Raw genomic sequence first — 57671 nt, forward strand, 5'->3', positions numbered from 1 at the left:
GCGCGGTCGCCAGAGCTGGCAGTAAGGGGAGATGCATCACGCGCGGGCCTGTGTAGCGACTGGGAATCCCAGCTACCACCCCGGCAACGAAGGTGATGGACCGTCGGCCTGACGGAGTGTCGGCACCACCGCAGTGACGGGTTCCGCTGCGCTCCACCCGAACCCCTCCCTCATCCTCGAATCCGGCCGCTCGCGTTAACCAATACCCCGCCAGCATACACGCCAACTCTGCAACCGTGGTGGGCGGAATACGTCGATGCATCACCCGGCAAGCGAACACACAATGCGGTGATGCATCACAATATCTAGCTGTGTAGCGTTTGGGTCCCAGCCGCACCACCCAAACCCCCAGCGGGAGGGGAGTACTCCCCTCCCGCTGTTCCGGTTAGATCCTCGGGAAGAACACTCGGGAGGCTAGCGGGTGCCGGTAGATCTGGCCGAGGTATTCGGCCTGGAATGCGTTCCGGGCCGCGATTTCGTCGGCGCGGAGCGTTCCTACCCCCTTCTTCGTCTTCACGATGGCTCCGTCGATGATGCTGATTCCGGCTCCTCCGAGGTCGGAAAACAGGTTGGTGCGCAGGTGCAGGTAAACCTTGTCGTTCTGCTCGGCGATGGTGACGGCGTAGGCCAGATCGGCGAGCGGGTAGACGTGGGTACCACGGGACCGGTTGGAGCCCTTGCGGTCCGTCAGGATCTCCGGGCGGAGGGCCCGGAGGTAGTGGGCGAGGGTGGCGCGGGTCTCCGTGCGGAGGGGGACGCCGATTTCGTCCGCGTCGAATTCCCGGACCACGGGCCTTTCCCACAGGCCGGTGGTGCCGGTGGTGCAGGTGCGGATGATCTCGTCGTACGTCCGCCGCAGTTTGCGGTGGACGTAGACCAGATCGTCATGCAGTCCGGGGGCCGTGAGGCTTTCCCAGCCGTTCGGCAGGAGGAACTGGGCGGTCACGGTCGCCGTGGGCGTGGAGAGCGCCGGGACGGGCACGAGGACGCGGAGCGCATCCGGGTCCACGCAATCGGCGCTGAGGAGTGAGCCGAGGATGGATGCCTCTTCCACGATGCGGCGTGCTCGGGTGGTGGAGAGCTGTCCGGCCCTCACGGCCTCTTCCGCGACGGTGGCGCGCTCGCTCTTGGTGCGGCCCACGAGGTGGGCGTGGAACCGCTTTTCGCCCTGGATGGACTCGCGGTCCAGCGTCTTGGGGTCGTAGCTCCACGACACGACCGGGGTGAGGTCGTAGGCGCGGCAGTGGTCCGCGAAGCTGTCGGCCATGACGCCGAACGCCTTGCCGAACTCCGGGGAGTGGTCGTGCAGTCCCGGCCGGTGCGTGGTCCCGGCAGAGATCACCATGATTTCGTACAGGGCGTGGGGTGCGGCCTTGTTGGTGAGGGCGTACGCCTCGTCCGGCGAGATCGAGACGTGTCCGAGGACCGTGGTGCGGTCGTAGAGGTGAGTGACGGTCCGCAGGCGGCCGGTGCGGTTGACGTATCCCGGGTAGCCCTTTGCGGGCAGGGAGTCGAGGACGCGCAGGTTCATGCGGCGGTCTTCGAGGTGCTGCGGGAGCAGTGGACGGGCCACGGTGGGCCTTCCCTTCGCTTGGTTGACGTTGTGGCCGGTCGGGGTGTGCCGCCCCTTCCGACAAGAACAACATTACAGCAATTAGGACCACTCGTCTATGGAAAATGCCTGCTCAGGGGCGCTTTTACATGATCGTTTAACGGGCTGGGGGCTGGGGCCGGTGGTGTCCCGCCTCCCCCTGGCGCGGAGCGTCCGGGGGGACTACGTCCGGCGCAGCGCAGCGGAGAGGGGACGTCGCTTGCGACGGCACCGGACCGGACGGCCAACGCGAGGGCGCACAGCGCCCGGCCGAGAAGTCCGGCGGCGCGGAGCGCCGAGGGCTGGCGCGGAGCGGCTGCCCGGCCCGGACGACCGACAGGAGCGGCCCGGAGCGCAGCGGAGAGGCCCGACCGGACACGACAGCCCCAGCCCCCTCAGGGGCGTGAGCGCGCGGAGCGCGCGCCCCGGGCCGCGGAGCGGACCGGGCACGCCCCGGCTGGGGCGGGGAGCGCAGCGGACCGCCCCAGCCCCGGCGGGACACCACCGGCCCCAGCCCCCAGGAAGACACTCCACGCGCGCCCCAGCACACCCGAGCCGCTCTCCCCGCGCCGCGCCCCGGTATGCCCCGGCGCCCTTTCATCCCGTCACCGTCCGGCCACCACCACGCCCTACAGGCACGGCGCTGCGCGGGCCCCACCGTCAGGCGGGGCCAGGCCGGGCCGTCAGGCGCGGCTCAAGAGCCGCCGGGCTCTCCGCCGCCTACTGCTGCGGAGGCGCGCCCAACTCACCGCTGTCCGCGCACCGTTGACGCCCCGGCAGCCAGATTGCCTGGGAACTCCTGGTCGCGGTCGGCGGCCGGGCGGGATCGACCTCTGGAAGCATCACGGCGACGCCCCGGCCTCGCCGCGCCTGGCGCGCCCCGTGCACCCGTCGGCCGGCCGCGTCGGGCCTGCACGGCGGGGTGGCGCCGGGAGCCCGCGAGGGGCGTGCATCGAAGAATTCGGATTCGGTGAAACGAGAGGAAAAAGTCTTCGAAATCAAGGATAATTCGCTGCTGTTGCGGCATCGGATGAGCAGATAGGAATCCTTGGTGAAAAAGTTGGCTCTGTTCGGTCCCCCTGCGAGCGGGAAGTCGACGATCTCGCGAAAGCTGTCCGCTTCCCTGGGCCTCCCCCATACGGACCTTGACGAGATCCTGTTCACCGAGAACGGGACTCTCCCGCTCGATGAATTCCGTGACGAGGTCGACAGGATCACTCGCGGGGAATCGTGGGTGGTAGAGGGAAACTACTCCAAACTCGCGGATGTGGTCTGGCACCGGGCCGACGTGCTGGTCTGGCTCGACCTCCCGCTGTCTCTGGTCGTGTGCCGGATCGTGCACCGAAGCCTGCGCCAGCTCGCCGGTCTGGACTCGAGCGCGCAGGCGAAGCGGCTCACGTGGAAGCGTGCGTTCTTCGGCCGGCGCTCCCTGCTGCGCACCGCCGTCCGCAAGTACCGCAACAACCGCCCCCGGTATGCCCAGCAGGTCGCCGAGACGGCCGCTCTGGGTGTCCGTGTCGTACGGCTCCGCAGCGGGCGCGCGGCGGACGCGTGGCTTGCTCGGCAGCTCAGCGGACGGTGACCCTGGCACGGGGGGCTTGGCGGATCACCCTCGGGTGGGCTAGAATGCTGTAACGTTGAAAATGTCTATCATTGGGTGGATCACCCCCGGGAACGAGCGAAGCCGACGGAGGGTCACTCGAAGAGCGACCCGGCACACCGCCGGCTTCTACACAACATCAGACCCGGAAAGGAACCGGCCCTGCACGCCAACCATACAAGGCCGCAACCGCGGCGCAGCAGCCATCGAGGAGACGGTCCCATGATCCCCCGCAACCGGCCGGTCATCAACGAAGCCGACATCGCCCGCCGGGCCGGAGTTCCCCTGGCCACCTGGCGCCGCCGTGACGCCCCCGACTTCCGCAGCCACGTCCCCGGTCTGCTCCCCGACAGCCGCTCCCTGCTCTACGACCTCGCCCAGACCGAGGCCTATCTCGCAGGCAAGCCCGTCCCCTCGCTGCCCGCCGGCGAACACCCCGACGACCTCCTAACCGACAAGGAAGCGGCCGCGGAGCTCGGCATCAACCCCGGCACCGTCCGCGCCTACGCCGCCCAGGGCCACCTCTCCGGCGGCACCACCGTCTACGGCACTCGGCTGTGGCCCCGACGCGAGGTCAACGAACGCCGCGACAACCCACCCGGCCGGGGCAAGGGCGGCGGCCGCCGCGCCGGCGAACACCAGGGCCCCCGTAAAGCCCACCCCTACGACGGCGACCCACGCCTTCAGACAGCCACCGACGCCCTCGCCGCCGCGGCCAGCGCCCCCAAGAGCCGCATCGCCGCCGAGCTCGCCGCACAGCACGAAGGCACCCCCCGCACCTGGGAACGCCTCCTCACAACGGCCGCGGCACTCCAGGACAACATCCCCCACGCCCAGTCCAACGACGGGCACGAGACCCAGGCCTGAGGAACGCCCCCTTTCCGATGACGCGCCGCATTCCGCGAAAAGGAGAACACGGGAATGGCCGTGAAACTGCGTGACCACCAGATCGAGGCTGTTGCTGCCATTGTGCGCGGTCTCGATATCCCGCCGGGCGGCATTCCTTTCAATGGCCTGCGCGGGCAGGTGCACGCCGCGTGTGGCACGGGGAAGACCATTATTGCGGCGGCATCGGCAAAGCGGCTTGTGCCGAGGGGGCGCATTCTCGTTTTGGTGCCGACGCTGGATCTTCTGACGCAGACGGTGAAGGCGTGGCACGACGCCGGGCACAAGGGGCCGGCGGTTGCGGTGTGCTCGCTCCAGGACGACCCGGAGTTGTGGAGTCTGAAGGTGCGCTCCACCACGAACCCCGTGCAGCTGGCGCTGTGGCACGGCCAGGGGCCAGTCACCATCTACGCGACGTACGCCAGCCTGGGTGTCCTGGCTGAGGCTTTCGAGGGTGCCTACGGTCAGAAGCTTGATCCAGTAGGCCTCGCGGTCGTTGATGAGGCCCACCGGACTTCGGGCTCGATGGGCAAGGCGTGGGCGGACATCCACGACCAGACCGTCATCCCGGCGCACCGGCGGCTCTACCTGACGGCAACGCCACGGATCTGGCAGGAGCGGCCCAACTGGGAGGTCGCCGAAGGGGTGCGGGATGCGCTGCCGAAGGAGATGGCGGCCTCCATGGACGACGAGGCCGTGTTCGGCCCCGTCCTGTACAAGCTCAGCCTCGCGTCGGCGGTGTCCCGCGGGTTGCTTGCGCGATACCAGATCATCGTGCTGGAGCTCCAGGACCCCGTCGTCACCCCTGAGCGGCTGATGAGCGAGGAGCGGCGCAGCGAGGAAGTACGCGGGCAGCGGCTCGGGGCGCTCCAGGCCGCGCTCCTGCACACTATGAGCCAGCATCAGCTCCAGACGTGCATCACCTTCCACCACCGGACGATAGAGGCTCAGGCGTACGCGGAGGGCCTGGAGCGCGTCGCGGCCAAACTGCACGCCGACCAGCCCGAGACGTACCCCGCTCGGATCTGGGCGGACTGGCTGTGCGGCGAGCACGTCCCCGAGCGCCGGCGGGAAGTCCTCGGCTCGTTCGGGTCCACGGCGCAGCGGGCCGTGCTCTCGAACTGTCGCGTTTTGGGCGAGGGTGTCGATATTCGAAGCGTGGATTCGGTTGCCCTACTGGACCCCAAAGGGGCGCCGCACGACATCGTCCAGGCCATCGGCCGGGCGCTCCGTCAGAAGCCCGGACAGGGCAAGCTCGCCTCTCTGATCGTGCCGGTATTTCTCCAGCCCGGAGAAAAGCCGGAAGACATGTTCACCTCCGGCTCATACCGGCCCCTGGTGAAAGTATTGGAGGGCCTGCGGGCCCACGATGAAGAAGCCGTGGAACTGCTCGCGATTCCGCAGGAGCCTCAGAAGGACGTGGCGCAGCCGTCCGTGCATATCGGTGTCGCGCCAGAAGAGGGCGAGGAAGAATCCCGCTTGCTGCTCCGTTTTGCCGCCCCTAGGGATCCAGTGATGGTCGCAGACTGGGTCTCCTTCAACGTGATCGACACCGAACGCCAGGACTGGGCACGCGGCTGGGCGGCACTCAAGAAGTTCACTGAGCGCGTGGGGCACGCCCGAGTCCCCTACGGACACCGGGAGGGGGCGTTTCCCCTTGGACAGTGGAACGCAGAACAGCGAAGGGTGTACGGGGCCGGGCAGATGACCGGCCAGCGCGCAGCGCGGTTGGAGAAGCTCGGCATGGTCTGGTCGCTGGCCGATGAGCGGTTCCAGGAAAACCTCGAAGCCGCGAAGGCCTACTACGACCAGCACTGGACACTCTGCGCGCCCCGCTCCGCGACGATGCTGGACAAGCCGTTGGGGATGTGGCTCGCGAACTTGCGCCGCCCCGGCGCCCTCGACGGACACCCCGAGTGGAAGACGGCGCTGGAGGCCGTTGACGAGGACTGGAACCCCTCGTGGCCGGCGGAGTGGCAGCGGCACTACGCGGCCGTGCGGGAACTGCTGCGCGACGAAGAGGGCCAAGCCGATGTCCTGCCCGGCGTCACCGTCCACGGCATGGACATCGGCAGGTGGCTGGCCCGACAGCGCACCCCGTCGGTCTGGCAGGCCCTGGCGGACGGGCAGCGCGAACGCCTCGAGCAACTCGGCATCACGCCTCTGCCCCCGGAACCGGAGACGCCCGCAAAGCCATCCACGACACCCCCGGGAGCCTTCGAACGGGGCATCCAGGCCCTGGCTCAGTACAAGACCCGCACAGGCACTGTGACTGTCCCCCGGAGCCACATCGAACGGCTCGAGGACGGCACCGAAGTGAAGCTCGGGGTGTTCCTGTCCAACACCAAGAGCAGGCGCGTGAAACTGACCGCCGACAAACTCCAGCAACTCGCCAAACTCGGACTCAACTGGGCCGTAGCGTGACGCCTGAGGATTCCTGTGGTGTTCAGGATGTCCAGCAACGGCGTGTACGGGGTCTGGCACGATGGTCCCGATTTCGCAGGTAAGGGGGAGATGTGACGGGGCGAACCCAGGCATGGGTCGGTAGCGCGAGTTTTGTGGTGACCGCGGCCGTGATGGCGGTGTACCTGGCCACGGTGCCTCTGGAGAAGGCAGCCATGTGGGCCACCGTGCTGGGGCCGTTCTTGGCCCTCGCCTCCCTGGCTGCCACGGTGATCGGGATCTTGCGCGAACGCCGCGCTCCCAGCAGGCAGTCGGTGCGCAGCAGCGCTGTAGGCGGGGGAATCACTCAGGTCTCCGGGACGGGTGGGAACGTACGTATCACCCGCCGCGCTGTCCCGCCCCCAGGTCCCGTGTCTCCCGCAACGCCTTCCGGAACGGTGGCGCCGGAGGCCGACGGGCAGTCGGTGCGTGACACGAGTACGACGGGCCCGGTCGATCAGGTACAGAACACTGGCGGAGACGTCGACATCGAAGGCCCATGAGCGGCCCGGCCCACGGGCGCTGGTGGCCACCGTTTCGGCGTTCACGGGTCACGTCTGCTCCGGCGGCACCGCTGGTGCGGCGCCGCGGGCAGTGGGTAGCCAGCTCGGTGGTGCACGGGTCCGTGGTGCAGGTCGGTGAGACGACCGGCGACGTGAACATCGCGATCGGCGCCGAGCAGGCGTTGTATCAGGTGGATGCCTTTCCCTTCGGCCAACCCTCGCTGACGGTGGAACAGGCTCGCGCGCAACCGGCCCGACTGCTGCAGGCCCGCTACTCGGTGGCGGACTTCACCGGGCGCCTAGCCGAGCTGGAGCAGCTGGCCGCCTGGCGCGACGATACGAGCGCGGCCTCGATTCTGCTCCTGCACGGGCCGGGCGGGCAGGGCAAGACCCGGCTGGCCTCCCACTTCGCCCGCCTCAGCCGGGAGCGCGGCTGGCAGGTGCTCCAGGCCCGCCATGCCAGCGAACCCTCTCCATCCCCCGCAGGCCGGCCCGGCCCAGCGGCTGACGGCCCGAGGGAAGGCGGACCGAGGGCTGGGGTGCTGCTGGTGGTTGACTACGCCGAGCGCTGGCCGACAGCGGAACTGCTGACGATGATGACCGACGCGACGTTGCAGGAGCAGCAGGCCCGGGTGCTGCTCCTGGCTCGTCCCGCGGGTGTCTGGTGGCAGACCCTCGTCTACCGTCTGGATCGCCTTGATCTGCCCGCCGCCGCCCTGCCGCTGGGATCGCTCGCCGACGGCCCGAACACAGATCCCGAGACGTTGTTCACCGCTGCCCGAGACCGTTTCGCCGCCGCTCTGGATCTCCCTGGTGGCCAGAACGTCGCCCCGCCCAGGGCCCTGCGGGATGGTTCCGGGTTCCGGCAGGCTCTGTCCGTGCACATGGCCGCTCTCGCCGCTGTCGACGCCCACCGCAGTACGGCGCCCGCCCTGCTGGACACCCCGGAGCGGGTCTCCGCCTACCTGCTGACCCGTGAACGTGACCACTGGCAGACCCTGCACGCCAACGGCGGTGTGCGTACAACCGCCGAAACTCTCGCTCACGCCGTCTACACCGCCGCCCTGACCGGTGCGGTGTCCTACGACCACGGCCGGGACGCTCTCACAGCGAGCGGAACCTGCACCCCCGACCAGGCAGGCCAGGTCCTCACTGACCACGCTGTGTCCTACCCGACCGGCGCAGCAGACGCCGTCCTGGAACCTCTGCACCCCGACCGGCTTGCCGAGGACTTCCTCGCCCTGACCACCCCCGGCCACACCGTGGACAGCTACTCCGCTGACCCCTGGGCTGCCACGGCGCCCCAGCGTCTGCTCGCGGCCGCCGCCTCGTCTGCCGGACCGGGTGCCGCGGCGGAGCCGCCCGTATGGACTCGCACCGCCATCAACGCCCTGATCGCCGCCGCCGCCCGCTGGCCCCATCTCGCCGCCAGCCAGCTCGCCCCGCTACTCACCGCACATCCGCGGCTGATGCTCCATGCCGGCGGCGGCGCGCTGTCTGCCCTGGCCGACATAGAGCACCTGCCGGTGGAGGTCCTGGAAGCCGTCGACGCACAGCTGCCGGAAGGCCAGCACACCGACCTCGCCCCTGGCGCTGCTGCTGTGGCTGCCCGCCTCGCCCCCCACCGGCTCGCCGCCGCCAGCAACCTCGGCGAATACCTCCGGATCCTTCACACCCTCGAAGCCCGCCAGTGGTACGCCGGTCTGCGCTCCCAAGCCCTGGAATCCGGGCACCAGGTCGTCACTATCTGGCGAGGCCTCGCCCACAGCAACCCCGTCTACGAACCCGACCTGGCGCGCTCGCTGTCCAATCTTGGTCTCCATCTGGCAGCGGTCGGGCGATGGGAGGACGCTCTGGCCACCGAGCGAGAAGCCACCGGCATCCGGCGCCGCCTCGCCCAAGCCGATCCCGCCACCCACGAACTCGAGCTCGTGCAGTCGCTGATCAATCTCGGCCGCCATCTGGCAGAAACGGGGCACCCCTTGGAGGCTTTGGACACGACGGAACAGGCTGTAGAGCACTACGAGCGTCTCGCTCAGGCCGACCCCGCCGCCCACGAAGCTGGCCTCGCCACGGTGCTGCACAACCTCGGCGTTCAGCTGGCGGCGGTGGGACGGCATGAGGAGGCTCTGACCATCACCCAACGGGCCGTCGACATCCGTCGCCGCCTCGTCCAAGCGAGCCCCGCCACCCACGAGCCGGACCTCGCCGCCTCGCTTTCCAGCCTCGGCGCTCACCTAGCTGCAGCCGAGCAGCCGGCCGAAGCGCTGCGTGCCGAGCAGCAGGCTGTCGAGATATACGAGCGTCTTGCTCAGGACAATCCCGTCGCCTATGAAATCGACCTGGCCTCCTCGCTGAACATTCTCGGGATCCTGCTGGCGGCGGCCGGTCGGCATTCTGAGGCCTTGGCCGCTGCCCAACGGGCGGTCGGCATCCGCCGCCGCCTCGCCCGGACCAACCCCGCCGCCCATGAACCCGACCTCGCCGCCTCGTTGCACAATCTGGGCCCTCATCTAGCCGCCGCCGGGCAGCTGGGGCAGGCCCTGATCGTCACAGAAGAGGTCGTCGGCATCCGCCGCCGCCTCGCCCGGACCAACCCCGCCGCGTACGAGCCCAACCTCGCCCGGTCGCTGGCGACTTTTGCGCGAGTACGAGTTGAGGGAGGCCAGGACCTGCCCGCCGCACTGGAGGCGGTGCAGGAGTCGGCAGAGATCTTCCGCCGCCTCACGCAAGCGTTGCCTCTCGCATTCGACGACCGCTTGCGTGTGGTCCTAGATATCCAAGCCGACATCCTCGACCAGCTCGGCCGCACCGAAGAAGCCACCCGCATCCGCCCACCACGACTATGACCAAGCCGCTGGCGGCTTACTGCCGCGGTAACCAAGCGCGGCACGCCCCTGGCCGAGGCAACCTGTACCGGGACCGACGTGCCGTGGTGGAACGGCGGCGATCCACCAACCAGGAGTCGCTCGTGCTGGCGTCCAGCGGGCGCCCCCTGAGAGGGACTGCCTTGACCGGGCTGACGCCGCTTCACGTGGGGGTGTTCAATACGCTTTATGACAGGGTGGAGAAGAGCTGCGCTTATCGTTGCGGCAGTCTTATGCGCTTTGACAGCTGTCGGGCTGCTCGTTGTCGCGGTGGCGGTGGATCTGAGCACCGCTGATCAGCTTTCGAGTGTCGTGGGCGCGATCGTCGGCCTGACGGGTCTGGCTCTGTCGGTATGGGCGCTGTGGCGTTCAGGTTCTGCCGCCGCGGTGGAAGCTGGTCCGGGAGCGGTGGCCGCCGGGGGGAACATCGGTCTCGCGATCGCGGGCAGCAACAACCGCCTGGCTGCGCCCGGCGCTCCCTCTGTCACCCCGGCCAGTGGCCCGGTTAACCGGAGTGTCAAGGCTACGGGGACGGGCAGTGTCGCGGCTGGCGAGAGTATCGGTGAGGTCATCACCGGAGACGGGAACGACGCGTGAGTCCGCCTCCTGTCTGGGCACGCCGGCAGGATGGCGATGAAGACCGCAACGAGTCTGGCGAGCCGCGGGTCAGCGTCACCAAGGGCGGGCTGGGAGCCGGTCGCGACATCGGCATAGGGATCGTCGGCGACAACAACACCATTCATCTGCCGCCCGACGCCGCATCAGTATCCGACACCGCTGATATCTCCGGACGCCTCATCAGCGAGTGCGATCCGTTGGCCTTGGAAGTCCATCACGCAATCCATGGCCGCCACCTTCGCCCTGAGGCCAAGCCGGGTGAACAGCAAGCAGCACCAGTGTCCGTCTCGGCGGCGTTGCCGATGTACGTTCCGCGTCGGCACGATGCGCAGCTGCTGAAGATTGTCGAGGCTTGCGCCAGCGGTGAAAGCAAGATGGCTGTCTTGGTGGGAGGGTCGTCAACCGGAAAGACACGGGCCTGCTGGGAAGCCGTTCAGTTGCTGGCCCCGCATGGGTGGCGCTTGTGGCATCCCTTCGATCCCACACGAGCCGACGCTGCCCTCGAAGGCCTCTCCCGTATCGGGCCCCGCACTGTGGTGTGGCTGAACGAGGCGCAGCACTACCTGGCCGCTCCGCAGATCGGTGAGCGCATCGCTGCTGGCCTGCGCACCCTGCTTTCCGATGCGGATCGCGGTCCCGTACTGGTTCTTGGCACTCTGTGGCCGGAGTACTGGGATGAGCTCACCGCCCTTCCAAGCGGCAAGGAAAGCACGGCTCATGCTCAGGTCAGAGAGCTGCTAACCGGCCGGGAGATACGCGTGCCGGACTCCTTCGACAGCGACGATCTGAAGCTTTTGCGGGCGAGCGCACGTTGGGACGAGCGTCTTGCGGTGGCGCATATGCGGGCCTCGGGCGGGCGTGTCGCGCAGTTTCTTGCAGGTGCGCCGGAATTGCTACGCCGCTACCAGCACGCCCCGGTGGTTCCCAAGGCTGTGCTTTCAGCCGCCATGGACGCCCGGCGGCTGGGATGCGGCATCTATCTTCCTCTCAACTTTCTTGAACACGCTGCTGCCGGCTACCTGACAGACGAGGAGTTCGACGCGGCGGGAGACGACTGGCTTGAGCAGGCCCTCGCCTATGCGGCGCGACCGGTCCACGGAAACATCACCCCTCTGCGAAGGGTACGGACACGGCCTGGCCGCAAGGCTCCCGACAACGGCCCCGTCTACCGGCTCGCCGACTATCTGGAGCAGCACGGTCAGCAAGAGCGCCGCGAGGCCTGCCCGCCGGAATCCTTCTGGCTCGCCGTTCACGACCACATCACAGCAGAGTCCGACATCCGGGCGGCAGCACAGGCTGCGCGAGCCCGCTGGCGGCTGCGGCACAGCGGGCTGCTTGCCTCGAAGATCTCCGCTCCTGGGGCTGGCTCAGCGCGTTCCGTCCTGCGTCCGCAGGACTGGCTCGCAGCAAGAGTCGCCGAACTCCAGGCCCGACTGGAACGGGAGGGCGGATCCGTCGTCATACGCCCTTCTGCCATCCCGGCCTCTCCGCCACAGCCGACCATCCTTCCCCGGAGCCCGACACGGGTATTGAAGGACTGGGAGCGAGCTCGAGTGTGCATCCGCTACAAGCGCTTCGCCGAGGCCGAGTCGATCATCTCACGCAGTGAAGAATTCTCCTTCTCCACCACCTTGCTGAACGAACTCATCCAGGCCATGTTCGCGGAGGAGCTCGTCGAGGACGCACTGCGCGTAGTCAGGAGCAAATGCATCCGAGAAGGCAGCATCCAGCATGCCTCCCTGCTCGTATCAACTCTCTATCAGGTCAGCCAGGTCAGACCTCGTGGCGGCGACGGCCTCTTGGACGAGGCGGAAAGGTATGCGTTAAAGGCTGCACAGCAAGGAAGCGATAACCCCTTGATCTTTCTCGTTGAAGAGCTCGATGCAGCCGGGCGAACCGCAGACGCTGAGCGCCTCGCTCGTAGCTCCCCGACTTCATCACCCCTTCGACGCCTGGCCGAGCTCCACATACAGCGCCAGCAGTACACCGAAGCAGAGGCTTACGCTGAACTCGCAGTGCGCCGGGGAAGCCCCATGACTTATTCCCAGCTCGCCCGCTCTCGGGCGTCGCAAGGGGACCTGGCAGAGGCAATTCGCCTCGCTGTCGTAGCCGGCGACCACGGTGATGTAGAGGCGCTGAGCAAACTGTCCCAGTTCCTCGAACAAACCGGGCGCCACCGCGATGCCGAGCACGTTGCCGTTGAAGCCACTCGCAGAGGCGACGTAGACGCCCTGGCTCGGCTCGGTTACATCAAAGAGCGACACGGTCTTCGTAACGAAGCCGAGCGACTGGTACGGCTGGCCGCAACCGCCGGCAGTCGCCACGCCCTGAACGTACTAGCCCAGATGCGTCTCGATTCCGGGCTACGTACTGACGCCGAACGCCTCGCCCTTCTGGCAGCCAATCGAGGCGCCAGCGCAGGCCAACAATCACCTGCGATCTGGCAAGCCCTCTGGCCATCTGGACTGGAACCGGATGGAACCCCGACCACTCCCCCATAAAAGGAAGCGCGCCGGGACGCTGCAGGCCAGCGTCAAGATCGGCATGTTGGGTCCACCGGGTTTGACCATGTGTCACCTGGGGCTGCGTGCGACATAGCCTGGCCCATCGGCCATTCGCATGGGCGGGCATAAAGCGGTCCGGAAGATCGACCCCTTTCCCCCAGTGCGAACCGACGACATGCGGCTCGCAGGGTGACGCAATGCGCGGAACAGACGGGCCCTAGCACGATAGTTGTCGTTAACCTCCCACCCCGACCTGGCCTTTCTTGAAGCACTGAGCACGATATCTGTCGCCGAATTCGCATCGTTGTTGACGTGTTCCGTGCTTTTTGCAGGCAAGTTGGCCGCAAGCAGGCACCCAGCCCGAGAAGCGGGCAAGGTCAGGACCGCGCGGTCCGGAACGCGAGATACCGGCTGAAGGCTTCGTGGCTGTCGGGGGTGAAGCGCCACTCCAGCAGGGCCGACCGCAGCTCCGGCTCGGTCAGCCAGCCATGCCAGGCGACCTCATCAGGATCGGCGGCCACGGCGTCCGGCACCACGGCTTCGTGCACGCCGAGCCAGTGAGGGCTCAAACCGCTGCGGTTGAGGAACGTGAACAGCAAGCGCGGCAGCACACGGATGCCCAGCTCTTCGGCCAGCTCCCGCGCAGCGGCCTGTTCATAGGACTCACCGACATCCACGGCGCCACCGACCACGACCTCGTAGAGCCCGGGGAAGCGCGACAGCTGCTCCGACCGCCGGTGAACGAGGATCCGCCCACGCTCATCACGACACATCGTCACGGCGACCCGGTGCAGCCAACCCTCCCGGATGGCCTGCCGGCGGCTGACCACCACCCCCAGCACACGATCTTGATCGTCGACACGCTCCACCAGCTCATCCACGACGCACACCCTGGCAGAGCTCACCGACAACGCCGCTTCTCGGAGCCCCGTGGAGGCCGACCCAGGAGAACCTGCACCAGGAGGCCGGACGCGGATGACGACAGTTGTCGTGCAAATACGACACCTATCGTGCTCAGGCTCAACAGAGTCAGCGGGCCGATCGGCCGCCACGGGTTCGCCGGCGGTCGCGCTGTGACGGGCTCCCAGTCTGGGAACGCTTGATCTGCTCAGGGATCTTGGGGCGTTCCTGGAAGGTGAACTCGGTGGCGAGCGCGAGGGGCATGCAGTTCGCGCTGTGGCAGCGCCTTCTCCAGTCGCACGCATGACCTCCTACTGACTGCCGCACGCGGCCCAGGCCGAGCTCTACGAGGTAGACCGCTCGATCGTGTCTGGGGCGATCCGCGAGGTCTGCCCCGTTTCTGGCGACCCCGCGGCGCGGGTGGCATACCGCGTCTCGGCATGCGTCAGCGAACTGCCGTTTCCGTGTCGCCGGCTGCGGCCCCACCTGCGGGCGTCGGCTCGCTTTGCTGCTCGGAGGCCAGAGCGTGCAGGCTGATGGTCTCGCCGCAGACGATGTACGTGTTCAACGCGCAGAGGTTGGCGATCTCGATCGCGACCTTCGCGTGAACCGCCTTGTTCGTCATCTTGTCGATGGCAGTGAACCGCTCGTACAGGCCCGCGACGATGGCATCGATGAGCGCCCGATCGGAGTCGCTGCTGACCGTCTGCTTGATGAACACGGACAGGCGATTGCGGTGTTTCGAGTCATCGAGGACCAGTCCATCTGCGGACGGTTCGTCACGGGCCGGGAACACGTGGTCAACGACGGCTTTGAGGATGCGGCGGCACGTGGTGATCGCCTGGGACAACTCTTCGGTGACGTCACGATCGGGTGCGCTGTCGGCTGCCTCCTGGAGCCGGCGGTAGACGGCGCTGAACTGCTGGAGCAGATCCGGCACTCCGTCGCCAAGCAGTGCGTCGACCTTGACGCGGTAGCCGTCGAAGATGGACTCGTTGATGGTGCTGTAGTCGAGTCGGCGCTCCCAGGAACACAGCAGGGCGAACGTCAAGTGCCGGGTCCGGGCAAGGATCCGCGTCGTCCGCTGGCGAGTATTCAGGTCGGTCTCGTAATCGACCCTCTCGCCACTCTCCTTTAGATCTCCAAGTTGGTTGTCCCAGAACTCCAGCTCAGCAAGCGAGTGGGAGTCGATGTTGTCGCTGCCCTCGATCTTGCGGTCATTCATCCACGCCTTGAGGGCTTGCTCTGCGGGCCCCGTCATCGACCCCCAGGTCGATGGATCTTCCATGAGCATGCGGGAGATCTCGCCGTTCGTCTCTCGGTCCCCGCCCATGGTCTTGAGATCGAGCGAAAGCCGAACCGCGTACTTGGTGTCGCCCACCAGGTTCGCGATGCGCACAGCACGACGGACCGCCACTTCCAACGGCGTGTCGTCGAACTCGTCCAGTGCCTTCCGGACGAGCCGCAAAACGTGATCGCTTGTTTCCATAGCAGAAGCCTAGGGATCCCGGCACGGCGAACGCACCGAATTCCACGGGCGCTGCCCACAGCCTGTTCGTCCCGGCCGTCACTCCGTTCTGGTGTCGACCGCACCGGTGCGTTTCGGTGCGGTGCCGGTGTGGTCGGCGCGCGCCTTCGCCGGTGCGGCGGCTCTCAGAACGTTGTGACGGTCGGAGCCTGCCGGAATCCGGCGGCGATCTCATGGTGGCGTGCGGGCACCGTGTTGGGGCCGACACGGACGTAGAACTCCGGCCGCTGTCCGACGCGGTAGGCGTACATCTGGCCCCCGCCGGAGATTTCGATAGCCAAGATCTTCTTGCCATCGTGGTCGATCACGCGTGTCTCGTAGGACGGCACCGGCTCCAGGTTGTCCCGAATCATGCCCACGACCTGGAGAACCTGCTTGTCGACGGTCGGCTTCTCGGGCAGGCCCACGATCTGCAGGTCGTCGCGGACGCCGATCAGTACGGTGCCGCCGTCCTGCGATGCGAAGGCAGCGATGGTCTTGAGCATCTTCTTCCGTGATTCACCCTCCGGGACCTCCTGTTTGCACTCCAGGTGCTGTCCCTCTCCGTTCGCCAGGAGGATGTCCAGCTCCGGTCCGGGCTGCTCCCAGACGACCGAGGCATCGCGGGCGCGCCCGTACGTGGGAGCCGGGAAGCTGCGCCAGTCCAGCCACTGGTCCTCGCGGCGGAGCATCAGCAGGCTGTCGTGCGCGAGTCCGTTGGGCAACGCGAAGCGGTAGGCGTCGGCGCCGTGGACGGACTGGCGCTCGTTGTCCGCCGCCCAACTCAGCTCGAGTACCGCGCCGTCCAGGGCCTCGCCGTCGACGACGGCCGCCAGCAGGTCGGGCCCGATGGTGATCTGCGAAAGCCAGCCCGCACGCTGCGGCAGGACGATACGCCACAGGTCCGAGCGGCCCGCGTTGCTGTCGTGGGGGCGCTGGTGGAGGAAGGCGCTGAGGGCCTGGTCGAAGTTCAGGAAAGAGGGGCCGTCCCCGACTAGCAGGTCGTGGCCGGGCTGGGGAGTGTTGGCGTCCCGGTTGATGGTCCACTCGGTGCGCGGCCACGGCGTGGTCACCCGGTCCCACTCTTGCTGGCCGCGCAGCCGAGAGGTGGAGGCGCTGGTGGGCGGCGGGCCGGGGGCGACGACGTGGAGGCCGTGGACATCCTGTTCGTCGCCCCGCAGCAGCGCGGCGATCGTCGGGCCGGGCAGGCGCAGTTCCAGGAAGCTCGCCGTGCTGTAGCGCCAGGCTCGCTCCGTCAATGGGGCGTCGTCGTCCAAGGTGACCTGACCATGGTGCAGTCGCCACTGTTGTGCATCCGCGACCAGTGCCAGCCGGGTGTTCACGGCGGCGCGCTCGCTGAGCATCGCCACCAATGCGGCCATCTCCGTCTGCCCATTGTTCGCCATGACCGGCTCCCCTCTCCCAGTAGCGTGTGGAGCCGAATCCGGCGCATCGTCACGGCCCGTGCTCCCGAGCAGGCTACGCCGGGGGTGGGTGAGCCGGGGCCCGGCAGTGGCGGCACGGACGGCGCCTGGTCTCCTGCTGACGCGAGACGCTCGCTTCACTGACACGGGGCGGACCAGCCACTGACACGAGAGCGGGACATCTGCTGTTGCAGCCGAGGCGGTGGCTGAGGACGGCGAGGCCGGCGGCCGCTGCGCGGTGTTGGTAGGTGCGCAGTCCGGGGGCGCCAGGGGGTGCGGGCCTGCGGGCGTTGCGGTGCCAGTGGCCGGTGAGCGCGGCAAGGAACGCGGTGGTGGTCTCGGCGCCGAACTCCTGCGCGACACCGTGCTCCCTCGTCCCTCAGAGCCCTCCAACAGAGGTCGAGCGAGTCCCCACCTGCGCTTACTAGTTCATGGAGCCTACAGACCGTACGGGTCGCGTTTGTTGCCCTGGATGCGCAGCATGATCACGGTCCGGGGGCGGGGGTCGCCGGCCGGCCCGGGGACGGTGCGGACGTGGACGCAGGCCGGTACTGCGGCGAGGCCGTCGGGTTTGTCGGTGAGGTCGAGGACGACGAGAAAGTTCACGGGTGGCCCGTTGACCTGGTAGGAGATGGCCTGGGGCAGGAAGGCGCTTGTGTAGCCGTCCCACGTAGGGGTCTTCCAGTCACGTTTGAGTTCGAGGGTGATGAGTTCGTCGTGGGGGCGCCATCCGATGTCGACGCGTCCAGCACCGACGTTGTTGACTTCCAGGTCTACGCGCAGGCCTTGGCCGCGGAGGAAGTCGCGCAGGTCCCGGCCGAGTTCCTTCTCAAGTGGTTTGTCTTCGTCCTTTTTGAGTTGGCGTAGGTACTTGCGTGCGTCGCCGCCGAACTTCTGGGTTTCGTTCAGCCGTAGGTCCAGGAAGCGCAGCAGGTAGAGCACCATGCGGTCGATGTCGGCGGCGAACTGACCGGTGTAGCCGTCGGGACACTGCTGGCGGAGCTCGGCTCGGGTTGTTCGGTAGGCGGTGGCGATTGCGGGGATCTCGTCAACGGGCTCCTGGGCTTGCCGTGCTTCCCACATCGCTGACAGGCGTTGGGTGAGTTCGGGAGCTGAGGTGAGGAAGCCGGTCAGGCGGTCGGCGTCGGCTGGGTGGAGAGGGAGCCCGGCGAGCGCGGTCGCCGGGCGTTCAGATTTTGGGCGGGGGTCTCCCCTTTCGGCGATCAGTGCCTCACGGAGGGCGGCGGCCTGCTCACGGACGATCGGTGTCGTGGGGTCCTGGTCGGTGTCCTGTGCGGTGCTCAGCTCGTCCAGCCACTGGTTGAGCAGAGCGAGTCCGCCCTCATGTGCGAGCAGGGTCTGTTCGACACGCGGGGCCAGGACGGCGTGCAATCCGGTGGCGGATGGGTGGAGGGGGCTGGTGGGCAGCGCACCGTCGGCTGAGGCGAGCAGGTCCAGGCTGCGGTGGGCGGCGTAGACGGCGACCAGGTCGCTTATGACGGCGGCGGCGTGCAGCCAGGCGCCGGGGCGGTCAGCTTCCTGTGCCCGGTTGAGGGTGTCCAGCAGGTGTTGCCATGCGTTGAGGGTGTCCAGGCGAGGGGTGCGCCAGCTGGGTGGCAGGCGGAAAAGGTTCAGACGGATGTCCAGGATCTCGTCTTGGAGTTGGCGGAGGGTGTCGTCGGAGATGATGCCGCCTGAGCTGTAGGTGAGAACAGCGTCGAGGGCGGTGCCGAATGCGGCGGCGTCGGAGCGTTCTTCGTCGCAGTAGGCGTCCCGCAGGTACTCGCGGGCCTTCAGCAGCAGGGGGCGGGCGTGGTCGAGGGTGTCTGTGGTGAAGGCTTGGCGGAGGGTGAGCATGCCGAGTTCGAAGGCGGCGTCGTCGGCCACGTCGTCGTGGTTGAGGAACTCCTCGAGCAGTGGGGAGATCTCGGGGGCGGGGAAGTGTTCGGCGAGCGCGCCGGCGACGCGGACAGCGCGGCCAGCGAAGTCGTCGTCGATGCGGGGCAGTTCTCTGCGCATCCGGCGAAGCCGGTCCAGCAGCCCATAGTGCGTGGCTGCGTCCGCGAGGATGAGGCGGGCGCATGCTTCCAGGGCGATGCCGCCCAGAAGGTCGAGCCGGGTGCGGCTGGTATCTAGCCACGCGTCGGCGAGGTCTTCGCCTAGAAGGCGGACTGCGTCGGTGTGCGCGAGGAGGGTCGTGACGACGTCTTCGAGGAGCAGCGGGTCATCGGGGGCTTCCGCGGCGGCGAGGAGGAAGTCCTGGCCGCGCTGGCTTTCGAGCACGATGGTGTCCTCGCACACCAGGTTCAGCAGGGCAGGTAGGTCGTCGTGGTCCAGCAGCAGGTCTCGGGCGTCGGTCAGTAGGGCTGGTCCGCCGAGGTCGGCCAGGGTGGGCAGGGGTGTGCCGGTGTGCCGGGCGTCCGTAAGTGGCTGCAGAGGGTCATATCCGGGGTCGGGCATCGGTTGCCTCCTTCCGGCCGCCGGCGTGGTGTACGGACCTGGGGTCTAGCTGGGTGGGTGGAGTCCGGCGCCGGCTTTGCTGCGGCCGGTCCGTGTGGTCACCACAGGCGCTCCCCGGCGGGGGCGAGTCGAAGCTGCCCCGTGGGGATGATGGAGGCGACGTCCTGGCCGCGGGCAGTGGCGATGATGACTTGCAGTTCGGGTGCCATGTCGGTGAGTGTCACCAGGTCCTGCACCATGAGTCGCAGATCGGTGCTGTCGACTTCTTCGGCTCCGGGGGAGTCGATGATCAGCAGTCCGGGGTGTCGGCCGACACCGCTGCGGATGCCGTGTCGCAGCAGGGCGGTCGTGGTGACGATCTTCAGTCGTAGTTGTTCGCCTTCGGTCACGGATCCGTAGGAGTGCTGCTGGCCGCCTTTCCACACGGCCAGGGTGGCTCCGGTGCCCAGTTCGACGCGCTGGAGCATCTCCAGGCCAAGGGCGCGGCCCATGGTGACGATGTCCTTCTCGATGGCCTTAAGGACTTCCTTGAGTGCCGCGGTGCGGCGGGCGTGCGCGGTCTTCTCCGCGGCTTTGAGAACGTCGTTGGCCTGTTCGAGGGGGGCGATGTCGACTGCGGCGTCGAGGTCGGCGAAGCGGCCTTTGCGTTCGGAGACCGCTCCCTCCAGGCGGGCCACGGCCAGTTCCGCGGCGCGCCGCTCGGCGATGCCGGGATCGCGCAGGGCGCTGTTCAGCGCGTTCTCGGCCTGGGCGACGGCTTCGGCCGTGCGGATGGCACGCCGCTGGGATGCTCCCAGGCCGCTGGCGGCCTCTTCCACTGCCTGTTGTACGCCGGCCAGTTCCTGGCGCAGGCTCTCCGGGTCCGCGCCCTCGTCCTCATGGTCTGTGGCGTCGGCCTGGTGGGCCGGGTCGGGCAGGTGAGAAGTACATAGGGAGCACTGTCCCTCCTGTTCCTTGGCCCACTGCTCCTTGGAAACTTTCGTATCGCAGCGTGGGCAGACGGTCGGCATCAGCGTGTGGAAGAACGCTTTGGCCAGGGCCGCCTCCTGGGCGGCCTGCATGGCCGAGGCGAGGCTGTATCGCTGCTCCTCGAGCATGTCGTGGCGCGAGCGGGCCGCGGCCAGTTCCCGTTGCGCGTCGGCTGCTTCCTGGGTGGCTGCGGCCAGCGCCCGGTAGGTCGCGGTGAGATCGCCGGCGGCCTGCTGTTGCTCAGGCAGCGCGTCCAGGCGGGCGCGTTCGGTGTCCAGTTTGCGGCTGAGTTCTCCCAGTTGGGCGCGGCGGGCTTCGGCGTCGGCGGTGGCCCGCTGCCGGGCGGCGGACAACTGGGCCGCCACCACCTTCTGGGCCACGGCCGCGGAAACCATCGTGGATGCCCAGGGGGCACCGAGGAAGAGTTCCAGCAGCCTGGTAGGCAGCGCGTTCTTCGACTCGTTGCCCAGCAGTTGCCCGAGGCCTTTGCGGTTGATGTGCAAGCCGCTGGCGTAGGAGGGCCAGGACAGCTCGCCAGTGACCGGCAACGCCTCAACCTCCCCGCGCGGCTTTTGCTGCGTGCGCAGTGGCTCCAGTCCGAGGCGTTCCATCATGAAGGCGTCCATCGACTCCTCGAACGCCTTCACACCGTCGAAGGACACCAGCACTACCCCGGTCTGCTGGGAGGCTACGGTTCCGGCCGGGATGCCGTCGGTCACCGTCATCTCCACCACGAGAGGCTCGTCGTCCAGGAGAAACTGGGTGCGCACGCGGTGCAGCCAGCTGCGTACGTCACGCTGGAGGCCGCTGCGGCCCCGCAGGCACCATAAGACGATCTCAAGGACGCTGGACTTGCCGGCCTCGTTCTTGCCCGTGGAGGCCAGGCACCACACTCCGGGCCCGGGCTTCCAGTGGAAGCGGAACGGTACCCCGGCGGGATCCGTCATCTCGTGGCCGTCCGGCACGGGGCGCGTGCCTTCGAACTCCACTTCGGTCACCTGGAGTCGGTGGGGACGGGGCAGCGCCGTGTGCGCCCGCACGCCGTGTTCTGTCAGGACTTCGCGCACCACTTCGGCGGGTTGCCCGGAGCGCGCGGCGACCTCCTCCAGCCATGCCTCGACAGGCCCGGCAGTGTCGTCTTCCACGTCGTCGATGTCGTCGCTCACGCTGCGAGTCCCTCCCGTGCCAGTGCCGCCGCCAGACGTTCCCGCACCCGGGGCGTGATCCCGCCGATCAGCTGACGCTCCGGGGTGTCGGCGTACTCGTCATGCCCGTACTGCAACACCTTCAGCTGGCCCCCCGACATACCTTGTGCCGCCATCGCGACGTAGGCGGTCTGCTGGTCGTACCAGGCCAGCAGCGGCTCCGCGGCACGCATCCGTTCCGCCTGGGCCGCCCCCGCCTCCAGCAGGTAGTAGTCACGGCGCCGGACGTACTCGTCCGACGTCCGCCCGGACCGCCGGATCGCGATCAACTCCAGATGCCGCAGCACACTGAGCGCGTTGTTGAGCTGCTCGAACGCCCCATGCCGACCGCGCAGCATCCGATAGGTGTGCAGCTCAGGCTCCCGCTCCTCCAACACCGCCCGCGCATCCAGCAACCGCTCACGCGGCAGCCGACCCTCCTCACACCCCGAGATGATCACATTCGCCAGATAGTCCGGATTGCGTACCAAGAAGTCGAGCTTCTGCAGCTTGCGCTCCGCATGGATCACACGAACCGCCGACTCCGGGACGCCTTCGCCGGCCTCGCACTCGTCACCCAGCCGATCAAGGATGAAGAGCATCCGCACCGCCGTCTGACCAGCAGTCGGTAAAGCGATCCCGACCACCCCCCTTTACAAACCCACGCCCCCAGCACGCCGCACGTTCAGTTCCCGCACGCATACGTGCCGTGACCATACAGCCGCAACATCGACTTGGGGAGCCGTCCGACGGCCTGACGACTCAAGCACCCATCACGCCCGCGCACCCGCCGTAGCATCGTGAATGCCTTCCCACCCCTTCCGGCGTGCCAAGGCCAGGGCTGGCCAGTCCAGGTCGGTGGTGCCGACGGCAGCGCGGGGTCGGTTGCGTGCCCAGCGCTTCAAATCGCCGACGCGGTAGAGGGGTCCGGCGCCGCGCCAGCCCGCCAAGGGTCGGGAAATACCGGCGCGACGGGGCGTCTCAGTCCGTACCGTTTGCCTCTGGATGAGCGTTTCAATTCATACTGAGTGAGGGCAAGTTGAGCGATCCAGAAGGCGTCGTCGTCGCGGTCTCGACCGCCGCGGTCACAACGATCGGCGCTGTTCCCGGCCTGATGCAGCGGATCCGGCCGGAGTGGCAGGCGAAGAACTTGATCGAGCGCGTGCGACGCATCCTGCCGGTGGATCCGAGTAGCGCCTGTCAGCGTCTGTTCAACGCCGCCGTCCGAGATCTCCGGGACAAGATCCTCATCGTGGGTGTCGGCATCGCCAGCGAGGCCGCCAAGACGGCCAAGCCGAAGCTCCCGCCGATCGAGAACGCCGAGCACGTCGAGAACTACTCGACTGCCTACTTGATCAGGCTTGCCTACCGTATTGGACTCCTCAACCGCGCTGAGTGGCGGAAGATGACGAGGGTGTACGACATCCGCAAGGACCTCGAACACGAGGACTCCGAGTACGAGGCCGGCTTCGAGGATGTCGTATACACCTTCGCAACGTGCATCGACGCTGTCCTGTCGAAGGACCCGATCACGTTGATCGAGGTAGGTCAAGCAGATCATCGAAGCCACTGGCCCCATCACACCGGACAGTGGCCTTCTGACCGACTTCGAGCACGCCCCGGACCAGCGCCAGGAGGAGATCGTCCAAATCCTCGTCAGCACCGCTCTCAGCAACTCCGAAGTCGATGTCGTTCGCGAAAACGCCTACCTGATGCTGCAGGAGTTGAACGAGCGGACTCGAAACGGTGTACGCCTGGCCGTCGCCAAGAACCTGCTGACCAAGCTCGGCCGTGACCCCCTGGACGAGCTCACCGTGCGCGTGGCCCACGCTGCCGGGCTCCTGCCCTACTTCAGCAAGGGGCAACGCAAGGATTTCTTCGCAAGGCAGCTCGACAAGCTCACGGGCATCGGCCACCGGTGGACGAACCACGAGGAACACAGCCCCGCACTGCGGCTGTTCGAGGAGTTCGGCGGCCTCGATCCGGTTCCCGACGACATCAAGCCCGGGATCGTCAAGTGGATGGTGCTCTGCTACGTCGGCGAACCGGGTGGGTACGGCGCCGGCATCAACCGAAAGGTCTTCTACAGCAACCGCGCCGCCCCCATCATCAAGCAACTCTTCCTGGACAACCGCGGCGGCATCCAGAACATCGTTGAAGATCTTCAGCGTGATTCGGCTGTCCGTCGCGCGTGTGGAGACGAACACGTGAACCGCCGCTTCCAGGATCTGCTCGACATCGTCAGCAGCTGATCGCGAGACCGTCCCCCTGCGGCGGTACCGGACACGCCATGAGCCCTCGGAGAACGCATCTGTTTCCCCGGGGCCCGTGGCACGCGGCCTTTCGTCGGTGACCCGTGGTGTCTGGGGAGGAGTTCTGAGTGCGGTGCGGCCCCGGCCGTACTGCGTCCCGTCACGGGGACCGGGGCCTACCCCGCACACTCCATTCCGGTGCAGGCCGGAATGGAGCCTAGTCCGTCCAAGTAGGCGGAAGTCTCAAGTTGATCAAACGGCCCATTGCGGTGAGGCAGATCAGAACTATGCGGAGAACTTACGTCGCGCGCTTCTTGATGGTCCTCGAGTCAGCCCCGCAGGGCGCCTCCGGCCGGGTGGACGGTCTTGGGGTGCTTGGAGCCGCGTCGACCGTCAGTGAGCGCGGCCAGCAGTTCGGCGGGCTCGGGCTGCTGACTCTCGCTGTGGTAGCGGATGCCGTCGCCCTCCGGCGGGGTACCGGTCTCCTTGCCGATCGGGTGACGCCTGCTGACGGCGGTACGCCAGCCATAGCGCTCGTCCCACACAAGGGCGGGCGAGCCTGATCCGCTCAGCAGCACGGCCGCGGCGAGCACATCGCCGTCCAGGCGCTGCACCCGGACGTCCTGCGCGTCGGCCAGGCCTGCGCCGACCAGGACGTCGGCGACGCGCTGCAGGTACGGCTGTACCCGTCGGGCGCGTAGTTCGGCGGCGGCGCTCACAAGGGCCGTGCGCTGCACCGCGGTCGGGTAGCCGAGACGGGCGGCGGCCTCCTCGGGGCTCAGGTCCGGTTCGGCCTGCAGCAGGTCGGCGATCCGCTCCCCGCGCAGTCGCGGCAGTGCACGCGCGGCCGCAGCGTAGGACAGGCCGACGCGCTCCTGGACCGTTGCGAGGGTCACCGCCGGGTCCTCGTCGAGTAGCTCGCCTACCCGGGCGGAGATCTCGTCCCGCGGCACCATGTCCCCGCTGCCCTTGGGCCGGCCCTTGGGTCCGGCGTCTGCGCCGGCTTCCTTGCCCGTGCGGAAGGCCTGCACGATGCCGCGCGGGCAGTGCTCCACACGCCTGACCTTGGTCAAGTGGGGGGCGATCTGGGGGTGTGTCTTGTAGTCGTCCCAGGTCTTGGGGCTGACGCCCAGCTCGGCGGCGGCCTCGTTACGGTCGAGGAGGTCCTGCTCGTCGTCCTCCTGCGGCAGTTCGGGGACGGGGCGGCCTGCCAGATGGGCAGCGGTCTGCTCGCTGTCCCACAACTTCACCCGCGCCCCTTCGGAGCTGATCAGAGGCGGGAAGTCCTCGTTGGCGTAAGGCCTCTTGTTGCGGAAAGTACCGATCGTCACACCCATGGCGGCGGCGAGCTCTTCGCTGCTCTGGGCGAATTTCCGGCGTCCGGCGCGGATCATCAGTCTCTCCTGGTCGGCTGTACAGGGCGGCGTTGCGGGCGAGGGCGGGGCGGTTTGTGCGCTGTCTGTGAACTCCTTGATGACGGTGATGTCTTCGGGCCGGAGCGCTTGCCATAACCACCGACGAAAGAAAATTACCGGACTTACGTCATCGCGAGCAAGGAAGCGTCTCTCGCGCCTGTCACACCGTTACACTCGAAGACGGCCACGTCCGTGCGGGTCTCGTCCTGGACGGTGTGTGTCTTCGGTTGGCCGGCGCCCTTGCCACCCGCCTCAGCGGATTGGGCGTCGGCCGCATTCCTTTTGCGCGGTCGGCCGACTGCCCTGCAGGTAGATGCCCCGCCGACGGGGGAACGACGGGGCAGGACCAGTGTCGCAGGCCCGGTCCCGCTCTGGGCGGCAGGCGCCGACGTGAGGTCTTCGCGTTGGCCGAATCGCCTGCCCGATCAGCCGTCTTGCTGCCGACCGAGGATGGCAACGAGGCGGCGGCGCTGCTGCTCTTCCTCGGCCATGACCTGGGCAAGCGTCTCCCGGTCGACGTACGCGTCGACGGCCTCCAGGACCAGGCGCTTGAGTTCGGCAGGCTCCAGCGCTTCGACTTCCCACGAGACGGGGCGGTCGAGGGCGAAGCCATGGCGGCGGGCGAACCCGGGCCAGCGCGGGTCGTCCCGCTTCCCCTCGGCCGGCGGCAGTCGGTATTCGCGAACCTGCCCGTCCGTCAGCAGCACCCGCTCCACCCGCTCCCAGCAGTCCGTGCGCTCCACCCAGTCCCGCTCGATGTCCGAGCCGCTGGCGTCGAAGTCGCCTATGTAGAGCAGCGCTGCAGGGCGGGAGTCGCTGCGTACGCGTTCGCGGACGACGTCGGCGTAGGACTGGCTGCCGAATCCGCGTACCACCAGGACGGGGATGCCGTACTCGGCGAGCCACCCGGTCAGCAGCTGGCGCAGGGTGTCCTTCTCGGCCGCCACGTACAGCGCCCACTCCTGCCCACGGGTGCGGTCGAGGCGGAACCATTGGGGCATGTCTGCCACGAACGCCGCGGCGTCCGGCCAGGCCGGCGGGACGTGGACTTCGCGGATCGTGTCGATGAGGCCCGGGAAGAGCCCGTCACGGCGGGCCTGGGCGAGCCGGGAGGACAACCTGCGGTAGTGGGGAGCGGTGTTCGGCAAGAGTCCCGCGCCGACCAGGCGGTACATGACCTGCCGCACGGTGACTCCGCCGTCATAGCCATCGACGATGTCCCGGGCCCGGTCAATGATGTCCTGCCACTTGATGCGCGCACTCATCGAGTACATGTACCTATCACAGCCGCCCATGGTCAACACCGTTTCTCCGAGTACCGGGCTGCCAGCTGGCTAGCGGTACATTACTGAAACGGGGCGCCCCGTGCCCACGGGCTGGTTGCCACGCTCGGCGGAGGAGTCGGTCGGCGCTCGGGTGACGCACGCTCCACGCGCGTCCCATGGGCCGTCCATGCCATGCGCCGAGTTCCACGCAAGGAGCGTGCCGGCATGGGGTGCCGCCGAGTTGCTCGAGCCCGAACGCAGTCGTCCCAACCGGCCCGCGGCGGGCCGGAGGAGGGCGAGCCTTGGCGCCTTGGAGGGGCCGCCGCACCCGTGGGTGGGTGTGGCGTGCGCGTCACCGGTGCCCGGGGCGGACCGTACGTCACCCGCCCCCAGCCCCGGAGCGTCATCACCTGTACGGCATCATCTCGGCCACCTGCCCCGCCGCCACGGTGACCAGTGCCGCACTCGCCGCGATCGTCAGGGCCTCTCGCCGCAACCGTCGGGGAATCCGAACCAGCCGCACCGGCAGGGCCAGCGGCCGCGCCGGGGAGATCTCCCGCCGCAGCGCCACCAGTTCCCGCTTTACCTCGTCCCACGTCAGCGACGGGCCGTCCTCCGGGTTCTGGCCGTCGCCCTTCAGCTCCGCCCGCAGCTCCCGCAGCTCCTCGGCGATTTCGTCCCAGGAAAGTACGGGCGCGTCCTGATCCTGGTGCTCCTCCTGGTCCTCGACGACAGCCACCGGCTCTACAGCTGCCTCAAACCAATTCCGCGCGGCCTGCTCCTCGACAACCTCAACGTCATCCGCTGCGCGCAGCCGCGCCACCAACGCCCGCACCTGGCGCACCTCGGGCGACTCCACCGGCGCGACCTCGAAAACGCGTGGAGCGGGAACGTACGGCGTGACGATCGCCTCACGCTCGCCTGCCTCAAGGGCCTTGCGCACCGGGGAGGCGGGGAGCGCCCGACACTCCGTCACCTGTTCGTCCGCTACATCCCGGGGAACATCCACCAGGGGCAGACCGGCCGCCGCGCGGTCCCTGCACTCGCTGCACCGCGCCTCTACCGGGCACACGCCCGCACAGTCCGCGCACGGTGCAGCCTCCGCCGCCCGCCGGGCCTCTGCCTTACGCGCTCGCGCCTCAACTTGCCGTTCGCGCTGCAACTCCCGCTTGCTCTTGGACTGCTTGGCCCGCCACTCCTCAAGGTCGCGCCCGCACGGCCACGCGTGATTGCACCACCGCTCCGGGTCGCACAGCCCCGGCCTCCGCTCCTGTACGGCCTCCCACGTCATCGGGGCGATGAAGAGTTCCGCGAACAGCGCGGCCGTCTCCTCCGGGCGCCGGTCCGCGACGAAATCCCAGTCCGTACCCCGCTCGCCGGGGTCGGCCGTCCACACGAGCATGGAGTTTTGCCAGTTCGTACGCGGGTCACTGCACAGCCGCTGTGCCTGGTGACGCTGCATCCACCACAGCACCCGTGCCCGGGTCGGGCTCCCGTTCCGCGAGGCGATGAGCACCGCGACCGGGTCCGGGTCGGCACCGGTTACGTCCTTGGCCCCTTCGCCAGCCGCGACCGTGGGACTTTCCTGCTGCTGCTCCTGGACCTCGACGACGACCGGGCGGGGCGTTTCCACGCCGGGCATGGCGCCGCCCTCGTCGCCCCACACTTCCAGCGTCCCGACGCTCACCACGTCCGGCACCTTCACCGGCTCCGGCTGTGCGGCTGTCTCCTCCGGCTCCGGCTCGACCCAGGTTCCCGCGAGCCGCGCCCGCATTTCCTCGCCCGACATGCGGCCCTGCACGTCGTCGTACGGGGCAGTCCAGGTGTACTTGCCCATCGGGGTCTGTGCTGCGGACTCCTTCGTCACCACCGGCCGCCCGCCGACGGTCCCAGCGCCCCCGCCCTGGTGGTAAGCGTGGATGTGGGGCACGCTGACGCTCTTGGTGTTGACCCGCACCACCTCGTACCAGGTGCCGCGGTGCCGGACGAAATCACCCTTCACGAAGTCGGCCTTGCCCCACACCTTGAACCCGGCGGCCTCCGCCTGCGCGATGATGTCCCGCCAGTACGCCAGCTCTTCCGTCACGTCCTGGTGCGCGCGGCCCAGTTCGGCCACCGTCTCAGGCGTCAATGCCCGTGTGTACCCACCGGCTGACTCTCCGCGCTGCCACTTCTCCACCCGCCGAAGCTGCGCCGCCAGCTTGTCAATCCGCCGCAGCGTGACCCCAGGGTTCTTCCGGTACGCCTCGTACGAGGCAGCCGACTTCGCGCGCCCCGCCCAGTACCCGGCTCGCTTGCCCTCGTCGATGCTCGTCCGCGTCGCGTTGTGGATGCGCTCCTGATCACGCCGCGCCCGCCCTTCGGAGTGGTGACCAACAAGGATCGGCTGGCCCATGGGGATTCCGTCGGCGATCTCGTGACCGCGCTTCCATGCGGCGTCGGAGCGGGCGCCGGCGTTGTCCGCGTACCCCTCGAAGCGCTCCGCCCGTTCCTCGGCCCGCTCCATGCGCTCGGCCTCGGCCTCGGCGAACGACCGGCGTTCGTCCTCGTTGATCTCCACCGCGCCCGTAAACCCGGCTACACGCAGCGCGGCGGCGGCACCGTTGATCTTCCACATTTGCGCGGCCTTGTCGCGCGATTGCCGGATACCCAGCTGCCGCAGTGATGGGAAGTAGCGGAAGCCGTGCGGGCGGATCAGCTCATACACGCCGTCACCCTTCCGGCTGCCCTCAACAAGGGTGCCCTCCGAGCGAGTGTGACGGATCGTGATATCCGCCTCGGCCGACGCCCTAACCGCTTGGCCGCCGTCTGCGTCGGCGGCGGGAATTGCTGGCGCGGAGACCTCGCCCTCCGTGCCGGCCGCTGCCTTGCCCACGGTCGCAACGTCGCCCTCGCTGTCCCCCTCCGTGATCTGGTTGAGCGCGCCGCCCTCGCCGTCCCAGGTGTCGACGGCCCCCGGGTCGCTCACGACGTCGGGACGTACCGGGGTGACGTCGACGGCCGGAGCGGTACATGTACCTATTTCCGTCGAGGGGTCGGTGCCGACGGGCACAGCACCCCATCCAGCGTCCGGCGCGCTGGGCCGGTCGACGCCGATGCACGCCCCGCCCTCGTCCTCCCACCCGTCCACGCTGCACGGGTCGCTGATCACGTCCGCCGGACGCTGCCCGTACGCCACGCTGACCACCTTGCGCGCGGCCTCCCCAGCGCGGTGAGTCTCGCCGACGCTCGCGCCCGACTCCTCCGCCTCCTTGCGCGCTGCCCGCGCGGCCCGGATAACGTCACCGGCCGGAGCCTTGACCGGCGCCGGGCCCGCCTCGGGCAGACGGCGCCCGTGCGCCGTGTAGCACTCGGCGCACACGTACCCGGGCCCCGTGTGCAGCGTCGTCGCGTACAGCGCCACACCGACCGTGAAGCAGCGCGGGCAGTACTGACGGCCCGTAGCCATGGCCTTTTCCTCCGCTGGGCACAGCACCGGCACGGACGGCATGAGTGCGGCCACGATGTCCACCCGCCCACACGTCCGGCACTCCGCACCGAACACGGTGTCGGTGCCGCAACGGTGGCAGTGCGCACCCGCCGGAGCCTCCGGCGTGGCAGTCTCGGCCGGAGCGTCGGCAGGCTCCACATCGTCCGCGGGAGCGTCGGCAGGCTCCGGGGTCTCGACACCAGCCACGGCGCCCCCCTCGCCCTCCCACACGTCGACTACGTCAACCGACGGGGTGACCACGTCGAACAGCCCGTCGCCCGCGCACTCCGCAGCGATCACGGACACGTCCGCGTTACCGCCGTCCGTGCACACGAACGCATACGCGTTCTTCCGGCGCGAGCCGTGCACGAACGGCAGGCACACAGCCTCATCACGCCGCGCCCGACGGCCGTCAACCGTCGCCACCACGACCGCCGAGGTTTCACCCCGGTCGCCGTTCCACTTCCCGGACCGGATGCGGTTCGCCCACACCTGCCCCGTGTACGAGACTCCGTCCACGGTCCATGCCAGCATCACGCCCGGGGCGTAGTCGACCGGGGCGAATTCCTTGAAGCCCTGCGGCTTGCCCGGCCACATGCCCAGCGGACGCTTGCGCCACTTCGGCGCGCCCTTACCGCGCTTGGCGACTCCACCGGCGAACTCCCGCGCAAGTGCGGCAAAGCCGTTCTTGGCTTCCTGGTGTGCCTCGTCATGCACCGTGTGCAGCGTGTACGCCATGCGGCCGTCCGCCGACTCGATCCGGAGCCGTTCGCCGTTCCCGGTCACATACGCGCGGCCGGTTTCGCTCGCGCTGATCAACCGGCGCGCGCTCTCCGAGGTGCCCTCCGGGGCAGTCTCCGGGGTCTGTGCCGGAGCCTTGACCGGGGTGTGGACGGCCGGAGCCTTGACCGCCGGAGCGTCCGCCACGGGGGCCGATTCGGCCGGAGCGTCCACGGTGGCCGGAGCCTTGACCGCCGGAACCTCCGGGGCGCCAGCCACCACCACGTTCGCGCGCTCCGGAACCTCTGCCGGAACCGTGCCGAACTCCCGACGGTGCTCGCTACGCAGCGCGTACGAAACGGTGTGCGTGCCCCGACCGTCCCGCACGATCACCCAACCCTCACGGGACACCTTCTCAGGCTGCACGCCCGCACCACACAAGCATGCGTACCCGTAGATGCCGCGCCAGTCGTCCCCGATTGCCTGACGACACGTCCCCGGACGGCGCCCGTACTGCGTCGCCTTGAACGGGCCGTTGTGCCGTACCGGCTCCAGGATCACAAGTGCGTCCGGTCGTACGGTCGCGATGTTCTTCCGCGCGTACGTCGCTACCGGGCCCCGAGTCTTGTAACCCTCCCGCCCCGGGATGATCCACCGACCGTCAAGCGTCACCAGGCTGTACCGCTCCGTCGCGGGGCAGTACACGGAGTACGCAACCGCGCGCGGCGTCACGCTCAGTCCCTGCCGCTTCGGGTGCAGGTCTGCATCCGAGGCAAGGATGGTGCGCGCGTCCGTAAGGCCGTGCCCTTCCATGGCGTTGCCGGCGGGAGTGGTGATCATGACCGCGTGTGACATGGGACAGTCCTCCGTAATGGGGGGTGTGTGCTTCGGAGTTGGGGGCCGTGCCACCGAGCAACCCAACGAAAGAAATATACCGCAGTTCCATCACTGACGGAAGCGGTTTCGGGGCGCCTTTTCGAGAAGCTCCGCTGGTCAGCGGCTCGCGAGCCGCCCGAGGCGCCCCCTGGGGCGGGTCGGCGCCGGGCTAGCGACAGCCGAAGCCGGCCGCAGCCTGACGAGACGGCGCTGGACGAAGCCGAGCTGAACTACTCCCTCCTTCGTCGGGCTGCACCCCGACGAAGGGAGAGGGACTCTCTTCCTCCTATGGAGGAAGAGGTGTCACGGCGCGTCCGCGCTGGCCCACCCCCGCTGACCTGCAGCCAAGCAGCCCCACCCGTCCGGGTGTGGCTACCTGTTGGGCAATCCGTTGAGCAACTCGCCAGGCAACCCATTGAGCAACGCTCTGAGCTACCCATTGCGCAACCACCTTGCGCGAGCACGGAAGGGTGATCTTCGACCGGAGGAAGAACCGATCGCGGCGGCGTCGGTGTCCGCCTCGACATGCCCCAAGGCCCACACCTGACTCAGCCCGGCATCGCCCGGATCACGATTCACGCGCTCGACGAGGAGACCGCGGTCGCGGTCGGCTTGGCGCTCGCCGAGCACAGCAACGTGACCGGACCATCCGCGCCGTATCGCATCCCGGGCGAGGGCGGCGTCTGCGTACGCATGTACGGCAGCACCTTGCCAGTCGACGAGATGGAACGACACACGCCGCGCACTCCGGGACGCCCGGAGTGCGGCAGCGCCACGGTCCGCTCCGCGCTGCGCGCGTGGACGAGGTGGCGGGCGCGGCGCTTCCGGTGAGGTGTGACCGGCGCGACCCGCTGACCTGCACGCTCAGGCTTCAGTGCGAAACGCTCAACCATCGCTGCGACAGAACAGTGTTCCTGAACTCTTTCGGGCGACTCACGGACTCCTGACTTGATTCATTCGAACTCATGCTCGAATATCGATGTATGTCTGCAAGACCGGTGGCGAGCGTGCGAGCGGGTGGCGGTACCGGTGAGCCGGCGCCGTCGTCTCCGCTCGGTGCGCTGCTGCCCGGCGGACGTATCCGCCCCGGCACGGCCGTCAGCACAGGTCATGACATGCCGTTGCTGCTGGCGCTCGCCGCGGAGGCCTCCCGGACGGCTGTTGGTTGGGCGGCGGTGGGCTTGCCGCAGCTGGGGGCGCTCGCGGCCGAGGCCGCCGGGTTGGACCTGGCGAGCGGCATGCGGATCGACGATCCCGGCCGCCACTGGGCGCAGGTCCTTGCCACCGTGGCCGAGGCAGTCCCGGTCGTCCTGGTCGGCCCGCTGGGACCGGTGCCCGACCGGATAGCCCGCCGGCTGGCCGCCGTGCTGCGGCGCAGCGGATCGATCCTGCTGGCCGCCGGCCCGTGGCAGGGCGCCGAGGCGCGTCTCCAGGTGGTCTCGGCACGGTGGGAGGGCGTGGGAGACGGGCACGGTCTGCTGCGCGGTCGCCGTGTCCGGGTGGCCGCCGCCGGGCGCGGTGCTGCGGCCTCGCCGCGGTATGCCGAGATGTGGTTGCCCGGCCCCGACGGTGCTGTCGCGCCGGTGCTCAATGAGAGCGACGCCACGTACGAGCCCTCGCCCATCACCGCAGTGGGCGCCGTGCGTGAGCAGCGTCCGGTCCTGCGCGTGGTGGGGTGACCCACGGTGGGCAAAGGCAGAGTCGTCGTCGGCTGGATCCCCGACTTCCCGGTGCTCGCCTGTGGGGTGCAGGCGGCGGAGGCCGTGGCGGTCGTGCACCGTGACGCGGTGGTGGCCTGCTCGGCGGCCGCCCGTGGGGCCGGGGTACGGCGCCGGATGCGGCTGCGCGTGGCCCTCTCCCGCTGCCCGCAGCTGAGGGTCGTCGAGCGGGACCTCGCGGCGGAGATGCGCGTCTTCGAGCCGGTGGTGCGTCATCTCGAGGACACGGTGATGCCGCGCCTGGAGGTGATCCGCCCCGGTCTGGTCGCTGCGCCTGCCCGGGGGCCGTCCCGGTACTGGGGTGGCGAGCAGCAGTTGGCCGATCGGCTGGTGGCCGCCGTCACTGAACGGGACCTTCCGGCCCGGCCGGGTCTGGCCGACACGGTGTTCACGGCGGCGCTCGCCGCCCGGGCCGGACAGCTCGTCCCCCTCGGGGCCGACGCGGCGTGGCTGGCCCCGTACCCGGTGGGCGTGCTTGGCCTGCCGCGCCTGACGGAACTGCTCAAGCGCCTGGGCATCCACACGGTCGGCCAGTTCGCAGCCCTGCCCGAGGACAAAGTCCTGGCCCGCTTCGGCAGCGAGGGTGCGGCCGCACATCGCACCGCCAGCGGCCAGGAGGCCCGCCCCCTCAGCGCGCGCAAGAGCTCCGACGACCAGACGGTGGCGTATGCCTTCGAGCCCGCCGAGCAGCTCCTGGAGCCGGTCACCTTCGCCGCCAAGGCTGCCGCCGACAAGCTCCACGAGCAGCTGGCCGCGGCCGGCGTGGTGTGTGCCCGGCTCGAAGCCGGCGTCGAGCTCGCCGACGGCCGCACCCTGACCCGGATCTTCCGCCATGAAGGACGGCTGTCCGCCCTCGCGGTGGCCGAGCGGGTGCGCGGCGTCCTGCAGGCCTGGTCCGATGCCGGCACCCTCGACGCCGGAGGCGAGCGCGGCATCGTCCGCCTCGTGCTGCGACCCGAGCAGCTCAGCGCGGCAACGGGCCGCCAGAGCGCGCTGTTCGGCGAGCGGCACACCCCGGAAGAAGTGGAGCGGGCCGCCGCCCGCGTGCAGGCGCTGCTCGGCCACCAAGCCGTGGTGCGCATCGAACTCGGCGGCGGCCGAGGCCCGGCCGAGAGGATCCGGCTCGTACCGTTCGGCGACCTCGACACCGACCGCCAACTGCCGGCCGGGCCGTGGCCGGGACGGCTGCCCGCCCCGCACCCGGCCACGGTCTACCCGGCCTGGCTGCCCGCTCAGCTCGCCGACGACGCCGGACAGCCGGTGACGCTTTCCGGTCGCCTGGCCCTGTCCGCCCCGCCGGCCCACGTCGCGGTGGAAGGGCACGGCCAGGCGGCGGTCGCGGGATGGGCCGGTCCGTGGCCGGTGCTGGAGCAGTGGTGGGACCGCGAGCGCGCCCGGCGTATCGCGCGGATGCAGATCGCGGGCGCCGACGGCCGCGCCTGGCTGCTCGTTGTCGAGCACGGCCGGTGGTGGGCGGAGGCCCACTATGGATGAGCACCACCGCGCGCCCGTCCTTCAACTGCCCTCGGCCCGTCGCACGACCGCGGGAGAGGCCACAGCCGAGACGGACTGGGCCGAGCTCCATGTCCACAGCGCGTTCAGTTTCTTGCAGGGCGCCGCGCAGCCGCATGAGCTCGTCGCCGAGGCGGCCCGACTGGGCATCACCGTGCTGGCCGTCACCGACCGCGACGGCCTCTACGGGGCGCGCCGCCTGGCCGAGGCCGCGAAGACGGCCGGGATCGGCACCGTCTACGGCGCCGAACTCACCCTGGACGACCCCGAGCTGGGCACGCCGGTGGTACTCGCTCGCGACCTGGAGGGATACCGCCGCCTCTCTGCGTCGATCAGCGCTGCGCAGCTGGCCGGTTCCAAAGGGGCGCCCCGCTACGACCTGCAGGCGCTCTCCGCGGCCGCGGCCGATGGCCACTGGGCGGTCCTGCCCGGCTGCCCCCACCCGGACTTCGACCGGCGGGACGTGAACGCGGTCGCCCACCGTCTTCAGCGCCTGGTGGAGGTGTTCGGCCCCTGCGTATACGGCGAACTCGTCGACCACCACCTCCCCGAGGACTCCGTCGCCAACGACGTGATGGTCGTGGCCGCACGCCGCACCGGCTGCCCGGTCATCGCCACCGGCGCCGTCCACTACGCGGCCCCGCGCCAGGCCCGCCTCGCCCAGACGCTCGCCGCACTGCGCCGCCGCGAGGACCTCGAACACGCCGCAGGCCACTTGATGCCTGCCCCGACCGCGCACCTGCGCAGCCGTGACGAATTGCAGCAGGTCTTCGCCCGCTACCCCGGGGTCATGGAGGCCACGATCGAACTCGGCCGGAACCTGGTGATCGACCTCGACGAACTGCGCCCCGAACTACCTGGTTTCCCCACCCCGCGCGGGTTCACCGAGGACTCCTGGCTGCGCTACCTCGCCGAACGGGCCTGCACCGCCCGGTACGGGGAGCGTGACGAGCCGTCCGCCGCCGCGGCATGGCGTCAGCTCGACCACGAACTGAAGATCATCAAACAGTTGTCCATGGCCGGGTACTTCTTGATCGTCCACGACATCGTGCAGTTCGCGGTCGGCCGGGGCATCTGGTGCCAGGGCCGCGGCTCGGCGGCCAGCTCCGTGGTCTGCTACGTCCTCGGCATCACGGCTGTCGACGCCCTGAAGTACGGGCTTCTCTTTGAGAGGTTCTTGTCGATGGAGAAGGCGGGCCCGCCCGACATCGACATCGACTTCGAGAACGCCCGCCGGGAGGAGGTCATCCAGTACGTCTACGAGCGCTACGGCCGCGAGCACGCCGCCCAGGTCGCCAACGTGATCACGATGCAACCGCGGCTTGCGGTGCAGGAGGCCGCGCGGGCCCTCGGCTATCCCATCGGCCGTATCCGCGAAATGACCCGGCACATCCACCACACCCCGCCCGGCCCCGAGGCGGACCTGCCCGCCGACGTCCGCGAGCTCGCCGCCCAACTCCACAAGCTGCCCCGGCACTTGGGCGTGCACTCCGGTGGCATGGTCCTCACCCGCCAGCCCATCGGCGAGATCATGCACGTCGAATGGGCCACTGCCCAAGGACGCTCTGTGCTGGGCGGTGACAAGGATGATGTGGCAGCGGCAGGCCTAGTGAAGATCGATTTGCTGGGATTGGGTATTTTGTCCGCCCTGCACACTGCGTGCGACATGATCGCCGAACACCACGGCGTCCGCCTCGATCTCGCCTCGATCCCCGAGGACGACCCGGACGTCTATCGCATGCTCGCGCGCGGCGACTCGATCGCAGTTTTCCAGCTGGAGTCCAGAGCCCAGGTCTCGACACTGCCCCAGCTGCGGCCCAAGACCTTCGACGACCTCGCGGTCGCCGCCTCGATCATCCGGCCCGGGCCGATCCAGGCCGGCTCCAAACACCCCTATCTGCGCCGCCGCCGTGGCGAAGAACCGGTCACCTATCCGCACCCGCTCGCCGAGCGGGCCCTGGAGAAGACCTTGGGCGTGGCTCTGTGGCAGGAGCAGGCGATGACGCTGGCGATCGACTGCGCCGGATTTTCGCCGGGCGAGGCGGACCGACTGCGCAAGGCGATGGCCGCCAAGCACGCCCCGGAGAAGGTCGCCGAACTGCGCGACCGACTCCTGGACGGGATGGCCCGCAAGGGGATTCCGCCCGCGGCCGCGGAGCGCATCACCGGCATGATCGAGGCCTTCAGCGACTACGGCTTCCCGCAAAGCCACGCGCAGTCCATGGCCGGCATCATCTACGCCAGCGCATGGATCAAGCACCACTACCCAGCAGCGCTGATCGCCGCGACCTTGGCGAATTTGCCGATGGGGTTCTACGACTCCCAGACCCTGATCCAAGACGCGAAGCGCCGCAGCATCACCGTGCATGGCGTCGACATCCAGGCCTCCGACGTGCACGCGACGCTCGTACCAGATCCGGCCAACCCGTCCGGGCAGCCCGCCATCCGGCGCGGCTTGACCAGCGTCACCGGTCTCAGCAAGGAGGCCGCCCGCACGATCGTGACTGCCCGCACCGAGCGGCCGTTCAAGGACCTGGAAGATGTCGCCCGCCGCACCCAGCTGCCGGCGCGGCTGATGGAACCGCTCGCCACGGCCGGTGCGTTCGACGGCTTCGGTGAACACCGGCGGACCACCTTGTGGGTCGCTGGCGCCTTCCCCCGCAGCCACCAGCCCTACCTTCCCGGGCTCGGCGCCCTCGCGCCTTCCCCCAAACTGCCCGCCATGACACTGGCCGAACAGACCGCCGCCGACCTGGCCACCACCGGCGCCAGCGCCACCACCCATCCCGTCCAGCACGTGCGTGGATACCTGGAACAACGCGGCGCGCTGCCCGCGGCCGCCGCACGCGTCATGGCGGACCAGACCCGGGTACGGATCGGCGGACTCGCCAAATACCTGCAGCGCCCGCCCACCGCCAACGGCGTCGCGTTCGGCGCGCTCGAAGACGAGACCGGCATGATCAACCTGGTGTTCTCGCCCCCCGTGTGGGAGCACCACCGGCACCTGCTGATCGAAGCCCCTGCGGTGCTGCTGGACGGTCATGTCGAGCGGTCGCACGGCGCTGTCAACGTCATCGTGCACAGGGTGGAAGCAGTGGCGGTACCCGCGTCGACACGTCGTCGCCGCGCCGGGCGTTGACCTCCGGTGACGACGGACCCCTAAGAGCTGTCCCGTAACCGCGGGGGTTTGAGGACCGGCTCCTGCTCTACTGGACGTCAGAGGAAGAGGAGGTCGACGTCCCTTTCGACGCAGAGCCGCAGGACGACCGTCAGTTGTCGGGCGCCGTCGAGGTGCTGTTGGAGGAGCGGGTCGCCAGTCTCGTCCTGCCAGTGTTCTGTGATCGCCTTCAGCCGGGGCAGGATCGCGGCGCACTCGGTGGGCGAGAGTTCGCCGCCGCCGTCATCTGGGCGATTGAGGAGTGGCTCGAGCGCGGTGGAGACATTGCGCCAGGCGCGCTCCCCGCCGAAGCCCCGCATCTCGGAGAGCGAGAACCCCTCGGCCTGTGCCAGCCGTCGCCGGAATGCGGCGAAGCCATTGTAGGACCAGGTGGCGTCTGGACTGCTCGCATCTCCGTCTCCCGGGAACAGAATCAGCCCCACGTCACCCTCCCCTTGTTCGTCGAGTGGGCAAAGGATCAGTGGGAACCCGTGACGTCTGCAACTGAGATGATCCCGCAGTGGCTGGTGTGATCACGGCGCCGAAGTAGTCCTGCGGGCCGGCCGGAGGGCTATGATGAACCGTCACAAGTGCGCGTAGCTGGGCCAGTTGCGGTGGGGGCTTCGAGATCCTGCACACGGCGAGGACTTAAAAAAAGTCCTTCGTGGTGACACCTTGTGAACAGTCGTATGCGCTGAGCGTCACGATCTCGTGGTTGCCGTGACTTTCGGCGTCGCTCGTACCGATCCACCGAAGGGCTTCCTCGTCGAGTAGGGGCCCTGACGGTACGCCGGGCCCCATGGATCTAAGGGCCCTCAGTGGATCTGCACCTGCACATCGCCCCCGAGAACCTCCTGATCGTGGTCATCAGCTGCTGCATCGGGTACCGCGTGTACCGCCGCCCCACCGCAGACGCCAACGCACAGTTGCGGCAGCAGGGGGATCTGGCGGGCGGCGTCGCCGCGGCGGCGGCCGCCATCCTCATCCTCGCCTTCCTGCTCAGCCTGGGGGACGGCACAGGCTCCAAGTCCGAGAACGGCCTCCATCCGGCGCCAACGGTGCACGAGACGAGGATCGGTGAGTCTGTTCCATCGTCGGTTGAGCAGCCCGGTGTCCGGGGCCTCGGCCACAGCGAGGAATAGCTCTCCGGGGAGTCCGTACCTACTCAGCAGCCCCATGCTCAAGGGCCTCGACGGCTGGTCCGCAGTCTCAGTCGAGGTTCCGCGACATGATCAGCCGGTTGGTCAGCTCCACCGTGGCCAGGTACCACCAGAAGATCCAGTCGAGAAACGCTTCGTCGTAGTCGCCCCGCTGACCGGCCCTGCGATGGCGCAGGTCGTAGCGGTTGGCGATCTCGAACAGTGCCCCTTCGTCGGGCCTACCGACCTGTTCCTTGATCAGTGCACGGCGTTCTTCCAGGATGCCGGCGAGGGCGACGATCGCCGATCGCCTGCTCTCGGTCGATGTGTCGCGTCCTCGGAAGAGTGCGATGGCGTGACGGGTCCGCGTGGTGATGTCAGGTGCGCTGTCGTTGAGGACACGGTGCACCAGTTGGCTGCGGGCGTCGTCGGTGACAGCGACCAGGCGTCCGAGGTCTTCCCCTTCCGCGGCCAGTTCGTACTCGATGCCGGCCGCGCGCAGCAGCTGGTTGACCTGCCACCGGTACAGGATGCGCGCCGGGCCGTTGTGGAACTCTGAGTGGTGCCAGCCGCAGTTGTTGTAGGAGTGGGGCCACCGCTTGCGGGGTCGGCTGACCAGGTCGTGGAACACCTCGATCAGGCCGTAGAAGGTGTCCTCGTCCCACGTCTCCGGGGTCAGGGGCCACAGGTGCGGGATGCCGAGGCGCTGGTCGATCACCTCGGAGGCGTCCGGCAGTTCGTCGGGGTCGTCGACGCATTCCTCACCGAATCGCTCAACCAGGTAGCCGTTGTCGGCGAACTCGCCGATGATCCGTGCGAAATCGCGTCGGGTGTCGCGCGGCGTACTGCCGTCGTGTGAGAGTCCGCTGCCGCGACGCTGCGGCCAGTACGGCCGCGGAGTGACAGCATGCCTGAGCTCGGATGCCCGGTTGACGAGTTCGGTGAACCAGTCGTGCTTGTCCATCCCGGCCCGTGTGGTGTCCCAGCCGCTGACTGTGGTTGCCCAGGGATCATCCGTTCGCGCGCTGTGGCTGGGTACCTCCTCGAAGTCCGCGACCGCGGTGGTGCCGGCCAGGGCCTCCGTCATGAGCCATATCGCCCGGTCCTCCCAGACGGAGCTCATGGATCGGAGGATGCGCTCACCCTCCGACACGAACAGCGATGTGGGCCAGAGGAGTTCGTAGTTGCTCAGGTCCAGACTCACGGCGTCATCATTACCCATCAGTGCCCCGTCCCGGTCCTGCGCGTTGAACACAGCATCGCGAGCATGACCATCCGCCCCCGCGGCACGCGGTTCCTCGCAGCCTTCGACGCGTAGGACCGTGCTCCCGGAGGCATCGACGAGCTGCTTGCCGCGCCAGCCCAGGTCGTATCGGCAGGTGGGGCGGTGGGGTTCGAGCTTGAAGTATGCGAGCTGCCCGAGTCGGGGTCAGCGGCGTTGCCGTCGCGGGCGGATACGCGTATGCCGCAGCCCTTGCACGTCAGTGGTTTCAGTTAGGGCGGGGTGGGCTTCACGTCGATCGCGTGCGGGTCGTAGGTGTCGCCGCGCGCGTCCTCAACGAACGGGATGCGCACCCCACGCTTCTTCTTCGGCTTCGCCACAGCGCTGTCCCTTCCTGGACGACCGGCTCTCCCTTCCTGGTCTTCCCCCCAGTCCCTGCGCGGACCGAGGCGGAAATTTGCCAGCCTCCGGCCGCTCGCGACGAGCCGGAAAAGGGGTGTCACGGCGCTGACCCGCTCACGGAATCTGGCTGGGTTGGCAGTTGGGCAACCGGCTGACCTGCGCATTCGGGGGCTTGGGTCGCCGGTGGGGTCAGAGGTGCTGAGGAGAGTCCACGACACGAGAGATCGAAAGGGGCCGTGTCGTGGCTGGTGGGAGCGAGCGCATTTTCGTGGGGCTGAACGCCGAGTGGGCGCTGGTGTGCGCCGAGCCGGCGCATGCCGCGATGGTGCGCGGCTGGCTGGAGGACGCCGGCGTTCTCGCGCCGGGTGAGAGCCCGGACCGGCTGCAGGACTTGCTGGTCGAGCTGGAGCGCCGGGACCGGTCCCAGGGCCGCGCGCACAGCGACCGGTGGCTGGCCGCCGTCCTGGCGGTGGCCGCGGGGGCGGGCGGTGAGGCGCAGCTGGCGGCGCGGGTCGTGGTGCAGGCCATGTTGTCCGGGGCGTTTCGGCTGGCGCGCCGGTTGATGCGTGCGGAGCGGGACTTCGACGAGGTGGGCCAGGTCGTCGTCGCCGCCCTGTACCAGGTGGTGCGCACGTACCCCGCGGCGCGGCAGCGGAAGGTCGCGGCGAATTTGATGTTGGAGACGCTGCACCGGGCGAGCCGCGAGCTGCAGGCCGACTTCGAGCCCGACGGCGTGGCCTGGCAGCCCGAGCTGGCCGCGATGCCGTCCGACCAGAACGTGGTCGACGCGGCCTGGCGCGGCGTGCTCGCCGAGACCGCTGGCCGCGCGGTGCTGGCGCAGGCGCCGTGTGAGGAGGAGCTGTCCGGTCCCCGGGGTGAGTTGATCGAGCTCCTGGTGTGGGGGGTGTCGTCCGGGATGGTCGACGCCGAGCGGGCGCGGGCGATCGCCGACGAGGTGCGGGAGGGCGGCCGGGAGGCGGCCGAGCGCGCCGGGGTCTCCGCGGTCGCCTGGCGCAAGCGGCGCAGCCGGACGGTGCAGCAGCTGCGCGCGGTCGCCGAGTCGTGGGCGCAGGCCGCATGAGCGCGCGCCGAGACGTTCGCGGGATTTGGGGTGTCACGTTCCGGACGCCGGAGCTCCTTGCGGTGGGTGTGCGGCGGAGAGCCCGGTGCACGAGGGGCTCGGAGGGAGCGGCCGCGATGACAGCGGTGGCAGACAACGGGGTCGGCATGAGGGCGGACGAGGCGGACGAGGTGCTGCTGGTGCGGGCGCGGCGCAGGCTGCGCGAGCTGGTGGCGCTGTTGGAGATCGCGCCGTTCGCCGCGGCCACGACGGACGCCATGCGCGCGTATCTCGACGAGGACGCGGACGACGCCGGGGAGGCCTTCGCCCGGTTTTGCGGGCTGTCACCAACGGTGCGCGCACAGCGGGCCGCGTCGGCAAGCGAGGCGCTGTCGTGAGCCGCCGCACGAGATCGGCCTCGGCCGAGCGGACAGAGCGCACGACAACGACGCGTCGCCGTGCGGCCGTTGTGGCGGAGCCGGAGTTCGTCGAGCCGGTGGACGCGGTGGAGGGCGGCTGGGTGACGGTCTCCTCCGGGGCGGTCGCCAACCTGACGACCCTGCTGCGGTGGGGTGCCTGGCTGCTGCTGATCGTCGGCCCGCTGCTCGGGATCCTCGCGTTCATGCGGCCGACGACCGCGGCCACAACGGCCCCGCCCGCGCCGAAGACAACGGCGCCGGCAACGGCGGCGGACACGGCGGGCCCAGCAGGCTTCGCGCAGCTGTACGTCGCGGCGTACGTCGAGGCCGGAAAGGGCACCGAGGCGTCGCTCGCGCCGTACTACCCGCAGATGCGCAATATCTCGCTGGAGGCGACCCCGCGCATCCAGCAGGCCGACCGGCTTGCGGCGGTACGCGTAACGAAGGTGTCGTCCGGCTACTGGTCGGTGACCGTCGCCGCGCGCATCACCTCGCAGGCGAAGGCCTCCAAGAAGACGACCACGGCGGACACCGAGACCGCGTCCGGCGAGGTGCTGCGGTACTTCCAGGTTCCGGTCAAAGCGGGTTCCGGGGGCGGATACATCGCGGCCGCGCTGCCCGCCGAGGTCGCCGCGCCTTCTGCCGGTGACGGGCTGGAGCTCGACTACGGCTCGCCCGTGCCGGCGGACACGCACGATGCCGCCACCGCCGCGGTGGGCGAGTTCCTGGCCGCCTACCTGACCGGGTCCGGGGAGCTGGACCGCTATCTGTCGCCGGGCACCGACCTGGCCGCAGTCTCGCCCGCCCCCTACGAACGGATCGAGGTCTCCCAACTCGCCGAGCAGGGCGCCGGCTTCCCGATGGACGCCCCGGCCACGGAGGGGGCGAAGCGGCAACTGCTCGTCGACATCTGGGCCACCGGCTCGGACGGGCAGGTGCGGCCGTTGACGTACGCGATCGCGCTGAAGGCGCGCGATGGGCGCTGGGAGATCGCCGCGCTGGACGCGGCCCCCGGCCTGAGCACCACCTCGAAGGAGAAGTAATGAACATCGTCATGGCCGCGGGCGTCCTCGGCGACTTCAAGCTGATGAGCGCCGACGTCAAGGACATCCTCGTCAACCTGCTCCCGCCGATCTTCGGCGCCGCATTCGTGCTGTGGGTGTGGGGGAACACCAAGTCGCCGCTGAAGACGTTCGTCGCGTGCATCGCGGCGGGGGCGATCTGGTGGGGCATCGCCAACATGGACATCCTGCGCGACAAGACCGGTGAGGACATCAACCGCGACAAGACCGCGGCCGCCGTCGTGCCGTCCCGCATCGTCGAGGGCAGGCCGGTCGTCGCGGGCGGTGAACAGCAGTGAGCACCCCCGTTGAGGCTCCCACGGCCGAGACTGCGGATCTGGTGGGCCGCTGCTACACGCACGCGCGCCGCCACCCGCTGGTGATCGGCCGGTTCCCGGGCGGCGGCCGGCTGTGGGGCGGCCCGTACACGATCCCGCAGGCGATCGTGATGGCCGGCTCATTTGTCGCCCTGATCGTGTTCAGGCCGCTGTGGGCGCACTTCGGGCTGCTGGGGAACGTGGTCATCGCGTTCGCGCTGCCGTACGCGCTGGGGTTTGTGGTCCGCAAGGTCAACGTCGACGGCCGCAATCCGCTTGCGGTCGCCGGCAGCGTGCTCGGGCTGATGGCCGCCCCGAGCTTGGGCCGGATGGGCGGTCGTCCGCTGAAGGGTCTGGGCCCTCGCTCGGTGTACGGGATGTGCACCGTCACCTGGCAGACCCCGGCCGCGCCGATCCGGCTGCCCGCGGCTTCGGTCCTGCAGGACAAGCCTGTGAATCGAGACAGTACGTCGGCTTTCGCCGGCGCCCTCGCGGCCGGGACGAGCAGCAACTCGTGGCAGGCGGCGGGGGGTTCCCCGCGCGGCGTCCAGACCACGGGCCGGCCTCAGGTTCTGTCCGCGGCGGGCGCGCTGCTCGCCGCGCGCACCACCAGCACCACCAGTACGCGAACGAAGGGGGTGTAACACCATGCGGGTTCCTGTGCGGCACCTGTCCGGCAACGTGATCTGGACGGTCCACGGCAGCGTGTGGGCGATCTGGCGGATCGAGGGATCCGCGCACGCCAACGCCTCCCGTCGCGCGAAGGAGCAGCGGCTGACCAGCCTGGAATCGCTGGTCAAGCAGTTGCAGGGGGAGGCGATGCTGCTGTCGCTGTGCCCGCAGGTCAATCCCGCGACCGTGGTGGAGAAGATGTGCGCCGGGGTGGACCTCGCCGCCTCCCCGCGCTACACGCAGCTGGCCCACACCGTGCTGGACCAGCTCGAACAGCTGGAGCTGACGGGGCGTACGGACTGGCTGGCGGTGCAGCTGCCCACCTCACGCCGGCAGGCCGCCGCGGATGCCTTGCGGGCCGCGCGCGCCGAATTCGCCCTTCAACTGGGCCTGTTGCCCGCGCCGGTGTCGGCCGAGGAGGAGCTGGAGCGCCTGGTGCAGGCCGCCGATCTCGCCTCCACCTGGCCGTCGGCGATCCAGCGGCGTCCGGCGACCGAGGCCGAGATTATGTGGATCTACGGGCACAGCGCGCGGCGCGGCGTCATCGAGCCGCTGCTGCCCGAAGGGGACACGGTGCACACCGCGCGCGGCCGCGGCCGTGCGGTGGCTGCGCTCGGCCAGGTCGTGCTCGCCGAGGGCGGGCAGCCCGAGGCCGAGCCGAGGGCCGCGTCGAAGTCGAAGGCGTGGCGCAAGCCGAAGACGCCGATGTTCGAACGGCGCTGGCTGGAGTCGGCCACTGAGTGGGGCACCTCGTATCAGTGCCTGCTGGGCTTGTCCCAGATGCCGGAGTCGTTTGTGTTTCCCGGCTCGGAGTACCTCGCCGACGTCGACCAGTTCCCCTACCCCGTCGACTGGACGGTGCGTCTGGCGGTGGAGAGCGGGTCCAGCGCCGAGGCCAAGTCGCGCCGTCAGGCCCGTGAACTGGCCGGACAGTACAGCGAGTACGACGGCGAGACGGCGGGCGTGCCCGCTTCGGTGGAGAAGGCTGCCGGCGGGATGCACGAGTACCGGGAGCGGCTGACGGCATCGGCCAGCGAGGTCGAGGTGCGGGCCATGACCACGCTGTGCGTGTGGGGCGACACGGCCTCCGAGGCGGAGCGGCGTGCGAAGGAGCTGCGCGGCTACTTCGGCGGCAGTGAGTATGTTTTCGACCGGCCGCGCGGCGAGATGGAGAACCTCTGGTACGGGATGCTGCCCGGCGCCCGCACCCCGCGCGTCAGTGTCGGCTATTCGCAGTACCTGCTGGCCCGGGACTTCGCCATGGCCGGTCCCTTCACCGGGGCCGGGCTCGGCGACGACACCGGACCGCTGTACGGGCTGCAGCTGGCCGGCGGCGGCATGCGGCCGGTGCTGATCGATTTCGCGCGTGCTCCGAGGGAGAACGCGTCCGCGTCGGCCGCGTACGTCGGCGAGCTCGGCGCCGGCAAGAGCGTCGCGCTGAAGGCGGCCGTGTACGCGATCCTCGCTGCCGGACGCCGCCTCGGGGTGCGGGGAAGCCGCGGCCGGGCAGTGATTGTGGACCGTACGCCGAAGCAGGAGTGGGTGAAGTTCGCGCGCGCATGCCCGGGCGAGACGCAGGTCATCACCATCGACAACACCGCCTCCGTCTCGCTCGACCCGCTGCGGATCTTCGACGATCCGCGGGAGGCGCAGCGGTTCACGGAGTCCTTCCTCACGCTGCTGCTGGGGATGTCGCCGATGGACGACGAGGGCATCGCACTGTCGGAGGCGATCGCCTCCGTGCTGGCCGGTCCCTCCCCCTCGATGCGGGTCCTGGCCGAGGAACTGGCCACCCGTGGGGCGGGGGATCCGGCGTCGAAGACGGTGGCGCGGCGCCTGGCCGCGGTCGCCCGCAAAGACCTGGCGCAGGCGCTGTTCGACGAGACGCTGCCGGTGGTGCGGACCTCCGAAGCCGACAGTGTCGTCTTCTCCGTCGCTTCCCTCGCGCTGCCCAAGAAGCGGGAGCTGGAGGGCGACCGTCTGGACCGGCTGGAGTTCGAAAAGACCTTTGGCCGCTCGGTGATGTATCTGATCGCCGCCCTCTGCCGGAAGATCGCGTTCGCGCGCGACGAGGAGTTCACGGCGGTCGTGTGGGACGAGTGCTGGTGGCTGACCTCAAGCCCGGAGGGCTGCGAGCTGCTGCTGGAAGTCGTCCGCGACGGCCGCAAGCACAACTCCGGAGCGTTGGTGGGCAGCCACGACGCCGAAGACATCGGGCCCTCGGACAGCGAGATCGGGCAGGTCATCCTCGGTCTGATCCCCCGCCGGTTCCTCTTCCGCCACACCGACCTCGAACTCGCCCGCCGGGGACTGCGGTTCTTGGGCTGCGACCCCAACGACGAGGACCTAGTCGCCCTCGTGACGACGGGGCTGTCGCCCATCAACGTCTCCGACGATGAGAAGACGGCGCGAGCCGGCGAGTGCCTGCACCGCGACCTCAACGGCCGCATCAGCGGCATGCAGATCCTGATCCCCGCTGACGAACGCGCCGCTGCCCACATCCACTCCCAGCCGCTCCTGGCCGCGGCATGATCCGCCGGGCGGCCAGACGGCCGCGTAGGACAGGCCTCATAGGAGCGCGGCGCACGGACGGGCGGTGGCTGCGGCCCGGGCGTATCTTCGCCGTGGGCGTGAGCATGCTGCTGCTCGCCACCGTGTGCTCGCTGCTCCTGGCGAGCACGGCGGGCGCCGCCCCCACCCCGACTCCCTCACCGTCACACTCCACCTTCGAGCCGGGGCTGCAGCCGACCGCACCCGGGCTGCTGCCGCCCAAGTCCCCCGACGCCACCGCCCCCAGCAACACCGCCGACAGCGGCAACGACACACAGGACAAGGCCGCCAAGGAGACGCCGGCGGAGAAGAAGGCGCGCGAGGAAGCAGAGAAGGAGGCGAAGGCCAAGAAGCTGGCCGACGCGTGGCAAAAGCGCATCGCCCAGTACAAGGCCGACCGCCGCAACGGCGGCGTCCTGTCCGCGTTCGAGGTCACCGACCAGTACGGCAACCCCGTCAGCGCCTACCGGATCTTCTCCGACACCGGCAGCTGGAAAGACTGGGACCTCAAGATCGAGGCCTTCCTGGTCGAGATGGAGTTCCTCGGCACGAAATGGCTCGTCTCCTTCGCCTGCTTCCTCATCGCCTGGAGTCTCAGCTTCAAACTCGCCGGGCTCCTCCTCAAACCGGCGCTGACGGTGTCCGACGCGCTGTACACGAACGTGCTGGTGCAGATCGGCCTGCCGAGCCTGTGCCTGACGTACGCGGGCGTCGTCGCCGGATGGCACTTGATGTTCGGGCGCAAGGCGCGCGGCTGGGGCGAGGCGGCCGCCGCCCTGGTGATCTCCGCGCTGTCCGTCACCACGCTCGCCGCGCCGCCTCAGATGCTGCTGTCCGAGCAGCACGGCGCGGTCGGCAGTGCCCGCGCCCTGGCCGTCGAGGTCGCCGCGCTGATCCTGGACAACCAGGACCTCGACACGAACAAGCCCTCCACGGTCAACAGCGCGGAGCAGGGTACGGGCGGCTGGGAGTCCCCGGACGCCAAGAAGCTGTCCCGCCCGATCACCGACGCCCTGGTCGACGCCTTCGTGGTCAGGCCCGCGATGCTGCTGTCATACGGGCAGACCTTCGAGGGCAAGTGTGCCAAGGACTTCCAGGAGTCCCGCATCGAGCAGGCCGTCGCCGACCAGTGGCTCGACGGCATCCTCAACTCCGGGCAAAACGCGCTGCGTGAGAACGTCCCGTGGATCGGCGGCACCCTCGGCGACCTCATGCAGAGCACCACCCAGCTTCCCAACGACATCATCAAGGAGAAGGTCCAGGCCAAGGGCCCCATCGCAAAGTTCGAGAAGGCCTGCGTCAAGGGCGGCAACGCCGCAGCGCTCAAGAGGGCCAGCATGGACAAGGTCGGCGGCGCCTTCTTCATGGCGATCGCCGCCCTGCTGGTCTGTCTGTTCATCACCGTGCTGGACGGATCGTTCCTCTACGCCCAGTTCTGCATCGCGAAAGAGGCGATGATCGCGAAGGTCGCCCTGGCTATCGGTGTGCTGCCCGGGCCAGGACGCTCCTGGCTGACGTCCAGAGCCACCACCATCCTGCGCTACCTGTGGCTGATGGTCCTCGCGGTCGGCGCGCTCGCTGTCTTGATCGTCGTCATCACCGCCATCATCAACGCTCCCGAAAGGGACATCCCCGGCGGCGTCACCGTCCGGTTCGTCGTCATCGACATCACGTGCATCTCCGCGTTCAGCTACCGCAAGAAGCTGGTGCACGGCGCGGAAAACCTCTCTCTGCGGGCCCGCGCCCGAATCGGCAGCAGCATTTTCGGCGGCGGCACCCCCACGGATCTCGGCCAGCACACCCCGAGGCGCAGCATGGGCCGCAAGCTCCTGGTCGGCGGCATGATGCTCGGCGCACTCGCTGCCAGTGGTGGCGCAGCAGGAGCGGCGTACGGGCACGCACGCGGCAGCACCGCGCTCGCCGCACGCCTCGTCCGCGGCACCGGCCGGATGATCGGCGGCACCGCGAGAGCCGCAGCCGGCACCACGAAGGCCGCCGCCAGGGGCGGCCTGAAGCTCGGCAAGGTCGGACTCAAGTCCACGCTCGGCCTGCCCGTCTACGGCCCGCGCGCCGCCCGCCGTACCAGCGCTGCAGTCACCGCCGTGCCCGCACGGGTCGCGGGCGGCGTCCAGAGTCTCGGCCAGCGCCTGGGCCAGATTCAGCAGCAATACGCCCCGACCGTCCAGAACTTCGCAGGCGAGTACCGGCACAACCTGCGCTCGGTCGGACGCCTGATCCGCGGCCGCCGCCCGCTCGGCCCCTTCACCCCACCGCGGCCCCCTGCCCCAGCCCGCCCCGCTGGCGGACGCCCTGCCCCGGGACGCCGGCCCGTTCCCGCTGCCGCGCGCCCCGTACGTCCCACGCCCGTGGTGGCGCCCGCCGCTCCGCAACGGCGTCCGGTGCCGCCCCGTGTGCCGCAGGCCCCGGCCAGCCCGGCGCAGGCCGCACTGCAGATGCGGCTGCACCGCATTCGCAACCGCCAGGCCACCCCGCCGACCACCCCGGCCACTCCCCCGGCCAGCGCTGTGCCGACTCCGCGTCGGGCACCCGCCCGTGCAGCGCGGCCTGCTCCCCGTCGCCGCGGCGGTGCCCGGCCTTGACCGGTTCGAAGAAGACCCTGCTCGCCTCCGCGGCGCTCCTCACACCGATCGGGTTCGTCCTTGGAATCTGCATCCTGTTCGTCGCCGCCGTGGCCGGAGGCGCGGCCGAGCACGAGGGCGAAACCGGCGATGGCACCGCCCTGACCGCGCAGGGCGTGCCCGCGAAGGTGGACGGCGTGAACGCGGTGATGCTCGCCGCGTACAGCAGCGCGGCCGAGCGCATCACTTCGCTGCGCCCCAAGTGCTCCGGGATGCGCTGGTCAGTGATCGCCGGAATCGGCAAGGTGGAGAGTAACCACGCCGCAGGCCGGGCGATCGCCGCGAACGGAGACATCACGCCGCGCATCCTCGGTCCCCGTCTCGACGGCAGCGGCGTCGGCGGCAACACCACCGCCTTCCGCGATACGGACGGCGGGCGCTGGGACGGGGACACCGCGTACGACCGGGCAGTCGGCCCAATGCAGTTCATCCCCTCCACATGGGAAGGCCCGTCCGGCGCGGACGGCAACAACGACGGCGTGAAAGACCCCAACAACGCGTTCGACGCCGCACTCGGCACCGCCCTGTATCTGTGCGGCACCGGCAAGAGCGACCTGAGCAACGACGCGCAACTACGCAAGGCAATCCTGCGGTACAACAACGCCGGCTGGTACGCGGACAAGGTCATCGGCTACGTCCGCCAGTACGACCAGCTCGCCCCCGCCGTCACAACCGGCGGCTCGGCCGTCGGCGGGGAGGCCGGCGCCGTCATCGCGGCCGCACTCGCCCAGCAGGGCACCCCGTACGTATGGGGCGGCGGTGACATCCACGGGCCGACCCAAGGCGGATACGACTGCTCCGGGCTGATGGTCTACGCCTTCTACAAGGGAGCCCACGTCACGCTCCCGCGCACGTCACAGGCCATGCGCAGCGTGGGGACGAAGGTGGCCCGCACCGACCTGCAGCCCGGCGACCTGATCGTCTTCAACAACGACGGAAACTGGGGCCATGTCGGCCTCTATATAGGGGGCGGAAAGATGGTGAACGCCCCGCGGACCGGGAAGACGGTGGAGAGCGTGGTCGTCACCAACGGCTACTGGACCGGGTTCGACTGGTCAATTCGGCGCGTCTTGTGACGCTTTGAGCACTCCGGATCTCCACCATCCTGGAGTTCGGGGCCAGTGGAGCAGCCGATATCGGCTGCTCCACTGGCCCCCAAGGCCGTAGGCGATGGTGATGCGTGGGCTGGTCCGTACGCGGAACAGGTCAAGCTGCCCCGGTGGACGGGAGTTGTCGCCTCGACCGGAGCGGCCGCGGGCGTTCACCGGTTCTCCGGCCGCGGGGCCTCGTTGTGCACACCGCGAGCCGTGCCCTGATGTTGTCCGGGCGAGACACGGCGATCTGGGATCGCCGCTGCCCTGGCCCGTCTACTTTTCTGGGGGTGGCGGCAGCTGCTCTGCGACCTCGATGTAGTGGTAGTACTCCCAGTCCGGGCGGAGCTCCTTGGCCCGGGTGGTGAAGGTACGCCAGGCTTCCACGGCACCGGGCAGATGCGCGGTGGCGCGGTAGAGGATGAGGGCGTGCTCGGGCATCTGGGATGCTTCCCGACAGTCGACACTGTCGACCCAGGCGCTCAGCACGGCCGTCAGATCCTCGGTGTTCAGGAACGGGGCACATGTCAGCACGGCGTCCTTGCACACGGCTTCGGCGGTTCGGAAGGACTTAGCGTCCTGGAGCATCCCGGCGAGTTTCGGCACGAAGTACCGTCCCGGGCGGCGCGCAATCACCGCGGCCTTCGGTAGCAGGGGGAGCTGGCGGAAGACCGGTTCGAGCGCGGGCAGCAGAGCGCGCACCCCGTCGACCGCCACGAGCGACAGCAGGGCCAAGTGATGGGGGGCCAGTGAGCTGGCGAGCGGGTCGATGCCTGCTACGACGCCATTGATCTGGTCGCGGAGCACGGGGTCGGTCGTTTCCCAGAACAGGTCGAGGTGACCGAGACGGCCCACCGCGCGCAGTTGCACGTCGGCTGGCTTCTGGCTCAGCTCCGGGACGAGGTGACGCAGTTCGTTCCTGACCAGGTCTCGGTCGCGGCGGGCAAAGGCGGTCAGGCAGACGGCGGCGCGATCCGCGATCGCCTTGGCGCTAAGGTCCTTCGCCTCGATCTCCAGCAGGGCGTGCTTGGTGACAAGCTGGACGAGACGGCGGCGGACGGCGGACCGCCTGACCTGGTCGTAGTAGGTCTGCGCGATGAAGTCCTCGCCGATGAATGCAGTGTCGGCGAGCAATGTCTGGATCCGGGCGACGACCTTGGCGCCCTGGCTGGGGCTGTGGACAAACAGCGCGTCGAGCGCCACCGCGAGGTGGGCCCGCGCGTCCTCCAGGCTAGGGGCGAAGACGTCGCCGAGCGGGCTGAGTGACGGGTGGGCGCACAGGTTGCGGTCCAGGCGCAGCTGGTCGAGTTTGCGGTGCTGGACGGCGTCTATCAGTTCCATAGTCAGCGCCGTCTCCAGGAGGCGCCCCGTCTCTACGTCCTGCATGGTCCTGATCGCCGCGGCGTCGGTCTTGCCCTGCACCTTCTCGATCTTCTCCACGAGCTGCTTCGCCTCGCCCTCTCCGTCGTCGGCGAGGCGACGCAGCTTTTCGATCACGTCGGCGCAGACCGCAGTCCAGGTGAGCACGATGGCAGCACGCGCGGAGCCGGTGGCATAGCACCGATGCGCCTCGACGATCAACGGGCGGACTTCCGGAGACCAGCACGCGGCAACGCGTTCCTCAAGGTTGATCACTTCTGTTCGCCTTCCGATGGGGCCCGCTCGGGGCTGCTGGATCGATGGCCATGCGGCAAACGCACTGGATCTGGCGGCGGCTCGGACCGCTACTCGGTCACCTCGGCCGGTGCCGGAGCACCCTCCTGCTGGGCGCGCAGCACACCGACGGTCAGCCGCAGAGGCTCTTGCTGGGGGTGGCTGGTGACGAGGTCCATCAGATAGGCGTCCATGGCGGGCGGGCGGTCCTCCAGGGTGAGCGGGTGCTCGGGGTCGGGGTGCGCGAGGACGGCGAATGAGAGGGCGCGGGCGAGGATTTCCGGGCCGGTGCCGCCGTAGCCCCAGGTGACGTCGTCGTGGCTGTAGCGGGGGTCGGTGGGCAGGATGTCGCACCGACCGTCCGGGAGCAGGACGAACGCAGTCATGCTGCCGCGGGTGGCGGCGATTTCGGCGTCGTCGGGGTACGGGGTTGCGGGCAGCGCGCGAGGGCGTTCGACGGCCACGGTGCCGGTGGTGGGGTTGTGCAGGACCAGGCGGCCGAAGGGGTCGTAACCGGTGCGCAGGCCTTCGAGGTCCTTCTCCCACAGGTGGCCGCGCAGGGCGGCGGCCCGGTGGGCGTCGCCGGCGGCCGGACCCCACCAGGAGACGGCGGCGAGGTAGGCGTGTTCGGCGTCGCCGGGCTCTGTGATGGCGCGCGGGGCGGGGCCGGGGTCGTCGACGAGCGTGGGGTCCAGCAGGTGGCGGGTGCTGACCAGTTCAGGCTCGGCGGCGGCCAGGGCATCGCCGAGGTCCGTATCGGCGTGCGGGCCGCCGGTCTCGGCCTGGTCAGCCAGCGCACCGGCCAGGGCGCGCACCGCCGTCAGGGCCCGGTGCACGGCGCCGGTCGACAGCTCACGGTCGGCCAGGTCGGCGTAGCGGATCAGCAGCTCGTGCTCGTCGGGGCCGGGCCGATAGAAGCGACGTTCGACCAGGCGCGCGCCCGGGTCCCCGGCGTCGGCGTGCTGGCGGTAGTCCTCGGCGACCGTGCGGGCGTCGGGCATCAGGACCCGCACGGCAATGCCCAGGGCCTCGGCGGTGCGGGCCGCGGCATGATGCCCGCCGTCGGCCAGCAGGCCGAGCGCGGGCAGGCCGGGACGGGCGCTGTCCCCGGCGAGCAGAGCCTGGCGGTAGGCGTGCAGGCGGGTGATCCGGCGCAGCTGGGCACCCAGGCCACGCGGATCGAAGTTGATGACGGCCGGACGGTGTCCGGCGGCCAGCGCGGTAACCACCGCGGCGATGTAGGTGCCGGGCGGGAAGTCGAGATCGGGTTCGGTGCCCAGGACGCGGGTGAGCTGGGCGGGCTGGATGGTCTGCCAGACGGGCTGCTCGAACTCGCCGGTCCAGGTGTCCCGGCTGCCGCGCCGCAGGAGGGTGTCCAGCAGTCCGCCTCCGGATACGCGGGGGAAGGCGAAGCTGACGTACTGGACCTGGAGTTCGGGGCGGGGAAAGCCGCGCGGCCAGAATCCGAAGTACCAGGCGCTACGCGCTTCGCCGACGCCAAGGTGCTTGGCGGCGATGGCGCGGGCCACGGTCTCAGCGTAGTTGGTGATGATGCCGTGCGACTCCGCCAGGGCGCCGTAGAGCACCACAGTGCGGCGGGTGCCCGCCGCCGGTCCCCGCCAGATCCGCACGTGCACCCGGGGCGCCTCGTCGAACCAGACGCCGGGCACGGTGAGCACCTCGTCCACCTCCAGGCGCAGCGGGACGTCCGGCGCCGGGACCGTGTCCCAGTCGGGGGTGGGCGGCCGCCCGGTGGACGGGTCGCGGCCCGCGAGGGCCAGTTCGATGTCAGCCGCCCGCCACAGGCGGGTCCGCCCGGAGCGGCCCAGCGGCCGCGGAAGTTGGCCGAGTTCCACGAGCTGGTCGACGCGCTGCCGGGTCACGCCGAGCCGCTTGGCGATCTGCGGGCTGGTGTAGAGCTCATCCAGGCTCACGCCGCGCCCCCTTCCTCTCTCGGCGCAAGCACGCGCCATGCTGAGCTTGTTCTTTATCTACCAAGACCTTCCGGGCTTGCCGATGGCCTTGAGGGTCTCGGGGCGTTTGACGGTTTTGCCGACGTCGTAGCGGGGTGCCCGGTGTTTGTTCTTGGCGCCGGGTGGCCGTCCGGGTCCGGTGCCGCGGGGTTTGGGAACTCGGGTCGGGCAGGCGAGGTGCGCGCGGATGTTCCGGAACCCTCGGCGGACCCGGGCTGGGGTGAGCCGGTCGGAGGCTGTGGGTTTCTCCCAGGGCCGGCGGAGGTCGGTGGCGAGGGGCCGGGCGAGCCGGAGCTGGGTGTGGGCGACGATCAGAATCCAGGTCCAGCGGTCCGCCGCCTCCGGAGTACGGAGTTTCGGGGTGGTCCAGCCGAGTGTCTGCTTCGCGAAGCGGAAGGTGTGCTCCAGGTCGAAGCGGCGGAGGAATGCCTGCCAGAAGCGGTCCACGTCGTCGGGGGTGGCGCCGGTCTTGGAGGACCATAACCACACGGGCGGGGCATCCCGGTCCTTCGACAGGTGCTCGACCTTCAGCCGGATCAACGTGCCCTCGACCAGCGGCAGTTCGCCGTCGTGGTCGAGCCATGAAGAGCGGTGGGTGAGCCGGGGATGGACCCGGTCCCACGCCTGGGTCTCGGCCTTGCCGTAGTTGGTGGTGTCGGTGACTGTGGTGATCGCGGGCTCGGGCCAGGTCTCCGGCTTGGCGAAGCGGAACTCCGGGCCGTGCTTGGGCGGCCGGCCGTTGACCCCATGCATCCGCGGTGGCTTCGGCAGCCGCATCACGCGGTCGGAGCGGACCCGGCCGACCAGCTCGACGGGGAGGTCACGCAGGACCCACGCCAGGCGGGTGACGTCGTAGCCCGCGTCGCTGACGATCAGGATGTCCGGGTTCCCGGCCTGCCACTGGCCCGCGTCGATGAGCCGTTCAACAACTCCGCGGAGCTGGGCGGCGGTGACCGCGGTCGCGTCATCCGCCGGGCCGAGCCGGACCGTGTCCAGGATCGCGGTCCAGGACGTGGCGCCCGGTTCCAGAGCGGCCACGAAGGAGTAGGGCCAGCCAGGAATGAACTGCGACGCGGTTTTCGCCCGGCCGTAGACGTGGCAGAACAGTCGCTCCGCCGAGCACGGCGCGTCCGAGCGGAGCCACGGCGACACATCGACCGCCAAGACCAGGCGCTCGCCGTCGAAACGCGGCAGCGGCAGCCCGGCCAGTACCGCCCGCAGCCGGCCGACATCGATCCGGCCGTGGTTCAGACCGCCATACATCGCTCCGTGCCCACGCCGATGCTCGGGCAGCAGCGTCAAGTCCACCGGGGACTTCACCGCACCGTCCGCACACAGCACCGCGTCCGCCAGCTCGAACAACTCATCGCGTCGAGCGGCCAGGCACTCGTAGAACTCAGCCCGGAAGCGTGACGCTTCCGCGAACGCTTCCCTCCGGCCAACGTCAAGCAGCAGACTCATCCTCACGGCCTTCGTCTTGATTGGTGCACCTTGGTCGGAGCACAGGATCAGACGAAGGCCGCCCCCACATCCGGCCAATCCCCAGGTGAGGAACCCAGTTCGAGGCCGCTTTCGAGTGGGAGGCAGGGCTTGAAACGCAGGAGCGGCAGGCTCACGCAGAAATCAGGCGCCCCACCACTCGCCGGTGCCGCAGCCGACTTCGTAGTGCCACCATTCCTCCGTCTGCCCTCGTGCCAGGAGAGCCTTGATGCTGGCGAAGTCCGCGCCTGCTGGCACAGTGAAAGCCACCATGGGGAAGTCCTCACTGAAGACCTCACCTCCAAGCCCGAACGGCGAAAGTCGCTGATGGACCGCCCGTGGGCTGTCACCCAGGGGACCAGTGGGTATGGGCACGACACGGATCGTGCAGTTACCGGAGGAGCTGACCTGTCCGACGGCCCAGTGGAGCCCGTCGGAATCGGTCTGGTACTTCACCACGTCGCCCTCGGCCACCCCGTCTTGAAGGAAAGGGGCATTCTCGACACGGGCCGTGCCGTCGCTTAGCTTCGTCGCCCACAGACCCTCGGTGTCCTGCGGGAACCACCCCTCGCGGGGGACGAACCGGAACCAGACCTTGATCGTCTCGACCACGCTCTCCATGACGGTCATCATGCGCCAAGTGCCAACGACACCTCACACCAGGTCTGAACTGGAGATCAACCCGCTCCGTCACGGGACAGCCGGAAGTTAAAGAACAAGCTGAGTGTCTGTCAGCAAATACCTTCCCACTCCAACTTGCTTTGAAGCAAGGAGACTCCGAGAGAATTAGCAATGAGGCACCTCTGCGACCCCGCGGAGCGCGACAGCGCAAGGCGACGCCGCGTCATGCCCGGTTTCGGGTGTGATACTGGTGGGCTCGCGTATTCAACTGTCGCGAGTACTGCTGCCCAAGCGTGAGTGCAGTCACTGTTTGTGCTGGAGAATAGGCTGCTGTTCGGCGCGGGTGATGCCGTCCAGGGTGAGGCGGACGACGCGGCTGAGCGGCTGGGCGTAGAGCAGGACGATGCTCCCCGCGACCCTGGCTCGCAGGGGCAGGCTCGGGTCGGTGAGAAGGCGGCCGATCAGCTCAAGGCGCCCGGTCTGCGGCATCGGTGTGGCCCCGCTGATCTGTACTGGAGGCAGCCGGAAGGGCCGGGTGAGCTTGCTGGCTGAACACCACTGCAGGAAGCACCGGATGGTGTTGCGGGCGTATTCGTTGTGCTCGGCGTGCCAGGCGTCGATGCCGGTCTGTCCGCAGGTGGCGAGGGTGTGGTCCCGGCCACGACCCCGAGCTGGGCGTGGCGATCGGGGTCGGCGCGGTGGTCGTGGCCCTCGTCCACGAGCTGCTCGGAAAGTGAGCCGGTCGGCTACGGGCGGCGCGTGCCGCGCGCGTCGTATCGCCGCAAGTTCAGAAAATTCGGCCCCGGCGGTCACATCCGCGCGTTCCCCGGTCCTTGCGGTAGGCGGAACCCTCCCCCGTGCCTGCTCGCGAAAGGCGGCCCATCATGACGGACTCCATCGGCCCGATGCCGGGTGCCGAGCACCGTGCCGGGCTCGCACCGCACGCTGCCGCGCCGGGCGCACCTGATGCCGGCTTCTGGTGGGAGGACACGTGCCGCCAGGAGCGCCTGGACGCCGAGGTGTACCCCGACTCGGCAAGGGCTCACTGGGACATCCCGAGCCTTGTCGACGCACGCGCCGCGTGGGGTTGGCTGCGCTGGCAGATCCCTGTCGGGGAACAGGGTCTGCCGGTGTCGCTGCAGATCGGGGTGCTGCCACCCACCCCGTCCCATTCCGTCAGACTGGCCCGGAGGTGGCTGCTGCGACGTCCGTATGGGCTTCTTGTACTCAGCCTCCCCGTACCCATATTCGTGGCCGCGGTGATGAGCTTCTGGGCCGGGCTCTACCTGCTGAGCACCGGGGTTCCGTGGGTCATCGTCGTCCTCGCCGGGTTTCTCGTCGCATGGAGCGCCTCTGCTCTGCCCCGCGCCCTCGACCTCATGGCGCGTCGCTGGGTGCGCGTGGTGGAGATAGAGCCGACCCGCGAGCGTCTGACGCGCCTGGTGGTCCTTCACAACCAGGTGGTCGGAGCAGCAACAGCCGCTCCGGTCCCCGAGCTTGCGCACGCCGTCCGCCTCTGTCGCCGCGTGCTGTGG

The 57671-nt window shown here is 69.2% G+C and carries 39 protein-coding genes (1 of these 39 running past the window's edge); 21 read left to right on the forward strand and 18 right to left on the reverse strand.

All coding sequences use genetic code 11. The features are described from left to right. Nucleotides 1-385 precede the first annotated feature (385 nt). Entirely contained in the window at nt 386-1573 is a 1188-nt protein-coding gene (locus OG199_RS43625) for a hypothetical protein (protein ID WP_331727656.1), read from the reverse strand. 1069 nt (nt 1574-2642) lie between these two features. Between OG199_RS43625 and OG199_RS43630 the strand changes: the two genes are divergently transcribed. From OG199_RS43630 to OG199_RS43655, 6 genes are all read left to right on the forward strand, one after another. Beyond that, complete coding sequence (locus OG199_RS43630; RefSeq protein WP_331728558.1) at nt 2643-3173, forward strand: adenylate kinase; 531 nt, start codon at nt 2643-2645, stop codon at nt 3171-3173. Nucleotides 3174-3413: 240 nt separating this feature from the next. Beyond that, complete coding sequence (locus OG199_RS43635) at nt 3414-4058, forward strand: helix-turn-helix domain-containing protein (RefSeq protein WP_331727657.1); 645 nt, start codon at nt 3414-3416, stop codon at nt 4056-4058. Between the two features lie 54 nt (nt 4059-4112). Next, entirely contained in the window at nt 4113-6500 is a 2388-nt protein-coding gene (locus OG199_RS43640) for a Helicase associated domain protein (RefSeq protein ID WP_331727658.1), read from the forward strand. Nucleotides 6501-7143: 643 nt separating this feature from the next. After that, nucleotides 7144-9870 (forward strand): tetratricopeptide repeat protein, encoded by a 2727-nt coding sequence (locus tag OG199_RS43645; RefSeq protein ID WP_331727661.1) that lies wholly within the window; start codon nt 7144-7146, stop codon nt 9868-9870. A gap of 258 nt (nt 9871-10128) precedes the next feature. Continuing rightward, nucleotides 10129-10485, forward strand: a complete 357-nt coding sequence (locus OG199_RS43650) for a hypothetical protein (RefSeq protein ID WP_331727663.1) — start codon at nt 10129-10131, stop codon at nt 10483-10485. Continuing rightward, nucleotides 10482-13007, forward strand: coding sequence for a transcriptional regulator (locus tag OG199_RS43655; RefSeq protein ID WP_331727666.1), 2526 nt, complete (start codon nt 10482-10484; stop codon nt 13005-13007). The genes OG199_RS43650 and OG199_RS43655 overlap by 4 nt, the downstream gene beginning before the upstream one ends. 380 nt (nt 13008-13387) lie before the next feature. Here OG199_RS43655 and OG199_RS43660 read toward each other — a convergent pair whose 3' ends face one another. The 7 genes from OG199_RS43660 to OG199_RS43690 form a co-directional block, all read right to left on the reverse strand. After that, complete coding sequence (locus tag OG199_RS43660; RefSeq protein WP_405834883.1) at nt 13388-13891, reverse strand: NUDIX domain-containing protein; 504 nt, start codon at nt 13889-13891, stop codon at nt 13388-13390. 464 nt (nt 13892-14355) lie between these two features. Then, on the reverse strand, nt 14356-15399 hold the full coding sequence (locus tag OG199_RS43665) for a hypothetical protein (protein ID WP_331727672.1): 1044 nt from the start codon (nt 15397-15399) through the stop codon (nt 14356-14358). Nucleotides 15400-15563: 164 nt separating this feature from the next. Next, complete coding sequence (locus tag OG199_RS43670; RefSeq protein ID WP_331727675.1) at nt 15564-16823, reverse strand: ATP-binding protein; 1260 nt, start codon at nt 16821-16823, stop codon at nt 15564-15566. 456 nt (nt 16824-17279) lie between these two features. Beyond that, the gene (locus OG199_RS43675; RefSeq protein WP_331727678.1) at nt 17280-19301 is read right to left on the reverse strand and encodes a hypothetical protein; all 2022 of its coding nucleotides are present in this window, start codon (nt 19299-19301) and stop codon (nt 17280-17282) included. 98 nt (nt 19302-19399) lie between these two features. After that, nucleotides 19400-21436 (reverse strand): hypothetical protein, encoded by a 2037-nt coding sequence (locus tag OG199_RS43680; RefSeq protein WP_331727681.1) that lies wholly within the window; start codon nt 21434-21436, stop codon nt 19400-19402. Beyond that, the gene (locus tag OG199_RS43685) at nt 21433-22056 is read right to left on the reverse strand and encodes a hypothetical protein (RefSeq protein WP_331727684.1); all 624 of its coding nucleotides are present in this window, start codon (nt 22054-22056) and stop codon (nt 21433-21435) included. Before OG199_RS43685 ends, OG199_RS43680 begins: the two co-directional genes overlap by 4 nt. A gap of 299 nt (nt 22057-22355) precedes the next feature. Then, nucleotides 22356-23024 (reverse strand): hypothetical protein, encoded by a 669-nt coding sequence (locus OG199_RS43690; protein WP_405834886.1) that lies wholly within the window; start codon nt 23022-23024, stop codon nt 22356-22358. A gap of 142 nt (nt 23025-23166) precedes the next feature. Between OG199_RS43690 and OG199_RS43695 the strand changes: the two genes are divergently transcribed. Further along, nucleotides 23167-23706, forward strand: coding sequence for a hypothetical protein (locus tag OG199_RS43695; protein ID WP_331727689.1), 540 nt, complete (start codon nt 23167-23169; stop codon nt 23704-23706). Between the two features lie 329 nt (nt 23707-24035). Here the strand turns inward: OG199_RS43695 and OG199_RS43700 are convergent, their stop codons facing one another. The 3 genes from OG199_RS43700 to OG199_RS43710 all read right to left on the reverse strand — a co-directional run bounded on the left by OG199_RS43700 (nt 24036) and on the right by OG199_RS43710 (nt 30674). Next, on the reverse strand, nt 24036-25100 hold the full coding sequence (locus OG199_RS43700) for a hypothetical protein (RefSeq protein WP_331727692.1): 1065 nt from the start codon (nt 25098-25100) through the stop codon (nt 24036-24038). A 446-nt stretch (nt 25101-25546) separates the two neighbouring features. Then, the gene (locus tag OG199_RS43705; RefSeq protein WP_405834887.1) at nt 25547-26386 is read right to left on the reverse strand and encodes a hypothetical protein; all 840 of its coding nucleotides are present in this window, start codon (nt 26384-26386) and stop codon (nt 25547-25549) included. Nucleotides 26387-26792: 406 nt separating this feature from the next. Then, entirely contained in the window at nt 26793-30674 is a 3882-nt protein-coding gene (locus tag OG199_RS43710; protein WP_405834889.1) for a DUF3560 domain-containing protein, read from the reverse strand. A 1302-nt stretch (nt 30675-31976) separates the two neighbouring features. Here OG199_RS43710 and OG199_RS43715 point away from each other — a divergent pair. The 4 genes from OG199_RS43715 (at nt 31977) to OG199_RS43730 (ending at nt 37820) form a co-directional block, all read left to right on the forward strand. Then, entirely contained in the window at nt 31977-32282 is a 306-nt protein-coding gene (locus OG199_RS43715; protein WP_331727701.1) for a DUF6207 family protein, read from the forward strand. Nucleotides 32283-32434: 152 nt separating this feature from the next. Next, on the forward strand, nt 32435-33130 hold the full coding sequence (locus OG199_RS43720; protein WP_405834891.1) for a hypothetical protein: 696 nt from the start codon (nt 32435-32437) through the stop codon (nt 33128-33130). A 6-nt stretch (nt 33131-33136) separates the two neighbouring features. Beyond that, a complete protein-coding gene (locus OG199_RS43725) occupies nt 33137-34663 on the forward strand; it encodes a DNA polymerase Y family protein (RefSeq protein ID WP_331727706.1) in 1527 nt (508 codons plus the stop codon). Beyond that, complete coding sequence (locus tag OG199_RS43730; RefSeq protein WP_331727709.1) at nt 34656-37820, forward strand: error-prone DNA polymerase; 3165 nt, start codon at nt 34656-34658, stop codon at nt 37818-37820. Before OG199_RS43725 ends, OG199_RS43730 begins: the two co-directional genes overlap by 8 nt. Nucleotides 37821-37897: 77 nt before the next feature. On the opposite strand, the gene OG199_RS43735 is transcribed toward OG199_RS43730, so the two are convergent. Next, entirely contained in the window at nt 37898-38281 is a 384-nt protein-coding gene (locus OG199_RS43735) for a hypothetical protein (RefSeq protein WP_331727712.1), read from the reverse strand. A gap of 375 nt (nt 38282-38656) precedes the next feature. Here OG199_RS43735 and OG199_RS43740 point away from each other — a divergent pair, with 375 nt between their 5' ends. After that, nucleotides 38657-38980 carry a hypothetical protein gene (locus OG199_RS43740; protein ID WP_331727715.1) on the forward strand — a complete coding sequence of 108 codons (324 nt, stop codon included), beginning with the start codon at nt 38657-38659 and terminating at the stop codon, nt 38978-38980. 67 nt (nt 38981-39047) lie between these two features. On the opposite strand, the gene OG199_RS43745 is transcribed toward OG199_RS43740, so the two are convergent. After that, the gene (locus OG199_RS43745; protein ID WP_331727717.1) at nt 39048-40199 is read right to left on the reverse strand and encodes a hypothetical protein; all 1152 of its coding nucleotides are present in this window, start codon (nt 40197-40199) and stop codon (nt 39048-39050) included. A gap of 643 nt (nt 40200-40842) precedes the next feature. On the opposite strand from OG199_RS43745, the gene OG199_RS43750 reads away from it, so the two are divergent. From OG199_RS43750 to OG199_RS43785, 8 genes are all read left to right on the forward strand, one after another. After that, a complete protein-coding gene (locus OG199_RS43750) occupies nt 40843-41682 on the forward strand; it encodes a hypothetical protein (RefSeq protein WP_331727719.1) in 840 nt (279 codons plus the stop codon). A gap of 116 nt (nt 41683-41798) precedes the next feature. Continuing rightward, a complete protein-coding gene (locus OG199_RS43755; RefSeq protein ID WP_331727722.1) occupies nt 41799-42059 on the forward strand; it encodes a hypothetical protein in 261 nt (86 codons plus the stop codon). 71 nt (nt 42060-42130) lie between these two features. Next, nucleotides 42131-43123, forward strand: coding sequence for a conjugal transfer protein (locus OG199_RS43760; RefSeq protein WP_405834894.1), 993 nt, complete (start codon nt 42131-42133; stop codon nt 43121-43123). Further along, nucleotides 43123-43440, forward strand: coding sequence for a hypothetical protein (locus OG199_RS43765; RefSeq protein ID WP_266943912.1), 318 nt, complete (start codon nt 43123-43125; stop codon nt 43438-43440). The genes OG199_RS43760 and OG199_RS43765 overlap by 1 nt, the downstream gene beginning before the upstream one ends. After that, nucleotides 43437-44102 (forward strand): hypothetical protein, encoded by a 666-nt coding sequence (locus tag OG199_RS43770; protein ID WP_331727730.1) that lies wholly within the window; start codon nt 43437-43439, stop codon nt 44100-44102. Before OG199_RS43765 ends, OG199_RS43770 begins: the two co-directional genes overlap by 4 nt. Before the next feature lie 4 nt (nt 44103-44106). Beyond that, the gene (locus OG199_RS43775; protein ID WP_331727733.1) at nt 44107-46662 is read left to right on the forward strand and encodes an ATP-binding protein; all 2556 of its coding nucleotides are present in this window, start codon (nt 44107-44109) and stop codon (nt 46660-46662) included. Between the two features lie 92 nt (nt 46663-46754). Then, nucleotides 46755-49280, forward strand: coding sequence for a hypothetical protein (locus tag OG199_RS43780; protein WP_331727736.1), 2526 nt, complete (start codon nt 46755-46757; stop codon nt 49278-49280). Further along, nucleotides 49277-50395: an NlpC/P60 family protein gene (locus tag OG199_RS43785; RefSeq protein ID WP_331727739.1), complete on the forward strand. Its 1119-nt coding sequence runs from the start codon at nt 49277-49279 to the stop codon at nt 50393-50395. The genes OG199_RS43780 and OG199_RS43785 overlap by 4 nt, the downstream gene beginning before the upstream one ends. A gap of 291 nt (nt 50396-50686) precedes the next feature. Here the strand turns inward: OG199_RS43785 and OG199_RS43790 are convergent, their stop codons facing one another. The 5 genes from OG199_RS43790 to OG199_RS43810 form a co-directional block, all read right to left on the reverse strand. Next, nucleotides 50687-52045 (reverse strand): hypothetical protein, encoded by a 1359-nt coding sequence (locus tag OG199_RS43790; RefSeq protein WP_331727742.1) that lies wholly within the window; start codon nt 52043-52045, stop codon nt 50687-50689. Between the two features lie 89 nt (nt 52046-52134). Next, complete coding sequence (locus tag OG199_RS43795; protein ID WP_331727744.1) at nt 52135-53997, reverse strand: hypothetical protein; 1863 nt, start codon at nt 53995-53997, stop codon at nt 52135-52137. 57 nt (nt 53998-54054) lie between these two features. Then, nucleotides 54055-55497: an NF041680 family putative transposase gene (locus tag OG199_RS43800; protein ID WP_331727747.1), complete on the reverse strand. Its 1443-nt coding sequence runs from the start codon at nt 55495-55497 to the stop codon at nt 54055-54057. Nucleotides 55498-55659: 162 nt separating this feature from the next. Continuing rightward, nucleotides 55660-56136: a DUF4265 domain-containing protein gene (locus OG199_RS43805; RefSeq protein WP_405834897.1), complete on the reverse strand. Its 477-nt coding sequence runs from the start codon at nt 56134-56136 to the stop codon at nt 55660-55662. 303 nt (nt 56137-56439) lie between these two features. Then, nucleotides 56440-56625, reverse strand: a complete 186-nt coding sequence (locus OG199_RS43810; RefSeq protein WP_331727753.1) for a hypothetical protein — start codon at nt 56623-56625, stop codon at nt 56440-56442. 395 nt (nt 56626-57020) lie between these two features. Here OG199_RS43810 and OG199_RS43815 point away from each other — a divergent pair, with 395 nt between their 5' ends. Continuing rightward, nucleotides 57021-57671, forward strand: the 5' portion of a protein-coding gene (locus OG199_RS43815) for a hypothetical protein (protein WP_331727756.1). 342 nt of this gene lie beyond the right edge of the window; only the first 651 of its 993 coding nucleotides appear in the window; it begins with the start codon at nt 57021-57023; its stop codon lies beyond the right edge, outside the window.

It is taken from the genome of Streptomyces sp. NBC_01176 (genome assembly GCF_045039825.1).
Classification (GTDB): Bacteria; Actinomycetota; Actinomycetes; order Streptomycetales; family Streptomycetaceae; genus Streptomyces.

Bases quoted from the DNA above. Each gene is read 5' to 3' on its own strand.
- OG199_RS43695 (WP_331727689.1), top strand. From the start codon at position 23,167: ATGCTGCAGGAGTTGAACGAGCGGACTCGAAACGGTGTACGCCTGGCC.
- OG199_RS43705 (WP_405834887.1), bottom strand. From the start codon at position 26,386: ATGAGTGCGCGCATCAAGTGGCAGGACATCATTGACCGGGCCCGGGAC.
- OG199_RS43805 (WP_405834897.1), bottom strand. From the start codon at position 56,136: ATGGAGAGCGTGGTCGAGACGATCAAGGTCTGGTTCCGGTTCGTCCCC.
- OG199_RS43765 (WP_266943912.1), top strand. From the start codon at position 43,123: ATGAACATCGTCATGGCCGCGGGCGTCCTCGGCGACTTCAAGCTGATG.
- OG199_RS43635 (WP_331727657.1), top strand. From the start codon at position 3,414: ATGATCCCCCGCAACCGGCCGGTCATCAACGAAGCCGACATCGCCCGC.
- OG199_RS43640 (WP_331727658.1), top strand. From the start codon at position 4,113: ATGGCCGTGAAACTGCGTGACCACCAGATCGAGGCTGTTGCTGCCATT.
- OG199_RS43775 (WP_331727733.1), top strand. From the start codon at position 44,107: ATGCGGGTTCCTGTGCGGCACCTGTCCGGCAACGTGATCTGGACGGTC.
- OG199_RS43755 (WP_331727722.1), top strand. From the start codon at position 41,799: ATGACAGCGGTGGCAGACAACGGGGTCGGCATGAGGGCGGACGAGGCG.
- OG199_RS43685 (WP_331727684.1), bottom strand. From the start codon at position 22,056: ATGCTCTTCATCCTTGATCGGCTGGGTGACGAGTGCGAGGCCGGCGAA.
- OG199_RS43745 (WP_331727717.1), bottom strand. From the start codon at position 40,199: ATGGGTAATGATGACGCCGTGAGTCTGGACCTGAGCAACTACGAACTC.
- OG199_RS43675 (WP_331727678.1), bottom strand. From the start codon at position 19,301: ATGCCCGACCCCGGATATGACCCTCTGCAGCCACTTACGGACGCCCGG.
- OG199_RS43720 (WP_405834891.1), top strand. From the start codon at position 32,435: ATGTCTGCAAGACCGGTGGCGAGCGTGCGAGCGGGTGGCGGTACCGGT.
- OG199_RS43810 (WP_331727753.1), bottom strand. From the start codon at position 56,625: ATGCCGCAGACCGGGCGCCTTGAGCTGATCGGCCGCCTTCTCACCGAC.
- OG199_RS43665 (WP_331727672.1), bottom strand. From the start codon at position 15,399: ATGGAAACAAGCGATCACGTTTTGCGGCTCGTCCGGAAGGCACTGGAC.
- OG199_RS43730 (WP_331727709.1), top strand. From the start codon at position 34,656: ATGGATGAGCACCACCGCGCGCCCGTCCTTCAACTGCCCTCGGCCCGT.
- OG199_RS43700 (WP_331727692.1), bottom strand. From the start codon at position 25,100: ATGATCCGCGCCGGACGCCGGAAATTCGCCCAGAGCAGCGAAGAGCTC.
- OG199_RS43670 (WP_331727675.1), bottom strand. From the start codon at position 16,823: ATGGCGAACAATGGGCAGACGGAGATGGCCGCATTGGTGGCGATGCTC.
- OG199_RS43715 (WP_331727701.1), top strand. From the start codon at position 31,977: ATGCCCCAAGGCCCACACCTGACTCAGCCCGGCATCGCCCGGATCACG.
- OG199_RS43800 (WP_331727747.1), bottom strand. From the start codon at position 55,497: ATGAGTCTGCTGCTTGACGTTGGCCGGAGGGAAGCGTTCGCGGAAGCG.